The 54,697-nt window shown below is 68.1% G+C and carries 53 protein-coding genes (2 of these 53 running past the window's edge); 23 read left to right on the top strand and 30 right to left on the bottom strand.

The annotated features are described in order from the left end of the window. On the bottom strand, positions 1-450 hold the 5' portion of the coding sequence (locus tag LGR64_RS23730; protein ID WP_141830531.1) for a RidA family protein. Its footprint begins 78 nt before the window's first position; only the first 450 of its 528 coding nucleotides appear in the window; it begins with the start codon at positions 448-450; the stop codon falls past the left edge of the window. A gap of 129 nt (positions 451-579) precedes the next feature. On the opposite strand from LGR64_RS23730, the gene soxR reads away from it, so the two are divergent. Next, the gene (gene soxR / locus LGR64_RS23735; RefSeq protein ID WP_013804325.1) at positions 580-1,050 is read left to right on the top strand and encodes a redox-sensitive transcriptional activator SoxR; all 471 of its coding nucleotides are present in this window, start codon (positions 580-582) and stop codon (positions 1,048-1,050) included. A gap of 23 nt (positions 1,051-1,073) precedes the next feature. On the opposite strand, the gene LGR64_RS23740 is transcribed toward soxR, so the two are convergent. Continuing rightward, positions 1,074-2,285: an MFS transporter gene (locus tag LGR64_RS23740; protein ID WP_439822635.1), complete on the bottom strand. Its 1,212-nt coding sequence runs from the start codon at positions 2,283-2,285 to the stop codon at positions 1,074-1,076. Positions 2,286-2,563: 278 nt separating this feature from the next. Between LGR64_RS23740 and LGR64_RS23745 the strand changes: the two genes are divergently transcribed. Next, positions 2,564-3,037 (top strand): hypothetical protein, encoded by a 474-nt coding sequence (locus LGR64_RS23745; RefSeq protein WP_141830529.1) that lies wholly within the window; start codon positions 2,564-2,566, stop codon positions 3,035-3,037. A 51-nt stretch (positions 3,038-3,088) separates the two neighbouring features. Here the strand turns inward: LGR64_RS23745 and LGR64_RS23750 are convergent, their stop codons facing one another. Together LGR64_RS23750 and LGR64_RS23755 are read right to left on the bottom strand one after the other, a co-directional pair. Further along, positions 3,089-4,039 carry a diguanylate cyclase gene (locus LGR64_RS23750; protein ID WP_141830527.1) on the bottom strand — a complete coding sequence of 317 codons (951 nt, stop codon included), beginning with the start codon at positions 4,037-4,039 and terminating at the stop codon, positions 3,089-3,091. A 116-nt stretch (positions 4,040-4,155) separates the two neighbouring features. Beyond that, a complete protein-coding gene (locus LGR64_RS23755; RefSeq protein ID WP_034390131.1) occupies positions 4,156-5,220 on the bottom strand; it encodes a serine/threonine protein kinase in 1,065 nt (354 codons plus the stop codon). Here LGR64_RS23755 and LGR64_RS23760 point away from each other — a divergent pair. Next, positions 5,219-6,028 carry a 2'-5' RNA ligase family protein gene (locus LGR64_RS23760; protein WP_230357137.1) on the top strand — a complete coding sequence of 270 codons (810 nt, stop codon included), beginning with the start codon at positions 5,219-5,221 and terminating at the stop codon, positions 6,026-6,028. The genes LGR64_RS23755 and LGR64_RS23760 overlap by 2 nt on opposite strands. Here LGR64_RS23760 and LGR64_RS23765 read toward each other — a convergent pair whose 3' ends face one another. The 4 genes from LGR64_RS23765 to LGR64_RS23780 form a co-directional block, all read right to left on the bottom strand. After that, positions 6,029-6,445 carry an organic hydroperoxide resistance protein gene (locus LGR64_RS23765; protein WP_012203126.1) on the bottom strand — a complete coding sequence of 139 codons (417 nt, stop codon included), beginning with the start codon at positions 6,443-6,445 and terminating at the stop codon, positions 6,029-6,031. It lies immediately after the preceding gene. Positions 6,446-6,509: 64 nt separating this feature from the next. After that, positions 6,510-6,977, bottom strand: a complete 468-nt coding sequence (locus tag LGR64_RS23770) for a MarR family winged helix-turn-helix transcriptional regulator (protein WP_012203127.1) — start codon at positions 6,975-6,977, stop codon at positions 6,510-6,512. 93 nt (positions 6,978-7,070) lie between these two features. Then, the gene (locus LGR64_RS23775) at positions 7,071-7,886 is read right to left on the bottom strand and encodes a crotonase/enoyl-CoA hydratase family protein (RefSeq protein ID WP_012203128.1); all 816 of its coding nucleotides are present in this window, start codon (positions 7,884-7,886) and stop codon (positions 7,071-7,073) included. 98 nt (positions 7,887-7,984) lie between these two features. Then, on the bottom strand, positions 7,985-8,833 hold the full coding sequence (locus LGR64_RS23780; RefSeq protein ID WP_013804319.1) for a 3-hydroxybutyryl-CoA dehydrogenase: 849 nt from the start codon (positions 8,831-8,833) through the stop codon (positions 7,985-7,987). Positions 8,834-8,989: 156 nt separating this feature from the next. Here LGR64_RS23780 and LGR64_RS23785 point away from each other — a divergent pair, with 156 nt between their 5' ends. Continuing rightward, on the top strand, positions 8,990-10,582 hold the full coding sequence (locus LGR64_RS23785; protein ID WP_097203843.1) for a GMC family oxidoreductase: 1,593 nt from the start codon (positions 8,990-8,992) through the stop codon (positions 10,580-10,582). Here LGR64_RS23785 and LGR64_RS23790 read toward each other — a convergent pair. The 6 genes from LGR64_RS23790 to LGR64_RS23815 all read right to left on the bottom strand — a co-directional run bounded on the left by LGR64_RS23790 (position 10,579) and on the right by LGR64_RS23815 (position 18,528). Further along, positions 10,579-11,847, bottom strand: a complete 1,269-nt coding sequence (locus tag LGR64_RS23790; RefSeq protein ID WP_141830519.1) for a GGDEF domain-containing protein — start codon at positions 11,845-11,847, stop codon at positions 10,579-10,581. The two genes, LGR64_RS23785 and LGR64_RS23790, sit on opposite strands and share 4 nt — an antisense overlap. 62 nt (positions 11,848-11,909) lie before the next feature. Continuing rightward, on the bottom strand, positions 11,910-13,406 hold the full coding sequence (locus tag LGR64_RS23795) for an AMP nucleosidase (protein WP_034390135.1): 1,497 nt from the start codon (positions 13,404-13,406) through the stop codon (positions 11,910-11,912). Between the two features lie 3 nt (positions 13,407-13,409). Then, complete coding sequence (locus tag LGR64_RS23800; protein ID WP_034390137.1) at positions 13,410-15,488, bottom strand: putative bifunctional diguanylate cyclase/phosphodiesterase; 2,079 nt, start codon at positions 15,486-15,488, stop codon at positions 13,410-13,412. A 172-nt stretch (positions 15,489-15,660) separates the two neighbouring features. Continuing rightward, positions 15,661-16,164 carry a GlcG/HbpS family heme-binding protein gene (locus LGR64_RS23805; RefSeq protein ID WP_185750891.1) on the bottom strand — a complete coding sequence of 168 codons (504 nt, stop codon included), beginning with the start codon at positions 16,162-16,164 and terminating at the stop codon, positions 15,661-15,663. 160 nt (positions 16,165-16,324) lie between these two features. Beyond that, positions 16,325-16,966 (bottom strand): response regulator transcription factor, encoded by a 642-nt coding sequence (locus tag LGR64_RS23810; RefSeq protein ID WP_013804314.1) that lies wholly within the window; start codon positions 16,964-16,966, stop codon positions 16,325-16,327. After that, the gene (locus tag LGR64_RS23815; RefSeq protein ID WP_141830513.1) at positions 16,963-18,528 is read right to left on the bottom strand and encodes a sensor histidine kinase; all 1,566 of its coding nucleotides are present in this window, start codon (positions 18,526-18,528) and stop codon (positions 16,963-16,965) included. The genes LGR64_RS23810 and LGR64_RS23815 overlap by 4 nt, the downstream gene beginning before the upstream one ends. Before the next feature lie 73 nt (positions 18,529-18,601). On the opposite strand from LGR64_RS23815, the gene LGR64_RS23820 reads away from it, so the two are divergent. From LGR64_RS23820 to LGR64_RS23830, 3 genes are all read left to right on the top strand, one after another. Beyond that, positions 18,602-19,588, top strand: a complete 987-nt coding sequence (locus LGR64_RS23820) for a cation diffusion facilitator family transporter (protein ID WP_230357139.1) — start codon at positions 18,602-18,604, stop codon at positions 19,586-19,588. Then, entirely contained in the window at positions 19,585-20,055 is a 471-nt protein-coding gene (gene dtd / locus LGR64_RS23825; RefSeq protein ID WP_230357141.1) for a D-aminoacyl-tRNA deacylase, read from the top strand. The genes LGR64_RS23820 and dtd overlap by 4 nt, the downstream gene beginning before the upstream one ends. Positions 20,056-20,177: 122 nt before the next feature. Beyond that, complete coding sequence (locus LGR64_RS23830; protein WP_230357144.1) at positions 20,178-21,953, top strand: dipeptidase; 1,776 nt, start codon at positions 20,178-20,180, stop codon at positions 21,951-21,953. Between the two features lie 126 nt (positions 21,954-22,079). Here the strand turns inward: LGR64_RS23830 and LGR64_RS23835 are convergent, their stop codons facing one another. Beyond that, positions 22,080-22,475, bottom strand: a complete 396-nt coding sequence (locus LGR64_RS23835; RefSeq protein ID WP_198820014.1) for a hypothetical protein — start codon at positions 22,473-22,475, stop codon at positions 22,080-22,082. A 127-nt stretch (positions 22,476-22,602) separates the two neighbouring features. Between LGR64_RS23835 and LGR64_RS23840 the strand changes: the two genes are divergently transcribed. Then, positions 22,603-22,965: an Arc family DNA-binding protein gene (locus LGR64_RS23840; RefSeq protein ID WP_096916846.1), complete on the top strand. Its 363-nt coding sequence runs from the start codon at positions 22,603-22,605 to the stop codon at positions 22,963-22,965. A 28-nt stretch (positions 22,966-22,993) separates the two neighbouring features. Here LGR64_RS23840 and LGR64_RS23845 read toward each other — a convergent pair whose 3' ends face one another. Together LGR64_RS23845 and LGR64_RS23850 are read right to left on the bottom strand one after the other, a co-directional pair. Then, positions 22,994-23,752 (bottom strand): sulfite exporter TauE/SafE family protein, encoded by a 759-nt coding sequence (locus LGR64_RS23845; RefSeq protein WP_230357146.1) that lies wholly within the window; start codon positions 23,750-23,752, stop codon positions 22,994-22,996. Between the two features lie 190 nt (positions 23,753-23,942). Continuing rightward, positions 23,943-24,887 carry a LysR family transcriptional regulator gene (locus LGR64_RS23850; RefSeq protein ID WP_230357147.1) on the bottom strand — a complete coding sequence of 315 codons (945 nt, stop codon included), beginning with the start codon at positions 24,885-24,887 and terminating at the stop codon, positions 23,943-23,945. A gap of 118 nt (positions 24,888-25,005) precedes the next feature. Here LGR64_RS23850 and LGR64_RS23855 point away from each other — a divergent pair, with 118 nt between their 5' ends. Genes LGR64_RS23855 through acuI form a run of 3 tightly spaced genes read left to right on the top strand, consistent with a single transcriptional unit; the run spans position 25,006 to position 28,284 of the window. Next, positions 25,006-25,977, top strand: a complete 972-nt coding sequence (locus LGR64_RS23855) for a tripartite tricarboxylate transporter substrate binding protein (RefSeq protein WP_013804299.1) — start codon at positions 25,006-25,008, stop codon at positions 25,975-25,977. 22 nt (positions 25,978-25,999) lie between these two features. Then, complete coding sequence (locus tag LGR64_RS23860) at positions 26,000-27,256, top strand: CaiB/BaiF CoA transferase family protein (RefSeq protein WP_230357149.1); 1,257 nt, start codon at positions 26,000-26,002, stop codon at positions 27,254-27,256. Positions 27,257-27,297: 41 nt separating this feature from the next. Then, positions 27,298-28,284 carry an acrylyl-CoA reductase (NADPH) gene (gene acuI / locus LGR64_RS23865; protein ID WP_012203153.1) on the top strand — a complete coding sequence of 329 codons (987 nt, stop codon included), beginning with the start codon at positions 27,298-27,300 and terminating at the stop codon, positions 28,282-28,284. Positions 28,285-28,298: 14 nt separating this feature from the next. Here acuI and ybeY read toward each other — a convergent pair whose 3' ends face one another. Then, the gene (ybeY, locus tag LGR64_RS23870; protein ID WP_012203154.1) at positions 28,299-28,757 is read right to left on the bottom strand and encodes an rRNA maturation RNase YbeY; all 459 of its coding nucleotides are present in this window, start codon (positions 28,755-28,757) and stop codon (positions 28,299-28,301) included. A 64-nt stretch (positions 28,758-28,821) separates the two neighbouring features. Then, positions 28,822-29,793: a PhoH family protein gene (locus LGR64_RS23875; protein ID WP_012203155.1), complete on the bottom strand. Its 972-nt coding sequence runs from the start codon at positions 29,791-29,793 to the stop codon at positions 28,822-28,824. 125 nt (positions 29,794-29,918) lie between these two features. On the opposite strand from LGR64_RS23875, the gene ruvA reads away from it, so the two are divergent. Continuing rightward, positions 29,919-30,491, top strand: coding sequence for a Holliday junction branch migration protein RuvA (ruvA, locus tag LGR64_RS23880; protein WP_012203156.1), 573 nt, complete (start codon positions 29,919-29,921; stop codon positions 30,489-30,491). A 7-nt stretch (positions 30,492-30,498) separates the two neighbouring features. Beyond that, complete coding sequence (gene ruvB / locus LGR64_RS23885; RefSeq protein ID WP_141830481.1) at positions 30,499-31,584, top strand: Holliday junction branch migration DNA helicase RuvB; 1,086 nt, start codon at positions 30,499-30,501, stop codon at positions 31,582-31,584. Between the two features lie 7 nt (positions 31,585-31,591). Here ruvB and LGR64_RS23890 read toward each other — a convergent pair whose 3' ends face one another. The 5 genes from LGR64_RS23890 to LGR64_RS23910 form a co-directional block, all read right to left on the bottom strand. Continuing rightward, complete coding sequence (locus LGR64_RS23890; RefSeq protein WP_012203158.1) at positions 31,592-32,308, bottom strand: MgtC/SapB family protein; 717 nt, start codon at positions 32,306-32,308, stop codon at positions 31,592-31,594. 63 nt (positions 32,309-32,371) lie between these two features. After that, entirely contained in the window at positions 32,372-35,131 is a 2,760-nt protein-coding gene (gene mgtA / locus LGR64_RS23895; protein WP_230357152.1) for a magnesium-translocating P-type ATPase, read from the bottom strand. Positions 35,132-35,149: 18 nt separating this feature from the next. Further along, entirely contained in the window at positions 35,150-35,560 is a 411-nt protein-coding gene (locus tag LGR64_RS23900; RefSeq protein ID WP_043780774.1) for a hypothetical protein, read from the bottom strand. Positions 35,561-35,773: 213 nt separating this feature from the next. Beyond that, on the bottom strand, positions 35,774-36,010 hold the full coding sequence (locus LGR64_RS23905) for a hypothetical protein (RefSeq protein WP_012203161.1): 237 nt from the start codon (positions 36,008-36,010) through the stop codon (positions 35,774-35,776). 251 nt (positions 36,011-36,261) lie between these two features. Beyond that, complete coding sequence (locus tag LGR64_RS23910) at positions 36,262-38,136, bottom strand: lysoplasmalogenase family protein (RefSeq protein WP_230357154.1); 1,875 nt, start codon at positions 38,134-38,136, stop codon at positions 36,262-36,264. A gap of 236 nt (positions 38,137-38,372) precedes the next feature. Here LGR64_RS23910 and LGR64_RS23915 point away from each other — a divergent pair, with 236 nt between their 5' ends. From LGR64_RS23915 to LGR64_RS23935, 5 genes are all read left to right on the top strand, one after another. Continuing rightward, positions 38,373-39,377 (top strand): Bug family tripartite tricarboxylate transporter substrate binding protein, encoded by a 1,005-nt coding sequence (locus LGR64_RS23915; RefSeq protein WP_230357156.1) that lies wholly within the window; start codon positions 38,373-38,375, stop codon positions 39,375-39,377. Between the two features lie 187 nt (positions 39,378-39,564). Next, positions 39,565-40,719: a hypothetical protein gene (locus LGR64_RS23920; protein ID WP_228676823.1), complete on the top strand. Its 1,155-nt coding sequence runs from the start codon at positions 39,565-39,567 to the stop codon at positions 40,717-40,719. Then, on the top strand, positions 40,710-41,849 hold the full coding sequence (locus LGR64_RS23925; protein ID WP_230357158.1) for a hypothetical protein: 1,140 nt from the start codon (positions 40,710-40,712) through the stop codon (positions 41,847-41,849). Before LGR64_RS23920 ends, LGR64_RS23925 begins: the two co-directional genes overlap by 10 nt. A 129-nt stretch (positions 41,850-41,978) precedes the next feature. After that, positions 41,979-42,641 carry a hypothetical protein gene (locus LGR64_RS23930; RefSeq protein WP_230357160.1) on the top strand — a complete coding sequence of 221 codons (663 nt, stop codon included), beginning with the start codon at positions 41,979-41,981 and terminating at the stop codon, positions 42,639-42,641. A gap of 26 nt (positions 42,642-42,667) precedes the next feature. Next, entirely contained in the window at positions 42,668-44,122 is a 1,455-nt protein-coding gene (locus LGR64_RS23935; RefSeq protein ID WP_230357162.1) for a CsgG/HfaB family protein, read from the top strand. Positions 44,123-44,172: 50 nt separating this feature from the next. Here the strand turns inward: LGR64_RS23935 and LGR64_RS23940 are convergent, their stop codons facing one another. After that, positions 44,173-44,814: a histidine phosphatase family protein gene (locus LGR64_RS23940; RefSeq protein ID WP_065345339.1), complete on the bottom strand. Its 642-nt coding sequence runs from the start codon at positions 44,812-44,814 to the stop codon at positions 44,173-44,175. 204 nt (positions 44,815-45,018) lie between these two features. Further along, a complete protein-coding gene (locus tag LGR64_RS23945) occupies positions 45,019-45,510 on the bottom strand; it encodes a DUF2501 domain-containing protein (protein ID WP_016446524.1) in 492 nt (163 codons plus the stop codon). A gap of 355 nt (positions 45,511-45,865) precedes the next feature. On the opposite strand from LGR64_RS23945, the gene LGR64_RS23950 reads away from it, so the two are divergent. From LGR64_RS23950 to LGR64_RS23965, 4 genes are read left to right on the top strand one after another with little or no spacing between them, the layout of a single operon-like run. After that, positions 45,866-47,458: an ABC transporter substrate-binding protein gene (locus LGR64_RS23950; protein WP_230357164.1), complete on the top strand. Its 1,593-nt coding sequence runs from the start codon at positions 45,866-45,868 to the stop codon at positions 47,456-47,458. Positions 47,459-47,464: 6 nt separating this feature from the next. Next, entirely contained in the window at positions 47,465-48,430 is a 966-nt protein-coding gene (locus tag LGR64_RS23955; protein WP_012203171.1) for an ABC transporter permease, read from the top strand. Beyond that, the gene (locus LGR64_RS23960; protein WP_012203172.1) at positions 48,427-49,365 is read left to right on the top strand and encodes an ABC transporter permease; all 939 of its coding nucleotides are present in this window, start codon (positions 48,427-48,429) and stop codon (positions 49,363-49,365) included. Before LGR64_RS23955 ends, LGR64_RS23960 begins: the two co-directional genes overlap by 4 nt. Continuing rightward, on the top strand, positions 49,362-51,089 hold the full coding sequence (locus tag LGR64_RS23965) for a dipeptide ABC transporter ATP-binding protein (RefSeq protein WP_230357165.1): 1,728 nt from the start codon (positions 49,362-49,364) through the stop codon (positions 51,087-51,089). The genes LGR64_RS23960 and LGR64_RS23965 overlap by 4 nt, the downstream gene beginning before the upstream one ends. 74 nt (positions 51,090-51,163) lie before the next feature. Here LGR64_RS23965 and LGR64_RS23970 read toward each other — a convergent pair whose 3' ends face one another. The 4 genes from LGR64_RS23970 to LGR64_RS23985 form a co-directional block, all read right to left on the bottom strand. Further along, positions 51,164-51,859, bottom strand: a complete 696-nt coding sequence (locus LGR64_RS23970; RefSeq protein WP_230357167.1) for a DUF4136 domain-containing protein — start codon at positions 51,857-51,859, stop codon at positions 51,164-51,166. Positions 51,860-51,936: 77 nt separating this feature from the next. Further along, positions 51,937-52,929, bottom strand: a complete 993-nt coding sequence (gene ttcA / locus LGR64_RS23975; protein ID WP_043825704.1) for a tRNA 2-thiocytidine(32) synthetase TtcA — start codon at positions 52,927-52,929, stop codon at positions 51,937-51,939. After that, positions 52,923-53,294, bottom strand: a complete 372-nt coding sequence (locus LGR64_RS23980) for a dihydroneopterin aldolase (protein ID WP_013804281.1) — start codon at positions 53,292-53,294, stop codon at positions 52,923-52,925. The genes ttcA and LGR64_RS23980 overlap by 7 nt, the downstream gene beginning before the upstream one ends. A 42-nt stretch (positions 53,295-53,336) precedes the next feature. Beyond that, entirely contained in the window at positions 53,337-54,122 is a 786-nt protein-coding gene (locus LGR64_RS23985; protein ID WP_012203180.1) for an SDR family oxidoreductase, read from the bottom strand. Positions 54,123-54,238: 116 nt separating this feature from the next. On the opposite strand from LGR64_RS23985, the gene LGR64_RS23990 reads away from it, so the two are divergent. Beyond that, a protein-coding gene (locus LGR64_RS23990; RefSeq protein ID WP_198820519.1) for a class I SAM-dependent methyltransferase crosses the window boundary here: on the top strand, positions 54,239-54,697 show its 5' portion. It continues 555 nt past the right edge of the window; 459 of the gene's 1,014 nt are visible here — the first part of the coding sequence; it begins with the start codon at positions 54,239-54,241; its stop codon lies beyond the right edge, outside the window.

The raw sequence follows: 54,697 nt of genomic DNA on the forward strand, positions 1-54,697 counted from the left end.
GGGCAGGGCCAGCCGGGGCACGGGGATCAGGGTGCAGGCCGGAAAGCGCGGCAGGGTATTGCTGGGGGCGCCATCGCTGGGGGCACCGTCGCTCCAATGCAGGCGCACGGCGGCCTGCCAGTCGTTGAAGCGGGTCTCCGAGTGGTCGACGATGAGCAGGGTCAGCTTGACCACCTGGCCCATGTCCGCGCCCGCCGCCTGCAGCGCCAGCTTGAGGTTGGACAGGGCCTGCTGCGCCTGGGCCGCGAAGCTCTCGGGCAGGTCGCCCGCCTGGTTCTCGCCGCCCTGGCCCGAGACGAAGGCCCATTGCGCCGGCCCGTGCACGGTGACCACATGGGTGTAGCCGTTGGGCGTGGCGTCGTAGAGGCCGGCGGGCTGCAGATGGTGCAGTTGCGGGGCCGAGGAAGCGGCGGGCTGTGCCGAGGAGGTGGCAAGTGCGTCGTGTGGCATGTATGGCTTGGAGTCTGAGAGTGGGCCGGACCGGGCGGCGAGGCTTGCCAGTGTGAAACCTCAACCAAAGTTGAGGTCAAATGCAGGCCTGCTTGGACCTATTTTTCCTGCGCCTATTTTCCCGCTGCCATGAATCTGTCTTCTGCCGGTGTCACCGCGTCCGACCATGACGGGCCGGCCATCCTTTCCGTGGGCGAAGTGGCCCGGCGCAGCGGCATCACCGTCTCGGCCCTGCATTTCTACGAGCGCCAGGGACTGATCGAGAGCCTGCGCACGCCCGGCAACCAGCGCCGCTATGCGCGTGCCGTGCTGCGGCGCGTGGCGGTCATCAGGGTGGCCCAGCGCATGGGCGTGCCGCTGGCCGAGATTGCCGAGGCGCTGCAGGACCTGCCCAGCGGCCGCACGCCCACGCAGGCCGACTGGGCTGCGCTGTCCGCGCGCTGGCGCCATGCGCTGGATGCGCGCATCCAGGGCCTGACCCAGCTGCGCGACCAGATCGACGGCTGCATTGGCTGCGGCTGCCTGTCCCTCAAGGTCTGCCCGCTGCGCAATGACGGCGACTGCCTGGCCGAAGACGGGCCGGGACCGCACTTTCGCTGAACAGGCATGCGCCCTGGACGGAACTAGTGCTTGGGCATGGGCAGCGTGGGTGTGCGCGTGCACATCCAGCACAGCCAGCCGGCCAGCGCGCCCATGACGATGCAGTAGGCGACCAGGGCCTCGGTGATGCCGATATGGTCCGAGAGCCAGCCCAGGCCCAGGATGGGCACGATGGTGCCCAGGTAGCCGACCACCAGGTACGTGGACAGCAGGCCCGTGCGTGTGGCCGGCGTGGAGACCTTGTTGACGATGGACATGCCCGCCAGGTTGCACAGGCCGTGGCCCGCCGCCGTGGTGATCACGCTGAGCGCGAACAGCAGGGCCGAGCCCGCGAAGCTGTTGACCAGCAGCAGGAGGTTGCAGGCCACCAGGCAGGCAAAGCCCACAATGGCCGAGCCCTTGGTCGGGCGCGGGCGCGCCAGGTACTGGAAGCCCGCCGAGAGGAACAGGATCACGCCGATGGACAGGCCCGAGACAGCCGGCCCGTGCCAGGGCACCATGCGCTGCATGAAGCTGGGCGCCAGCGATGCGAACAGGCTGAACATGCCGAAGGCGCAAAACGCGCACATGCCGCCCAGTGCGTAGTGGCGCGCAAAGCGGCGCTCCGGCAGCGTGATGGTGGGCATGAAATCACGCCAGTGCAGCGCGCGTGCCTGGGTGGATGCCAGCTCGGCCGGCTCGGCGATGCGCACCTGGTACAGCGCATAGACGGCCAGCAGCCCCAGCCCCAGCGAGGGGATGTAGGCCGTGACCAGCGGCCAGGGCAGCCACTGCGCGATCAGCCCGCCTACCACCGGCCCCAGCCCGAAGCCGAAGGCAATGGTCAGGCTGGTCGTGGCCGCGGCACGCTGCAGGTCGCCCCGGTTGTTGAGCCGGGTCATGCCCACCGAGGCCGAGGTGGTGATCAGCCCCGAAGCCACGCCGATGACCACGCGCCCCAGCGCAAAGCTGGGCACGTTCCAGGCCACGGCGGAGGCCAGCACGCCCAGCGTCATCAGGATCAGCCCGGCGCGCAGCACGGTGACAAAGCCGAAACGGTCGGTCAGCCGGCCCAGGAACAGCAGGCTGGCCAGCGCGCCGAACATATAGGCCACGAAGATCTGCGTGATGTGGCTGGGCTGCAGCCCCCAGGCCTGCTGGTACAGCGGGTACAGCGGGCTGGCCAGGGCGGTGCCCATGACACCCACGCACATGGAAAAACACACCCACGCATAGGGTGGCCAACGGGTTTGCATAGAAAAGGGAGCGAAAAGGGAGCGCGAAGAAAGCGAAGGGGAAAGCGGCGCTGCGCAGGCCTGGCGCCACCGGGGCGCCACGGCACTGTCCGGGAGCGCATGGAATCTGGAATGACCCGCAGGCCAATGGGTGAATTCTAAGAAACCCGCGTGTCCTGAGTGTTTCGCTGCCTCCGAGCCCCTGGCATGGACCCGGGCATACCGCTGGCAACGTACGCCGGGCGGGCGGGTGTACCCTGTGGCCGTCCCTGTGTTTTCCCTTGTCCAGAGAGTCCGGCATGCCAGTTCCATCCTCCGCTTTCATGACCTCCCAACCATCCCGCAAGGCAGCGTGGACCGCGCTTGGCGCCTGCGCGCTGCTGCTGGCCGGCTGCGGCTCGGTGGGCGGCGGCGTGGGCATCGGAATTCCGGTCGGTCCCGTGTCGGTGGGCGTGGGGCTGGGCAGCGGCGGGCTGAGTGCCGGAGTCGGCACGGGCGTGGGCCCGGTCGGCGTCGGTGTCGGCGTCAACCAGAGCGGCCAGGTGCTGGGCAGCGCAGGCGTGGGCGCCTCCACGGGTGTGGGCGGCGCGCGGGTCGGCGTGGGCGTGGGCTCATCCACCGTGCTGCACGATCCGCAGCGCTCCAACGTTCAACCGGCCCCGGCCCAGGAGCCAGCGCCTGCCGCCCCGCCTCAGACCCCGGCCGGCCAGGTGCAATGGCGTGATGCCAGCGGTCAGGTCGTGCCGACCTGCCGCGTCGATGGACGTTGCTGAACCGGTGCGAGAGAGGGGAAAGGCGCGTAGCGCCTCAGGGGGTGCTTCTGATCACCCCGCCCAGACGATGCGGTCGCGACCAGCGTTTTTTGCGAGATAAAGGCGCCGATCGGCATCGGCCAGCAGTTGCTGGGCACTGTTGGTGGGCGAAGGCGCAATGCAGGCCACGCCCAGGCTCACGGTCAGCGCCTGGCCCAGGGGCGAGGCGGCATGGGGCAGGTCCAGCAGCCTGAGCGCATCGACGATGCCCTGCGCCACCAGCACCGCGCCATCCAGCGCCGTATGGGGCAGCAGGCAGACGAATTCCTCGCCCCCATAGCGCGCCAGCAGGTCGCCCGGCCGGTGCAGTGCGCCCTGAATGGCCTGGGAGATCTGGCTCAGGCATTCATCGCCGACCAGATGGCCGTAGTGGTCGTTGTAGGCCTTGAAGTGGTCCACGTCCATCATCACCAGCGACAGCGGCTCGCCCAGGCGCTGCAGGCGCATGAACTCGCGCTCCAGCTGGGCACTGAAGAAGCGCCGGTTGGCCACGCCCGTCAGCCCGTCGCTGTGCGACAGCAGTTGCAGCATCTGGCGCTGCTGCGCAATCTCCAGATGCGTGCGCACGCGTGCCTTGAGCACGGCCGGGCGAAAGGGCTTGGTCACGAAATCCACGGCGCCCAGGTTCAGGCCCAGTTCCTCGCAATGGGGCTCGGTCAGCGCGGTGAGGAAGATGATGGGGATATGCGCGGTCTGCAGGTCGGCCTTGAGGCGTCGGCAGACCTCGAAGCCATCCATCCCGGGCATGCGGATGTCCAGCAGGATGAGGTCGGGCAGGTACTGGCGGGCCAGGGTCAGCGCGTCTTCGCCGGTGTAGGCCACAAGCGGGCCGCACAGATCCTTGATCACCTGGCAGATGATGGTGGCGTTGTCCGGAACGTCGTCCACCACCAGCACCTTTTGCGCGGCAGGCAAGGGCTGTAGCGGGTTGGGCAGCGATGGTGGGAAGGCGGAGTAGGGCATGGCCGATGGGATTTCGGGCCGAGAATACCCCGGAACCCGCAGCCCTGGATAGGGCGCCGCGGGCCTGGACAATTTGTAAAGATATCTGTCTTCGGGAGGCAGGCAGCCCGGTGGCCTCAGGCGTATAGAGGCTCTTCCTGCATGGCCTCGATCTGCTCGTTGAGCATGTCCACCTGCCCGCGCCAGTAGTCGGGCGTGCCGAACCAGGGGAAGTTGATGGCAAAGATCGGGTCGTCCTGGCGCCGCGCCAGCCAGGCGCTGTAGTGGATCAGGCGCAGCGTGCGCAGCGGCTCGATCAGGGCCAGCTCGCGGCGGTCGAAGGGCCGGAACTGTTCGTACCCATCCAGCAGGGCGCCCAGCTGGCGCGTGCGCTGGCCCCGGTCGCCCGACAGCAGCATCCACAGGTCCTGCACGGCCGGGCCCGTGCGCGCATCGTCCAGGTCCACGAAATGCGGGCCGCCGCGGCCTTCGTCGTCCAGCGGCGTCCACAGCACGTTGCCGGGATGGCAGTCGCCATGCAGGCGCAGCGTGCGCGCGCTGTGCAGGCCGAAGTGGCCGGCTGCGCTCAGGCCGTCGGCAGCGGGTGCCATCAGGTCCAGGGCGCGCTGGCAGGCGGCCTTCCAGGTGGATTCCACTTCCAGCGGAATCATTTGCCGGTCCAGCAGCCACTGCATGGAGTCGTGGCCGAAGGTGGCCAGATCCAGCGCGGGCCGGTGCGCAAAGGGCCGGGCCGCGCCCACGGTATGGATGCGGGCCAGGAAGCGCCCGGTCCACTCCAGCACCTCGAAGTCGTCCAGCTCGGGCGGACGGCCTCCGCGCCAGGGGCTGACCGAGAAATCAAAGCCCGCGTGGCTGTGCAGCGTGGCGCCTTCCAGCACCAGCGGGGGCACGGCGGGCACTTCGGCGGCCGTCAGCTCGGCGCTGAAGGCGTGCTCTTCCAGGATTTGCGCGCGGCTCCAGCGGCCCGGGCGGTAGAACTTGAGCACGACGCGATCGCCGTCTTCCAGTACGGCCTGGTAGACGCGGTTTTCGTAGGAGGCCAGGGCCGTGAGCCGGCCGTCGCCCCACAGGCCGACCGAGGCCAGGGCGTCGAGCACCACGTCGGGCGTGAGGCGGGCATAGGCGTGCGAGTCGTCGTCGGGGACGACATTCAGATCAGGATCGTGCGGTGTGGCGGACATGGGCCGATTGTCGCCGGGCTGGCTTAAGCTGTGCGGCTGCCTAGCCTTCGCCGATTCGCCCGCCGTGCCGCTGCTGCCCCATTTCCTGCAATCCCATGCCATAGCGAGCGCCAACGCCAGCGCCAGCTCCAGTGCAGCAGGCGCATCCGACGACTGGAGCGGCTGGCACCTGGGCCGGCGCCGCTATGCGGTCTGGGTGCTGGAGCTCCATGCGATGGGCCCTGGCGAGGGCGAAGCCGTGCGCCGCGCCTGTGCGCAAGCGCGCCAGGCCCTGGCCGCTGCGCTGGTTCCGCGGTACGAGCGGCAGCTGCATGTGACCCTGGCCACGGCTGGTTTTCTGGATGGCGATGCGGCCCTGCCGGATGCCTACGGCGCGGCGGAACTATCGCGCGACTTGCACGCGCTGCAGGACCTGCCGGCCGCACCGCTGCAACTGGAATTCGGCGGCTGGAGCAGTTTCGAGATGGCGCCCTATCTGCAGGTGCGCGACCGCAGCCAGGGCGGGCCCACGCTGGGCATGCTGCATGGTGCACTCAGGCCGGCAAGACCTGGGTTGGCGCTGACCGAGGCGCTGCGCCCCTACGTGCCCCATGTGACGCTGGGCGCCTGGAACGCCGCCTGGCCGCGCGCCCAGGTGCTGCAATGGATAAGCGGCCTGCCGGTGCTGGAGCACTGGCAGGCCGCCGTGGGCGAGATCGCGCTGGTCAGCTATGCGGCCGACGCCTTGCACGGCCCGTTGACCTGCCATGCACGCTACGACCTCCGGGGTCGCAGGCTGCAATGGCGGGAGCGGCCGGGCTGGGCCTGATCAGACCAGGGTGATCTGCACGTCGATGTTGCCGCGCGTGGCGTTGGAGTAGGGGCAGACCTGGTGGGCTGCGTCCACCAGGGCCTGGGCGGCGGCCTTGTCCATGCCGGGCAGGCTGACCTTCAGGCGGGCAGCGATGCCGTAGGCGTTGGGGATGGTGCCCAGGTCCACTTCGGCGTCGATGGACAGGTCCTGCGGCAGGCTGATCTTCTGCTTGCCGGCCACCGCCTTGATGGCGCCGATGAAGCAGGCCGAGTAGCCTGCGGCGAACAGTTGCTCGGGATTGGTGCCCGTGCCGCTGGTGCCTGGCGAGGAAAGGGTCACGTCCAGGCGTCCGTCATCGGTGCGCGAGGCGCCGTCGCGGCCGCCGGTGGTGTGGGCACGTGCGGTGTACAGGACTTTTTCGAGCTGGGCCATGGTGTCTTCCTTTTGCAAAGTTGTCCGGCTGTGCGGACGGGTGGAGGAAATCGGCAATCCGTTGTCAGTCGCTGCGGCGCGGCGCCAGCCGCTCGCGCAGTGCGCCGAGTTGCTGCGTCAGCGCCTGCAACTCGGGCAGCGTGCACTGTGTGCTTTGCAGCACGCAGGCGGGAATCTTTTCAGCCGCATCGCGCAGTGCCCGGCCTTGCGGGGTGAGCGTGATGCGCACGCGGCGCTCGTCCTGTGCATCGCGCACCCGCTCCAGCAGGTTCGCGCCTTCGAGCCGCTTGAGCAGCGGCGTCAGCGTGCCCGAATCCAGGGTCAGCTGCTCGCCGATCTCCGACACGGTCAGGCCATCGCGCTCCCAAAGCACCAGCATCACCAGGTACTGCGGATAGGTCAGGCCGATGCCGTCGAGCAGGGGCTTGTAGAGCTTGGTCATGGCCAGCGACGCCGAGTACAGCGCAAAGCAGACCTGGTTGTCCAGGCGCAGAAGCTCGGGGGTGTCGGTGGGCAGGGCGTTGCGTGGCATGGGTTGAATTATTGCTGTCAATTAAATTGTGCACAACTTAATTGATGAAATCCCTCCAGATCGGAGGGGGAAGATCGGGAGGGCGAGAAAGGCCTATCGGCCCGTGAAGCGCGCGGGGCGTTTCTCGATGAAGGAGCGCACGCCTTCGGCGGCATCCTCGCTGCTGGCCAGGCGCTGCTGCACGGGAATGAAGTCGGCCACGGCGGCGGCCTGGCCCAGCTCGATGGCCTTGAGCACATTGAGCCGCGTGGCCACCACGGCCTGCGGTGCCTGGGCGGCAATCCGCTCGGCAATGCGCAGGGCCTCGGCCAGTTCCTGGCCGGCCGGCACCACCTTCTGCACGAAGTTCAGGCGATAGGCCTCGGCGCTGTCGAACTCATCGGCCGTGAGCAGGTGCAGCATGGCATTGCCCACGCCCGCACGCTCGGCCATGCGCAGCGTGGCGCCGCCCGTGGGCATGATGCAGCGCTGCACTTCCAGCTGGGAAAAGCGGCAGTCATCGGCCGCGACCACGATGTCGGCGCCCAGCATCAGCTCGATGCCCACCGTGAAGCAAATGCCCTTGACCGCCACCACCATGGGCTTGGCGCGGCGCCGGTAGCCGACCAAGCCGTAGTCGTGCGGCTCCACCAGGCCTTGCGGGATGGCCTTCCTGCCCGAGCGCAGGTACTCCGCCATCACCGGCAGGTCCAGCCCCGCCGTGAAATGGCTGCCAAACGCATGCAGCACGCCCACGCGCAACTCTGGATCGTCGTCCAGGCGCGTATAGGCCTCGGCCAGCTGCTGGAACATGGGTGGCGTCCAGCCGTTGCGCTTGGCGGGGCGGTTGATCCCGATCAGCAGCACATGGCCGCGCACTTCGCAGCTGATGCAGCCTTCGGGCGGCGGGGTGGGGGTGTTGATGTCCATGGTTGTCTCCTGCGCATGGACCTTAGAGCAGGCCGCTGGAGGGCGCAGTCGCGCAGAAGACGGCCGGCCCGTGCGGGCCGGCAGGCAAAGGCCGTGTATCAGTAGCTGTACACGCCGCGGCCCGTCTTGCGGCCCAGGCGGCCGGCGGCGACCATTTCCTTGAGCAGGGGGCAGGGACGGTACTTGCTGTCGCCGAATTCCTTGAGGTAGACCTCCATCACGGCCAGGCACACGTCCAGGCCGATCATGTCGGCCAGGGCCAGCGGGCCGATGGGCTGGTTGCAGCCCAGCTTCATGCCGGCGTCGATGTCCTCGGCCGATGCCAGGCCTTCGGCCAGCACGAAGAAGGCCTCGTTGATCATGGGCACCAGGATGCGGTTGACCACGAAGCCGGGGGCGTTCTTGACGGTGATGGGGCTCTTGCCCAGGCGCTCGGACAGTTCCTTGACCGTGGCGTGCGTCTCGTCGCTGGTCTGCAGGCCGACGATGATCTCCACCAGCGCCATCATGGGCACGGGGTTGAAGAAGTGCATGCCGATGAACTTGTCGGCACGGCCCGTCACGGCGGCCAGCTGGGTGATGGAGATGGACGAGGTGTTGGTGGCGACGATGACGTCGGCATCCAGCAGGGCATCCAGCTGCTTGAGGATCTTGACCTTGAGCTCGTAGTTCTCGGTGGCGGCTTCGATGACCAGTTGCGCGCCCTTGAGCGCCGCGTAGTCGGTCGATGTCTTGATGCGGGCCAGGGCGGCGGTCTTCTCTGCCTCGGTCAGCTTTTCCTTCTTGATCAGGCGGTCCAGGCTGCCCGAGACGGTGGCCACGCCCTTTTGGACGGCGGCCTCAGAGATGTCCACCATGACCACGTCGATGCCCGATACCGCGCAGGCCTGCGCGATGCCGTTGCCCATGGTGCCTGCGCCGATGATGCCTACGGTTTGAATTGCCATGACTGTCAGTCTCCTCAAACGAACAAAGTGAATGCGAACGTGAATGCGATCCGGCGATCGTAGCGGGATTCGGAGCATCCACCGGGTTTGCCCCGGCTTGCGGCGCCGCGCAGGCGACTGCAACAGTGGATGGCTACACCGCAGGGGAGGGGAGACATGCTGGACTACATCGTGATCGGAGGGGGATCGGCGGGCTCGGTGCTGGCCGGGCGGCTCAGCGAGGATGCCGAGACGCAGGTGGCGCTGCTGGAGGCCGGGCCCCCCGACTCCAGCGTGCTCATCCACTGTCCGGCGGGCATGGCCGCCATGGCCAAGGGCGGGCGCCACAGCTGGGGCCTGTCCACCGTGCCGCAGCCGGGCCTGGGCGGGCGGCGCGGCCACCAGCCGCGGGGCAAGGTGCTGGGCGGCTCCAGCGCGGTCAACGCCATGGTCTATGTGCGCGGCCAGCCGGCCGACTACGACCACTGGGCGGCCCAGGGCAACCCGGGCTGGAGCTGGAGCGAGGTGCTGCCCTATTTCCTGCGCGCCGAACACAACGAACGCGGCGCCGATGCCTGGCATGGCGCGGGCGGGCCGCTGAACGTGGCCGACCTGCGCGATCCCAACCCGCTGTCGCGGGCCTTCGTGCAGGCTGGCGTGCAGGCCGGCCATGCGCACAACGCGGATTTCAACGGCCAGGCGCAGGAGGGCGTGGGGCTGTACCAGGTCACCCAGCGCAACGGCGAGCGCCACCACGTCGCCAAGGCCTATCTGGCGCCGCACCGTGCCAGGCCCAATCTGCGCGTGGAAACGGGTGCCCAGGTGCTGCGCATTCTGTTCGAGGGCCGGCGCGCCGTGGGCGTGGAGTACCTGCAGGGCGGTACGGTGCAGCAACTGCACTGCCGGCGCGAGGTGCTGCTTTGCGGCGGCGCACTGCTGTCGCCGCAGCTGCTGATGCTGTCTGGCGTGGGGCCGGGCGATCACCTGCGTTCGCTGGGCATCGATGTGGTCCACCATCTGCCCGGCGTGGGCGCCCATCTGCATGACCACCCGGATGTGGTGCTGGTGGTCGATGGCGCGCAGCTGACCGACAGCTTCGGCCTGTCACTGGGCGGTGCGCGCAGATTGCTGGCCGCCGTGGGCCAATGGCGTAGCCAGCGGCGCGGCATGCTGACCACCAACTTTGCCGAGGCGGGCGGCTTCATCCGCAGCAGCCCTGGCGAGCCTGCGCCCGATCTGCAACTGCACTTCGTCGTCGCCAAGCTGGTGGACCACGGGCGCAAGACGGTCTGGGGCCATGGCTATTCGCTGCATGTCTGCGTGCTGCAGCCGGCCAGCCGGGGCAGCCTGCGCCTGGCCAGCGCCGACCCGCTGGCCCTGCCGCTGGTGGACCCGGCCTTTTTCTCCGACGCGCAGGACCTGCGGCGCATGGTGAACGGCGTGCGCCGCGCCCACGAGATCCTGGCCCAGCCGGCGCTGGCGGCCCTGGGCGGGCGCGAGATGCCGGCCTCGGCCGGCGCGCAGGACGATGCAGGCATCGAGGCCTTCATCCGCAGCCATGCCGACACCATCTACCACCCCGTGGGCAGCTGCCGCATGGGGCCGGGGCCCATGGACGTGGTCGATGCGCAGCTGCGTGTCTACGGCATCAAGGGACTGCGCGTGGTCGATGCCTCGGTCATGCCGCGCATCGTCAGCGGCAACACCAATGCGCCCACGGTGATGATCGCGGAGAAGGCGGTGGACATGATCCGCGGGGGAGCCCTCTAGGTGCCTGGCGTGCGCCCGTGCGCCATGGCCTGCTCCGGGATGGAGGCCGACGGCTGCGGCCCCTGCTCCTCGGACGCGGCCACCGGACTCAGCCGCACCTGCGTCCAGCAGTCGCGCCCGCGGCGCTTGGCGGCGTAGAGGGCGGCGTCTGCGGGGGGCAGCATCAGTTCCAGGCACAGGCCGTTCCAGGCCTGGGGTGCGTGGGCGCAGCCGGCGCTGAAGCGGACTTCGAAGCCCAGCACCTTGCGCGAGGCCTGCAGCAGCGCGGACTGCAGGCGGGTGCACAGGGTGTCCACACCGTCGTCCGTGGTGTAGAGCAGCAGGCAGAACTCCTCGCCGCCCCAGCGCGCGGCGATTTCGTCGCTGCGCAGCTGCTGCTGCAGCAGGCGGGCGAACAGGCACAGCGTCTGGTCGCCCACGGCGTGGCCGTGCTCGTCGTTGACATGCTTGAAGTGGTCCAGGTCCAGCATCACCAGGGCCAGGGCCTGGCGGTGGCGTTGGGCATGGGCCAGCATGGCGGGTGCGCGCTCCAGCAGGGCGCGGCGGTTGGGCAGCCCGGTGAGCATGTCCTGCAAGGCCAGGTCGCGCAGTTGCTGGCTGGTCTCGTCGCGCCAGGCCACGAGCACGGCCACCATGAGCAGCGTGCTGCTCAGCGTGGTCAGCAGGGCGAAGATCTGGTTGGCGCCGCTGTCCGCGGTGAAGCTGGGCAGGAAGGGCGTGGCCAGGGCCAGGTAGCTGCGCACGAACAGCATCAGCCCCATGAAGGCGGCCACGCCGCACATCAGGTAGCGCCAGCTGCGCGCCACGGGCCGCTGTGGGTCCAGGCACAGGCCGGCCAGCGCCATCAGGCACAGGCCATGGACGGCGCTGAACCAGCCGGTGCGCAGGGCCGCCTGAGGCAGCAGCAGCGCAAAGCCCAGCGGCCCCAGCACGCACAGCGCGATCAGGCCGCGTTCCAGCAGCATCGGGCGCGGCCCCAGCCATTCACGCAGGGCGCGCGCCATCTGCCACTGGGCGGTGGCGGCCAACGCCGCCGCGCCCAGCGACAGCAGGTCACGTCCCATCAGGCCGTGGGGCAGGCGGCTGGCGATCAGGATGAGGGTCCAGGCCAGGGCCTGCATCAGGAAGAAGTGCTGCGCATGGCGCGCCGCACCGCTGACGCGCCGCCCCATGGCCAGCGGCAGGGCGGCCGACATGGCCATCATGTTGATGGCCACGACGGCGGTCATGGAGAAAAAGTCCAGGGTGGGCAGCGTGGATGGCATGTGCGTCCCTGGATGGCGGTGCGAAGCGTGGCCCGTGAGAAGCGGTGGCCGGTGGCGGGGCGCTACTGGAACGCCACCTCCGCGAAGCTGCGCAGCTTGCGGCTGTGCAGGCGCTGGGTGCCGCCTTCGCGCAGTATGTCGATGGCGCGCATGCCGATGCGCAGATGCTGGTCCACGCGCTCGCGGTAGAAGTGGTTGGCCATGCCGGGCAGCTTGATCTCGCCGTGCAGCGGCTTGTCGGACACGCACAGCAGCGTTCCATAGGGCACGCGGAAGCGGAAGCCGTTGGCCGCGATGGTGGCGCTTTCCATGTCCAGCGCCACGGCGCGGCTCTGGCTGAAGCGCAGCTGGGGCAGGTTGTTGGGCAGCAGCTCCCAGTTGCGGTTGTCGGTGCTGGCCACGGTGCCGGTGCGCATGATGCGCTTGAGGTCGGGGCCGTCCATCTGCGTGACGTCGGCCACGGCCTGCTGCAGTGCCAGCTGGATTTCGGCCAGCGCGGGAATGGGCACCCACAGCGGCAGCTCCTCGTCCAGCACATGGTCCTCGCGCACATAGGCGTGGGCCAGCACGTAGTCGCCCAGTTGCTGGCTGTTGCGCAGGCCCGCGCAGTGGCCCAGCATCATCCAGGCGTGCGGGCGCAGCACGGCAATGTGGTCGGTGATGGTCTTGGCATTGGCCGGGCCCACGCCGATGTTGACCATGGTGATGCCGCTGTGGTCGGCGCGCACCAGGTGGTAGGCCGGCATCTGCGGCAGGCGCGGCGGCGGCGTGCCCAGCTCGTCATTGGGCTGGGCCGGCAGGCCGGTGCGGCGCGTGACCACGTTGCCGGGCTCGATGAAGGCAACGTACTCGCTGTCTTCCCTGGCCATCTCGGCGTGGCCCAGGCGGATGAACTCGTCGATGTAGAACTGGTAGTTGGTGAACAGCACGAAGTTCTGGAACCACTCGGGCTGGGTGCCCGTGTAGTGGCGCAGGCGATGCAGCGAGTAGTCCACGCGCGGGGCGGTGAACAGGGACAGCGGCAGGGCCTCGCCGGGATGCGGGCGCCAGGTGCCGTTGGCAATGCCGTCGTCCATGGCTTCGAGGTCGGGCAGGTCGAACACGTCGCGCATCAGCTGGCGCCGCTCGCGCGTGAGCGTTCCCTCGATGTGGTCGTTCTCGGCGAACGAGAAGTGGATGGGAATGGGCTTGTCGCTCAGGCCCACCTCCAGCGGCACGCCGTGGCTCTTGATCAGCAGGCGGAACTGCTCGGCGTAGTAGCGCGAGAACAGGTCGGGCCGCGTGAGCGTGGCCTCGTGCGTGCCCGGGCCCTCGACGAAGCCGTAGGCCAGCTGCGTGTCGGCGCGCGACACGGTGCTCGTGTGCATGCGAACGAAGGGGTAGTAGGCGTGGACGGGAGCGGCCGGGGTTTCGCCGGAGACGAAGCGCTGCATGTTCGAGCGAAGGTGCTCTATCTGCTCCCGGTAGATCTGCTGTACGTGCTCCAGGGCCCGCTGGGGGTCGGTGTGCAAGGTGGCTGCGGCCCTGGAGGCCTGCGAGGGGTTGTGAAGCAAAACCATGGGCTATTGTCGTTGGACTGGATGACTGTTGTGCAATTGCCAGGCGCGCGCCCTCTCGGCCGGCAGGGGGGGCGCCACAAGGTATCCCTGCATCATGCCGCAGCCCAGCTCGCGCAAAAGCGCCAATTGGGCAGGTGTTTCCACGCCTTCCGCCACGATGTCCAGGTGCAGGCTGTGGCCCATCTGCACGATGGCGGTGACGATGGCCGTGTCGTCCTCGCTATCGGGGACGTCGGCGATGAAGGAGCGGTCTATCTTGAGCTGGTTGATCGGGTGGCGGCGCAGGTAGGCCAGCGAGGAGTAGCCGGTGCCGAAGTCGTCGATGGCCAGGCCCACGCCCAGGGCCTGCAGCGCCTGCAAGGTGTCCTGCACCTGCCCGCTGGTGTGCATCAGCGTGGACTCGGTCAGCTCGATGTGCAGCCAGCGCGCCTCCAGCCCCGTTTCTTCCAGCACCTGTGCCACCTCGCGCGCCATGTCGCGCTGGCGGAATTCCAACGCCGAGAGGTTCACGGACAGCGGCACCGGCGCCAGGCCCTCGTCCTGCCACTGGCGCGCCTGGCGGCAGGCCTCGCGCAGCACCCAGTGGTCTATGGCCGAGATCAGGCCGCGCGCCTCGGCAAAGCCGATGAACTCGCCGGGCAGCACCAGGCCGCGCTGCGGGTGGCGCCAGCGCACCAGCGCCTCGAAGCCCGCCAGCCGGCCATCGGCCGTGAAGGTCTGGGGCTGGTAGTACAGCTCGAACTCGCCGCGCTCCAGCGCGCCGCGCAACTGCTGCTCCTGCATCAGCATCTGGGCCTGGGTGGCCTGGCCGTCCTGGGCGGGTGCATAGAACTGCAGGTTGCGGCGGCCGCTGTCCTTGGCCATGTGCATGGCGCTTTCGGCGCGGTTGAGCAGCTCTTCGGCGTTTTTCCCGTCGCCGGGGTACATGGCGATGCCCATGCACGGCGAGATCACCAGCGGCGTGCCATCGATGGCGCAGGGCGCCTCGATGATGCGCTGCAGGTGGCTGGCCTGTGTCTCGGTTTCCTGCGGATCGGGATCATCGGTGAGCACGACCACGAATTCGTCGCCGCCCACGCGCGCCACCAGATCATGGGCGCGCACGCTGCCGCGCAGGCGCTGGGCGACCTCGCACAGCAGCAGGTCGCCGGCCTGGTGGCCCAGCGAGTCGTTGATGGTCTTGAAATGGTCCAGATCGATGAGGAGCACGGCCAGCGTGCGCTGCTTGACCGAGGCCAGCGACAGCGCCTGGCGCAGCATCTGGATCAGGCGCACGCGGTTGGGCAGCTGGGTGAGCTGGTCGTGCTGGGCCAGGAAGTCCATGCGCTCCTGCGCCAGCTGGCGCAGCGTGATGTCGCGCACCAGCACGATGCGGTAGGGCCCGCCCTCGGCCGGCATGGTCTTGGCCTCGATCTCCACGGGGATGCGGTGGCCGTCCTTGTGCTGGATGGCGCCGTCGAAGCGGTCCTCGCGGCCGCTGCGCATGTATTGCAGTGCGTAGAGGCGGAATTCGGGGCAGATGTAGTCGAGGATGGGGCGGCCGGTCAGCTCGTCCAGCGTGTAGCCGGCCAGGCGGGACAGGGCCTCGTTGCCGTCGATGATCAGGCCGTCGCGGTGCATGACGATGGCCTCGGTCGTGACCTCGGTGAACTTGCGCATGCGCTCTTCGCTGTCGCGCACCTTCTGCGCCACATGGTGGTGGTGGCTCACGTCGGTGATCTGCACCACGGCGCCCTGCAACTGCCCGTGCTCGAAGTGCGGCATCAGCAGCGATTCGATATGGCGAGGCGGTCCATCCGGCTGTGGCACCTCGCGCTCGTAGCGCACATGTTCGCCGCGCAGGCCGCGCTCCACATGCTCGGCGATGAGCTGCCACACGGCTTCGCCCACGATCTCGCGCACGGTCTTGCCGACCGCCTCGGCGGGCGTCAATCCGAAGTTGCGTGCGTAGTTGATGTTGGCGAAGCGGCAGCGCAGCGTGCGCGCATCGAAGTAGGCCAGCATGGCCGGAGCCGTATCTGCTATCAGCCGCAACAGCGCATCGTCGGGCCCCGTGTCTTGCGCATCGATGTTCTCTGGCATGCGTCCCCCTCGCTGGGGATTTATAGCGGAATCGCCGAGATTTTGATAGCGCTCTTGTGCGAGGGTGAGCGGCCGCTGACGCGTGGGAGCGCGTGCGGCTGTCGGGCATCGGGGGCCGCCATGGCGGCCTGTCTTTTTTTTGCAGCGCCGCATCACGTGCGGCGCGGCTTCTTTACTTGAGCAGGTCCTGCACCTGGCCCAGTGCAGCCTGGGCGCACTTGTCGTCCAGGTGGCCGCCGGGCGCGCCGCCGATGCCCACGGCGCCGATCACCTCGTTGCCCACCTTCACCGGCAGGCCGCCGCCCAGCAGCAGGTAGCCGGGAATGTTCACCAGGTTGGCGGCGCCAGGGTTCTTCTGCGCGCCTTCCATGATGGCCAGCGTGCTGTTCTTGGCCGATGCGGCCGTATAGGCCTTCAGGCGGCTGGCCTCCAGCGTGTGGGGGCCGGCATTGTCGGCGCGCTGCACGGCGCGCACGGTGCCGGCACGGTCCACCACGGTGGCGGTGACGGCATAGCCGTCGGCGGCGCAGGCGGCCACGCTGCGTGCGGCGATCTGGTTGGCCAGCTCCAGCGACATGTTCTTTTCCGTGCGCACGGCCTCGGCCTGGGCGGCGGTGGTGATCAGGCCCAGGGTCAGGGCAGCGAGGGTGGCGAGCTTGGTGGCTTGGCGTTGCATGGTCTTCTCCTTGGGGGTCAGTACGGCCCGGGCCACACGCCCGGACGGCATGCACGCACTGTAGAAAATGCCGCCGCCGCGCACCATTCGGACGGTTACGCGCGGCGCTGCGTAGAAATACGGAGAAGACGGGCGCGCTGCTGGGCGAGGAGGTGGCGCTTCAGGCGCCTGCCGCCGTGTCTGCCAGGCTGGCGTAGCGGCGTATGAGCTGGGCCAGGCTGGGCGCCTCCAGCTTGGCGAAGAGGTTGGCCCGGTGCGTTTCCACCGTGCGCGGCGACAGCTCCAGGCTGCGGCCTATCTCCTTGTTGGTCAGGCCCTGCACGATCAGCGCCAGCACCTCGCGCTCGCGTGCCGAGAGCTGGGCGAAGCGCTGCTGCGCATCGCGGTCGGCCTGCTGGCGTTCGCGCGACTGCACATGCTGGCGCACGGCGCCTTGCAGCGCGTCGATCAGCACCTCGTCATCCACGGGCTTTTCCAGGAACTCGGCCGCGCCGGCCTTGAAGGCCCGCCGGCACATGTCCACCGTGCCATGGCCGGTGAGCATGATCACGGGCTGGTCCACGCCCTGCTCCACCAGCCGGCCCAGCAGGGCCAGTCCGCCGATGCCGGGCATGCGCACGTCCATCACGATGGCGCCTATGCCCTGGCGGTCCAGCCCTTCGAGAAAGGCCAGCGGATCGGCCCAGCACTGCACGCGCAGGCCCACGGTGCCGATCAGCAGGGCCAGGCTGTCGCGCACGGCCTCGTCGTCATCGACCAGATGGATCAGCGGGGACAGGTCTTGGGCAGGCGCGGCGGTCATGGGTTCGGTGGTGGTGGTGTGGATGCGGTGGGGGCGGCGCGTGCCGTGGATGCATTGGCGCATGCACTGGCGCACGCCGCAGGCAGCAGCAGCTCGAAGCGGGCTCCGCTGTCCGGTCCCGAGGCGGCCAGCTCCAGGCTGCCGCCCATGGATTCGGCCAGGCTCTGGCTCAACGTCAGGCCCAGGCCCAGCCCCTGGGCGCGGCCCGTGGCAAACGGGGTGAACAGGCGCTGGCGCATCTCGGGCGCCACGCCGGGTCCGCTGTCCTGCACCGCCACCAGCAGGCGGGTGTCGCGTCGTTCCAGTTCCACCCGCAGATGGCGTGTTGCGGGCGGCTGCTCGTGCATGGCCTGCAGCGCATTGACCAGCAGGTTGTGCAGTATCTGCTGCACGGCCACGGGGTCGGCCTGGGCGGCGGGCAGATCGGCGGCCTGCACTTTCATCTGCACCTTGACCTGGACCTGGCGGCGCCGCAGCTCGGGCTCCAGCAGATAAAGCGCTTCGGCAACGGCCTGGTTCAGATCCAGCGGCTCGGCCTGGGGCGCAAGCCCCGGTTGCTCCACCAGGCGGCGCAGCCGGCCTACCACGGCGGACGCGCGCTTGGCCTGCTCGGCCGCCTGCGTCATGGCCTGGCGGGCGGCGTCCATCTCGGGCGGGTCCTCGGCCAGCAGGCGGCGCGCGGCCTGGCTGTTGGACAGCACGGCCGTCAGCGGCTGGTTCAGCTCATGCGCCATGCCGGCGGCCAGTTCGCCCAGCGTATTGAGCCGCGCCACCTGGCCCAGCTGCAGCAATTGCTCGGCGCGGCGGCGGGCCACGCGCTGGCGCAGCAGGGCGCGCAGCGCGGCCACGGCCAGCGCGCAGCCCAGGGCCCAGCCCAGCATGGCCGTCCAGGGCAGCACCGAGGCGTCCAGCGGCTGGCGCAGGTACAGCACCAGCGGCTGGCTGGGCGAGGCCAGGGTCTTGCTCACCTCCCAGGACCATGTGTTCCAGCCTGGCGAGCCGGTGCTGCCGGGCTGGATCAGGAATTCCTGCCCGCCCAGGGCCAGCCAGGCGCGCACCGGGCTGGTGGCGGGTGGCATGGGCCATTCGTCAGCAGGAATGGTGGCGCGCAGGTCCAGCAGCAATGCATAGCTGGCCGGCAGCCCGGCCTGCACCAGGTACAGGCGGCCCCGGGTGAGATCGGCCAGGGCCAGTTCGGCATGGCCGCTGGCCTGGGAGCGGCGCTCGGCCTCGGCCATGCCGTGCGGCCAGGGCGCGGGCCAGGACTCGCCTGCGGCGGCCGAGCGGCGCGCCACATCCAGCACCTGCGGATACAGGCGCGGCAACTGCTTCCACGAGGCCTGGTCTGGCGCGGGCTGGCGCGGCTGCAGCAGGGCCAGCGTGCCCAGGATGGCGTCGTGCTGCACCATGCGCTGGCTCAGCAGCCGATGGGCAATGCGGGCATCGGTATCGAAGACCTCGCGCAGCGACTGCAGGCGAGCGTGCGCCAGCCAGGCCGCGCCGCAGCCTGCGGCCACGGCCCAGGCCAGCACCCACCCCGCTGATCGCTGCCATCCATTCATGGCGCGGATTCTGGCATGCGGCCCGCGCAGGCAGTGGTCTAATCCGCAGCACCCCCACCTATCGCAGCGCAGCATGGCCGAGTCCACTCCATCTACCGCCAACGCACCCGACTGGATGGCGCCGCACAGCCTGCTGCGCATCTCGGTCGTTGTGGCACTGCTGACCATCGTGCTCAAGACCCTGGCCTGGTGGCTCACGGGCTCGGTGGGCCTGCTGTCGGACGCGCTCGAATCCTTCGTCAACCTGGCCGGTGCCGTGTTCGCGCTGACCATGGTCACCATCGCCAAGCGGCCGGCCGACACCGATCATCCCTATGGCCACCACAAGGCCGAGTACTTCTCTGCGGGCTTCGAGGGCATCCTGGTAATCGGCGCCAGCCTGGCCATCGCCTGGGCGGCGCTGGCGCGGCTGTGGAACCCGCAGCCGCTGGAGCAACTGGGCTGGGGCCTGGCGCTGTCCGTGGTCAGCTCGGCCCTCAACGGGCTGCTGGCCGTGGCCATGCTGCGCTCGGCGCGCCAGCACCGCTCCATGGCGCTGGAGGGCGATGCCCGCCACCTGCTCACCGATGTCTGGACCTCGGCCGGCGTCGTCATCGGCCTGATCGGCGCAGCGCTCACAGGCTGGCTGTGGCTGGACGCGGCCGTGGCCATAGGCGTGGCGCTCAACATCTGCGTGCAGGGCGCGCAACTGGTCTGGCAGTCGTCCCAGGGCCTGATGGACCAGGCGCTGGACGCGCCCGAGCGCCTGCGCATCGACGCCGTTCTGGACCGCCATGCGCACCGCGAGCATGGCGTGGTCTTTGACAACATCTCCAGCCGGCGCGCCGGCGAGCGCAGCTTTGCCGATCTGCACATGCATGTGCCCGGTGACTGGAGCGTGGCCCGCGCCGCGCGGCTGCGCACCGAGATCGAGGCCGAACTGCTGCAGGCCGTGCCCGGACTGTATGCGCGCATCGAGCTGCTGCCGCTGGGCATGCAGACCGCCATGGAAGCCGCCATCGAGGCGGCGGGCCAGGCGGACACTCCTTCCCCATCCACCGACAAGAACCCCGAACAATGATCAGCATCCTGCAGCGCGTGAAACAGGCCCGCGTGGAAATCGACGGCCAGCTCGCCGGCAACATAGGCCCCGGCCTGCTGGCCCTGGTCTGCGCCGAGCGCGGCGACACCGAGGCCGAAGCCGACAAGCTGCTGGCCAAGATGCTCAAGCTGCGCATCTTTGCCGACGACACGGGCAAGATGAACCGCAGTGTGCAGGACCTGGACGGGCAGGGCGCCTGCGGCGGCCTGCTCATCGTCAGCCAGTTCACGCTGGCGGCCGACACCGGCGGCGGAAACCGCCCCAGCTTCACGCGCGCCGCGCCACCGGCCGAGGGCGAGCGCCTGTACGACTACATCGTGCAGCGGGCGCGCGCCCTGCACCCGGAAGTCGCCACGGGCCGCTTCGGGGCCGACATGCAGGTGCACCTGCTCAACGACGGGCCCGTAACCATTCCGCTGTCGATAGCTCCGGCCACCGCGGCATAGCGCGCTGCAGACCTGCTGTTCTGGGGCGGATTCTGGCGCGATTTGCGAGCGCGGCCTGGTCGGAACATGCCCGCAAAGCCCGTATTCTTGCGGCCTCAGCATTCATCGACAGACCGACGACCATGAAGAACCATCCGTTCAAAGCCTCCACCCTGGCCCTTGCCATGAGCATGGCCCTGGCGTGGAGCGGCGCGGCCGGCGCCGACACCCTCAGGAAGCCCGCGCTGGACGCCCTGGCCCAGGCGCAGCCGGCACCCACCGACTTCGCCAGCTTCCTGAAGCAGGCCGCAGCCGCGCAGCCTGCCATCGCCCAGGCCGTGCAGCGACATGCGGCAGGCCAGGCGCTTGCGGGGGAGGACCTCGACCACATCGCCCGCCTGCTGGGCCTGTACACGCGGCTCACGCAGGAGCAGGCGGTGCTGGCCAGCATCGAGCGCATGGTGGCCCTGCCCACGGTGCGCGATGCCAAGGTGCCGCCCCATGAAAGCCCGGCCATCCTGGCTTTCGGCGAACTGGTGCAGCAGATGGCCAGGGACTTCGGCCTGCAGTACCGCAACGTGGACAACCGCATCTTCGAGGTGACCCTGCCTGCGAACACCGCGAGCGCCTCGAACTCGGGCACCGATGAATTCGGCATCCTCACCCATGCAGACGTCGTGCCCGTCGTCCCCGCCGAATGGGTGCTGGACGGCCAGGCCATCGACCCCTTCAAGGTCACGCGCGTGGGCGACAAGCTCTACGGGCGCGGCACCATCGACGACAAGGGCTCCATCGCCACCGTGCTGTTCGCCATGAAGGCCGTCAAGGACAGCGGCCTGCCCCTGTCGCGCGGCATACGCCTCATGATCGAGACCACCGAGGAAACCGGCGGCGACGCCATGAAGTACTACCAGGGCAAGACCACGCTGCCTGCCTACAACATCGTGCTGGACAGCAAGTACCCCGCCGTCGTCGCGGAAAAAGGCTCGGGCGCGCTCAAGGCCGTGTTCGACGACGTGAAGGCCGACCCCGCCCAGCCCGCCATCACCGCCATGGCCGGCGCCGCCTCGGCCAACGCCATTGCGCAGACTGCCACCGCCACCATCACGGCCGGCGACGAAGCCGCCATCGAAGCCATCGCCGCGCGCCTGCAGGCGGCCAAGGGTGACTTCACCACCAGCTATGCAGGGCAGGGTGGGCCGTTCATCATCGACATCCAGCGCAGCGGCACCGCAGCCACCGTCAAGGTCACGGGCACCTCGGCCCACGGCTCGCGCCCTGAGGAAGGCGTCAACCCCGTGCCGCGCCTGACGCTGTTCCTGCAACAGGTGCTCATGCCCACCGATGGCGTGGCCCTGGTCCAGCCCAATGCCTACAGCAACGCCCTGCGCTACATCAACGGCGCCTTCGGCCTCGACTACTTCGGCAAGCAGCTGGGCGTTGCCTATGCCGACGACTTCATGGGCCCGCTGACCCTGTCGCCCAACCTCATCAAGGCGGCAGACGGCAAGCTGGAAGTCACCACCAACGTGCGCATGCCGCGCGGCAAGACGCCCGAGCAACTGCGCACCGAAGTCGAGCAGCGCATCACCCGCTGGAGCGCGGCCGCCAAGGTCCCCCTGACCCTGCAATACACCCAGGGCAACTGGATGGCGCGCGACCCCAAGGGCGCCTGGCTGTCCACCCTGCTCAACATCTTCGGCGACACCACGGGCCTGGACGCCAAGCCTGTGCCCACGGCCGGCAGCACCACGGCCAAGCTCATGCCCAACGCCATCAACTTCGGCCCCGCCATGCCCGGCAAGAAGTACACGGCGCACAACGCGCTCGAATACAAGGAGCTGCCCGACCTGCGCGCCGACATGCAGATGTTCACGGAAATGCTGGTGCGCATCGGGAATCTGAAGCAGATGCAGTGACACTCTCCGGCTATTGAAATGCGAAAGCGCCTTGTGAAAGCAAGGCGCTTTTTTTCATCCACTTCCGCCCAGTCATTCGACACATGAAAGCCGACTGCCCTGGATGCGGCAGAGGCCTGCCTGCATTCAGCCCTCCGGACCATGCTCCGCGTATTCCACAAAGGACGGCGCTTCATCAAACAGTTGCAGGAGCAGTTTCAGGCGCCGGGCGTAGAGGCTCTGTGGCCGGTTGAAGGCCTGGGCGGCCAGGGCGATGGCTGCGCGGGCGAGGTACCACTCGTTGTCGAATTCGCTGGCGTCCTCGAATACCTTGTGCCGGATTTGCCGGATGTGATTCAGCGCCAGGTCTGCGGCCAGGTCCACCTCTACATCCGCGTCATGCCAGTCCATGTCGGCACAGCGTGTTTCGATCAGGGCAACCAGCCCCATCTCTGCGCGGGCAATGGACAGGGCGATCATTTGCTGCATGGTGGGCCAGGCAGCGGTGTCTACTGGGTGCGACTGCTTGGACGCGGCATCCATATCGGTAACTCCTCCCGATTCGGTATTGGGGCGTGGCGAGCCACTCTGAATCTATTAGATATCTGTGATTGATTGATGTCAAATAGATTCTTTGTCATGAATCTTTCTGATGTCCAGAATCAGGCGGATGACTGACAAGCAAGTGCCGTCCTACCCGTTGCGTATGCCTGTGGAGCTGCGTGAAAAGCTCACCCTCGTTGCCAAGAATAACAATCGCAGCGTGAACGCAGAAATCATTGCGAGGCTGGAGAGCAGCCTTGATGCAACCGGCGCCAAAGCAGACTTTGGACATGATGTGGCCGTTCGGTCCGCGATGGCGGCGTCGCTTGCGGATGTGGCCGTTTTGACGCTGACCCAGGACGAGTCATGGAAAGAGGACGTCGCACGCAGGGTTGCTGAAAGCCTGCGTGCAATGCCATTGGTGTCTGCTGAGACGGCACCGGTGGATGCACAGCCGCCAAAGAATAGGCAGCGGCCAAGGAAGGCCTGAGCCGCGGCCCTTCTTCAAAAGCCCCGCCTCACTGCCTCCAGAAAAACACCCCCGCCATCACCAGCCCCGTCAGCACGATGCCTGCGCGCAGCCATTCGGGCGGGATGCGGCGCGCCAGGCGGGCGCCGCCGTAGCCGCCTGCGGTGGCGGCAATCATCATGACCAGGGCCTGCTCCCACTGCACGACGCCGCCGGCCGCATAGATGGCGACGGCAATGGCCGTGAGCAGGGCGGAGACCAGGTTCTTCATGCCGTTCATGGCATGCAGCCTGGTCTGGCCCAGCAGGCCGAACAGGGCCAGCAGCAGGATGCCCAGGCCGCCGTTGAAGTAGCCGCCGTAGATGGCCACGGCCAGCATGCCGGCGCCGGCTTTGACGGGTGAGGCATGGGCTGCATGCTCGGCGCTGCCGCGCGACGCCATGCGCCTGAGCTGCGGCGCGAAGGCGAACATGGCGGTGGCGGCCAGCAGCAGCCAGGGGACGACCTTGCGGAACAGGTGGTCGGGCGTGACCAGCAGCAGGGCCGCGCCCAGCGAGCCGCCGACGAGCGACAGCACGATGACGCCGCGCATGCCCAGGCCGGGCGGCGGCTCCATGTCCTGGCGAAAGCCCCAGGCACCGGCCATGTAGCCGGGCAGCAGGGCGACGGTGCCGGTGGCGTTGGCGGCCACGGGCGGCACGCCGGTGAAGACCAGGGCGGGCAGGGTGAGGAAGCTGCCGCCCCCGGCGACGGCATTGAGCGCGCCGGCCACGAAGGCGGCGCTCATGAGCAGTGCGATGTCCCACATGGGTGTTGTCTCCTCCTGGAGCCGGGCATCGGCAGGCCGCCGTGGCCTTGCGCGGCCAGGCCGGTGTTATAGGTCGAGGCCGATCTTAGTGCCGGTCCATCGGCCGGGCTGTCGCACCGGCATGGCGGCGGGGTCAGGGCTGCTTTGCGCAAAAGGACAGGATCGCGCCGGCGTGGCGGCCACCAGGCGACTAGGGCGGCTCCACCACCGGGCCGGGCAGGCCCAGCGTGGCGCGCAGCAGGGCGACGCGCGGGTTGGCGACGGCGCTGCGGTAGATCAGCGCCACGGGGCCCATGGAGATGGCGGGTGTGACATGCACCCTGCGCACCCCCAGCGACCGGGGCGAGGCCTGCAGCGTGGAGTCGGGTACGGCGCTGAGCCCCAGGCCGGCCCGGACCAGTTGCAGGTTGGTGAAGGGGCTGGTGGATTCGATGACGGGCGTGGGCGCGATCACGCCTTCGCGGCGGAACACCTCCTCCATCATGCGGCGCAGCATGGAGCTGCGCGTGGGCAGGATCCATCGCTGGCGCGCCAGCTCCTCCCAGCGGTTGCTGCTCGCGTGGCCTGCAGGGTGATCCGGCGGGGCGATGACGGTGAAGCCGGTGTCGAACAGTTTTTCGTAGCGCAGCGGCTGGCCTGCAGCCTCGGGCAGTTCGGTGGGGTAGCTGGTGATGAGGGCATCGAGCTGGCCGTCCAGCAGGCATTGCACAAGCAAAGGCACGCGTTCTTCCTTGAGCTGTACCCGCACATGGGGCTGCTGTGCGGCCAGGTCCGCCAGTACGCCGGGCAGGTAGCCCTGTGCCACGAAGGGCGGGGTGCCGATGCGCAGCAAGGTGATGGCGGGTTGCTGGGCGGTCTCGCTGCCCAGATGGCGCAGCTCGGCCAGCAGCATGGCCGCGCCGCGGATGGCGATCTCGCCCTGGGCCGTGGGTTCGAGCCCGCGCGCATTGCGCAGGAACAGCGTCACGCCGAAGGCCGCCTCGATCTCGCCCAGGGCCTTGCTCAGCGCGGGCTGGGTCAAATGCATGAGGCCGGCCGCGGCGCGCAGGCTGCCTCCCTGGTGCAGGGCCAGCAGGAGCTGCAGGTGCTTGAAGCGCAGCCGCGACAGCAGGCGTTGCGGGTCGAAGTCGTGCATGTTCCCGGGGGTGGGGTGATTACCGGAGGTTTGCCATCCATCCAAACATATCACTATTGGAAATGGGCCTGCCGTTCTATCGTGACCCCACGACGACAAGCGACAAGGAGACAGGACCATGGACAGACGCGTCTTTCTGGCAGGCAGCCTGGCGGCTGCCGCGCTTCCGCTGGTGCGGGCCAGCGATTTTCCGAGCCGGCCGGTGCGGGTGATTTCCCCGTATGCGGCGGGCGGGGGGCCTGATGTGCAATTGCGCCAGGCCGGCCCGGTGCTGGGGGAGATCCTGGGGCAGTCCATCGTGATCGAGAACAAGGTGGGCGCGGCCGGCGTGCTGGCCGCGCAGTATGTGGCGCAGCAGCCCGCCGATGGCTACACCTGCCTGATGGGCTCCAACACCCACCTGATCCAGAAGCTGCTGCAACCGGGCCTGCGCTTCGACCCCATCGGCGACTTCACGCCCGTCAGCAACCTGGCCTCGTCGCCCACGGTGCTGGTGGTGCGTGCCGATGCGCCCTGGCGCACGGCCCGGGAGCTGATCGCGGGGCTGAAGGCCCAGCCGGCGCAGGCCAACTACGGCTCGGGCGGCATAGGCACTTCGGCCCATCTGGCGGGCGCCACGCTGGCCTCGCTGGCAGGCCTGCAGGTCACGCACATACCGCTCAAGGGATCGGTGGAGATTGCGGCATCGCTGATCCGCGGCGATACGCAGTATGCGTTTCCGGTGGCGGGCACCGGCATTCCGCAGGTACAGGGCGGCAAGCTGCGGGCTCTGGCGGTGACCAGCCGCAAGCGCCTGGCGCAGTTGCCCGAGGTGCCCACGCTGCAGGAGGTGCTGGGCAGCGAGCTGGCGGTGCAGGAGTCCTGGTTCGGGCTGTGGGCTCCGGCCAGGACGCCCCCTGCCGTGGTCGAGCGCCTGCACGCCGCCGTGCGCCAGGCCGCCGCCCAGCCAGCGCTGCGCGCCTCGTTCGAGGCTGTCGGCAACGAGGCCACGGCCAGCGCTTCGCCGCAGGCCTTCGCCGATTTCGTGCGCAGCGAGAACCGCAAGTGGGCCGCCATCATCGAGCTGGCCGGCATCACCGCCAACAGTTGAACCAGGGAAAGGCAAGACGGGTATGGACAAGCCGCTGCAAGGAGTGCGCGTCATCGACATGTCGCATGTGATCGCGGGGCCGCTGGCCTCGCACTACCTGGCCCAGCTCGGGGCCGAGGTCATCAAGGTCGAACCCACGCGTGGCGAGGTCATGCGCAACAGCCGGGCGCCCGGCGAGCCCGGGGGCGGCATGCCTTCGGGCTTCGTGGCGCTCAATGCGGGAAAGCGTTCGCTGGCGGTGGACATCCGCCAGCCCGAGGGTGCGGACATCGTGCGTGCCCTGGCGCGCACGGCCGATGTGTTCATCGAGAACTTCCGCCCCGGCGTGGTGGCGCGCCACGGCCTGGGCTACGAGGACATCCGGGCGGTGCGCCCCGACGTGGTGTACTGCTCCATCTCGGGCTTTGGCCAGCAGGGCGAGTGGGCCGGGCGGGGCGCCTATGACCATGTGGTGCAGGCGCTCACGGGCATGATGATGATGGCGGGGGGCGACGAGGAAGCGCCGCCCGTGAAGGTGGGCTTTCCCGTGATCGACGTGGCGGTGGGCATGCTGGGGGCGCTGTCGGTCACGGCGGCCCTGCACCAGCGCAACGCCTGGGCGTCTGGCGAGCGGCGCAGCCAGCACATCGATGCCTCCATGCTGCAGGCCTCGCTGATGCTGATGTACCCGCATGCCTGTACCTATCTCACCCATGGCGTGGAGCCACGGCGCGTGGGCAACCGGGGCTATACGGGCAGCCCGGCGGCCGACACCTACCGGTGCGCCGACGGCTGGCTGTCCACGGCCGCCAACACGCCGCAGCAGTTTCGCAGGCTTGCCAGCGTGCTGGGGCTCGATGCGCTGTGCGAGGACGCCACGCTGCTGGACCTCGATGCCTTCAACGCGCCCGAGGGCGGCTTTGTCGCCGCGCGCGATGCGTCCGCGCTGCAGCGGCTGCAGGCATGTCTGGCCGAGGCCTTCGCCGCACGCAGCGCACGGGACATGGAAGCCCGGCTCAACGCCGTGGGCGTGCCTGCCGCCAGGGTGCGGCGCCTGGGTGAATTCCTGGGCGAGGCCCGCGCCGCCGGCACCGTGTCACCTGTGAGCTATGGCGCCGGCGGCGCTGCGGTGGACACTCCGGGACTGGGGTTCCGGTGGATGGATGCCGAGCCCCAGCCGGGTGCGCCGGCCCCCGTACTGGGCGATGGCAACCTTGCGCTGCTGCGGGAACTGGGGATGGCGGATGACGCCATCGCCCGCCTGTGCCGCAGCGGCGTGCTGGGCGCGCCGCAGTCCTGATTGCCTTTGGATTCCTTTGCCACTGCCTTGCTGGAGAACCCATGTTCAAAGCCTTGCTGCTGACCCAACCCGTACCGCGTGAAACCCGTGCCGAGTGTGTGGAGCTGGACGAAGCCAGCCTGCCCGCCGGCGCGGTGCGCGTGGCCGTCTCGCATTCCACTCTCAACTACAAGGATGCACTGGCCATCACGGGGCGCTCGCCCGTGGTGCGCCAGTTCCCCATGGTGCCGGGCATCGACCTGGCCGGTACGGTGCTGGACAGCGAGGACGCGCGTTTCCAGCCCGGCGATGCCGTGCTGCTCAACGGATGGGGCGTGGGTGAGACCCACTGGGGCGGGCTCGCCCAGCAGGCGCGGGTGAACGGCGACTGGCTGATCCGCCGGCCCGAGGCCTTCAGCGCACGGGATGCCATGGCCATAGGCACGGCCGGCTATACGGCCATGCTGTGCGTGATGGCGCTGCAGGCGCATGGCATCACGCCCTCCAGCGGCCCGGTGCTGGTGACGGGGGCCAACGGCGGCGTGGGCAGCATTGCCGTGGCCCTGCTGTCGCGCCTGGGTTTCGAGGTGCACGCCGGCACCGGGCGGCCCGAACAGGCCGAGCACCTGAAGGCGCTGGGCGCGGCGCGGATCGTGGAGCGCAGCAGCCTGGATGCGCCCGGCAAGCCGCTGCAAAAGGAGGTCTGGGCGGCGGCCGTGGACAGCGTGGGCAGCCATACGCTGGCCAATGTGTGCGCCAGCCTGCGCTACGGCGGCTGCGTGGCGGCCTGTGGACTGGCCCAGGGGCTGGACCTGCCGGCTTCCGTGGCACCGTTCATTCTGCGCGGCGTGTCGCTGCTGGGCATCGACAGCGTCTATGCGCCGCAGGCGCGGCGCGAGCAGGCCTGGGCGCGGCTGGCTGCCGAACTGCCGCGCGAGGTGCTGGAGCGCAATACCGAAGAGGCGGGCCTGGCCGATGCGGTTGCGCTGGCGCCCAGGCTGCTTGCCGGCCAGGTGCGCGGCCGGGTCGTCATCGATACGGCGCGCTGAGGCCCGCGCGGGCCCTACTTGGCGTAGGGGTCGGCAAAGCCCAGCTCGACCATGATCTCGGTCTCGTAGGCTTCCATTTCCTCGGCGTCCTGCTCGCTGGTTTCATGGTCCCAGCCCTGGGCATGCAGCGTGCCGTGCACCAGCAGGTGGGCGTAGTGCTCCTCCAGCGTCTTGTTCTGCTCGCGCGCCTCGCGCTCGACCACGGGGGCGCACAGCACCAGGTCGGCCATGGCCGTGGGCTCCTGCTGGTAGTCGAAGGTCAGGACGTTGGTGGCGTAGTCCTTTTGCCGGTACTCGCGGTTGAGCTGCTGGCCTTCCTCGGCGTCGACGATGCGCACGGTGATTTCGGCATCGACGGCCAGGGCGTGGCGTATCCAGCGCGTGACCTTGCTGCGGGACAGCACGGCGCGGTGGACGGGCGCCTCGGCAAAGCGCGCGAATTGCAGGGACAGTTGCAGTTGGTTCAGGGACATGGGAGGAGGCGTGGGCGTGTGCTTTGGGGCGCCCGTGGGCGGGCGTCTGCTGTGGCTGTCGGGATCAATGCGCGGCAAGGCGCGGTGCGGCACGGCGCGCAGGGGCCTGGCCGCGTGCGTCGTAGGCGTCCACGATGCGTGCCACCAGCGGGTGGCGCACCACGTCGGCGCTGGTGAAGTGGTTGATGGCGATGCCCTTGACGCGCTTCAAGACGCGCTCGGCATCGATCAGGCCGCTCAGGGCGCCCTTGGGCAGGTCGATCTGGCTGACGTCGCCCGTGACCACGGCGCGGGCGCCGAAGCCTATGCGCGTGAGGAACATCTTCATCTGCTCGGGCGTGGTGTTCTGCGCCTCGTCCAGGATGACGAAGGCGTTGTTCAGCGTGCGCCCGCGCATGAAGGCCAGCGGCGCGATCTCCAGCACATTGCGCTCGAAGGCCTTTTGCACCTTCTCGTAGCCCATGAGGTCGTAGAGCGCGTCGTACAGCGGGCGCAGGTAGGGGTCGACCTTCTGCGTGAGGTCGCCGGGCAGGAAGCCCAGGCGCTCGCCTGCCTCCACTGCGGGGCGCGTGAGCACGATGCGCTGCACGGCGCTGCGCTCCAGCGCGTCCACGGCGCAGGCCACGGCCAGGTAGGTCTTGCCGGTGCCGGCCGGGCCGATGCCGAAGGTGATGTCGTGGCGGGCGATGTTCTCCAGGTAGGCCGACTGGTTGGCCGTGCGCGCGCGCAGGTCGGGGCGGCGCGTGGACAGCTGGATGGCGTCCTGGGGCTGCTCGATGAGTTCGGTATCACCGGCCAGCATCAGTTGCAGGGAGTCGTCCAGGATGGGATCGTCGGCCATCTCGTAGAGGGCCTGCAGCAGCTCCAGTGCGTCGTTGGCCTTGGCCTTGGGGCCGTCAATCTTGAATTGCTCGTGGCGGTGGGCGATCTTGACGCCCATTGCGATCTCGATGGTGCGCAGGTGCGCGTCGGCCGGGCCGCAGACGTGGCTCAACCGGTTGTTGTCGTGGGGTGTGAAGGTGTGGCGCAGGATCACGCGGATAATTCCAGAGATTCCGGGCGGCGGCCAGCGCGAGGGCGTGGTGCCATACCCTGTGAATGGGCCGGCGTTCGGTTGCGGACGGGCATGAAAAGCCGCCCCCAGGGCGGCAAAGGACACCAATGATAGGCAAATTGACAGGAACGCTGCTGGAAAAAAACCCGCCCGAGGTGCTGGTGGACTGCGGCGGCGTGGGCTACGAGGTGCAGGTGCCCATGAGCACCTTCTACAACCTGCCCGCCAGTGGGGCCAAGGTCAGCCTGCTGACGCACTTCGTGGTGCGCGAGGATGCGCAGCTTCTGTACGGCTTTGGCACGCACAGCGAGCGCCAGGCGTTCCGCGAGCTGATCAAGATCACCGGCATCGGCCCGCGCATGGCGCTGTCGGTGCTCAGCGGCATGAGCGTGGAGGACCTGGCGCAGGCCGTGACGCTGCAGGAGGTGGGCCGCCTGGTCAAGGTGCCGGGCATCGGCAAGAAGACGGCCGAGCGCCTGCTGCTGGAGCTCAAGGGCAAGATCGGCGCCGATACGGGCGCGCAGTCGCTGTTCGTGAACAACGACCAGAACGACATCGTGCAGGCGCTGATGGCGCTGGGCTATTCCGACAAGGATGCGGCCGCCGCGCTCAAGAAGCTGCCGCCCGACGTGGGCGTGACCGAAGGCATCAAGCTGGCGCTGAAGGCGCTGGCCAAGTGAGCGGCGCATGAGCATCCATACCGACGATTTCGGGCAGGGGGGCTTTCCGCAGGGGGGCTTTGCGCCCGAAAAGGCACCGGACAAGCCGCGCATGATTTCGGCAGCGCCGGTCTCGCGCGGGGAAGAGGCCATGGAGCGCGCGCTGCGCCCCAAGCTGTTGCAGGAGTACGTGGGCCAGGCCAAGGCGCGCGAGCAGCTGGAGATCTTCATCGGCGCGGCCCGAAAGCGCAATGAGGCGCTGGACCATGTGCTGCTGTTCGGCCCGCCGGGCCTGGGCAAGACCACGCTGTCGCACATCATCGCGGCCGAGCTGGGCGTGAACCTGCGCCAGACCAGCGGCCCCGTGCTGGAAAAGCCCAAGGACCTTGCGGCGCTGCTGACCAACCTCGAAGCCAACGATGTGCTGTTCATCGACGAGATCCACCGCCTGTCGCCCGTGGTCGAGGAAATCCTCTACCCGGCGCTGGAGGACTACCAGATCGACATCATGATCGGCGAGGGGCCGGCGGCGCGCTCCATCAAGCTGGACCTGCAGCCGTTCACGCTGGTGGGCGCGACCACGCGCGCGGGCATGCTGACCAATCCGCTGCGCGACCGCTTCGGCATCGTGGCGCGGCTGGAGTTCTATACGGCCGAGGAGCTGGCGCGCATCGTGCGGCGCAGTGCAGGCCTGCTGAACGCGCCGATTGACGACGAGGGCGCCTTCGAGATCGCGCGCCGCTCGCGCGGCACGCCACGCATTGCCAACCGCCTGCTGCGCCGCGTGCGCGACTATGCCGATGTGCGTGGCGACGGCAGCATCACGCGCGAGCTGGCCGACCGTGCGCTGGCCATGCTCGATGTCGATCCCCAGGGCTTCGACATCATGGACCGCAAGCTGCTGGAGGCCGTGGTGCACCGCTTCGACGGCGGCCCCGTGGGCCTGGACAACATCGCGGCCAGCATCGGCGAGGAAGCGGGCACCATCGAGGACGTGATCGAGCCCTACCTGATCCAGCAGGGCTTTTTGCAGCGCACGCCGCGCGGGCGCATGGCGACCCAGGCGGCGTACCGCCATCTGGGCCTTCCCGTGCCGGGCGACGACGCCAGCTGACGCAGGCTCACTCCTCCGTGCCGGCGTTCCAGAAGGCCTGCAGCACGCCGGGCAGGGCCTCGATGGCGGCGATCACGCGGTCGAGCTCGTCGGAGTCCACCGAGGTGGCGTAGAGCATGGCCTCGATCTCGGTGTCCTGCGGGCCGAAGGCATGGGTTTCCACGCCGCGCACGGGGTAGCTGGCGTTCTCCAGCAGCTCCAGCATCTGCTCGCGCACATCGCCCTGGGCGCCGCGGTGGCAGATGGCGTAGACGTAGTAGGTCGATTCCGTGGATTCGTCATCCACCGGGCGGCGGTTGATGCGGTTGACCACGGGGCGCAGCAAGGTGTTGCTGGCCAGCACGAACAGCGTGGCCAGGCCCGCCTCGGCCACCAGGCTGGCGCCCGCGCAGGCACCCACGGCGGCCGAGCCCCACAGCGTGGCTGCCGTGTTCAGCCCGGTGATGTTGGCCCCTTCCTTCATGATGGCGCCCGCACCCAGGAAACCCACGCCCGAGACCACGTAGGCCACCACGCGCGTGGCGCCCTCGGCCCCGCCCAGGCGCACGGCCAGGTCCACGAAGACGGCCGCGCCCACGGCGACCAGGGTGTTGGTGCGCAGCCCCGCCGTGCGCTGGCGCACCTGGCGCTCCAGGCCGATGAGGGCGCCGAACACGAAGGCCGTGGTCAGGCTGACGAAGGTGTCCAGCATGGCGCCGGGGTTGAGGTTCTGCAGGGCCTGCATGGGGTTCCGGGCTTTCCTGGTGAATGGGTTGAAGGGGCGTTGAAAGAGGCGCTGAAGGGTGCGTCACTGCCAGCCGTAGCGGCGGATGTAGACGCGCTTGAGCAGCGTGGCCAGGCAAGCGTAGCCCAGCAATATGGCAATCATCCACGGGAAGTAGGCCGCCGGCAGCGCCTGCAGCTTGAAGTAGCCGGCCAGCGGCCCCATCGGCAGGAAGATGCCGGCCGCCATCACGGCCGCCGTGGCCAGCAGCAGCGGCCAGGACGGGCGGCTTTGCAGGAAGGGGATCTTGGGCGTGCGGATCATGTGCACGATCAGCGTCTGCGTGAGCAGCCCGATGACGAACCAGCCCGACTGGAACAGCGTCTGCTGCTCGGGCGTGTTGGCGGCGAAGACGAACCACATCAGCGCGAAGGTCAGGATGTCGAACAGCGAGCTGATGGGCCCGAAGAACACCATGAAGCGGCCCAGGTCGGCCGGGTTCCAGCGCAGCGGCTGGCGCACCAGTTCGTCGTCCACGTTGTCGAAGGGGATGGCGATCTGCGAGAGGTCGTACAGCAGGTTCTGCACCAGCAGGTGCAGCGGCAGCATGGGCAGGAAGGGGATGAAGGCCGAGGCCACCATCACCGAGAACACGTTGCCGAAGTTGGAACTGGCCGTCATGCGGATGTACTTCAGCATGTTGCTGAAGGTGCGCCGGCCCTCGATCACGCCCTGCTCCAGCACCATCAGGCTTTTTTCCAGCAGGATGATGTCGGCCGCTTCCTTGGCGATGTCCACGGCGCTGTCCACGCTGATGCCGATGTCGGCCGCGCGCAGGGCCGGTGCGTCGTTGATGCCGTCGCCCATGAAGCCGGTGATGTGGCCGTTGGCGCGCAGCGCATGCACGATGCGCTCCTTGTGCAGCGGTGTGAGCCGGGCGAACAGCTGGTGCCGTTCCACCGTCTGGCGCAGCATCTCGTCGTTCATGTGCTCGATCTGCGTGCCCAGGATGATGTGGTCTGCGGGCAGCCCCACATCGCGGCAGACCTTGGCGGCCACCAGTTCGTTGTCGCCGGTCAGCAGCTTGACGGCCACGCCGTGCGCGGCCAGGGCGGCCAGCGCCTCGGCCGTGGTTTCCTTCGGTGGGTCCAGGAAGGCGATGTAGCCGATCAGGGTCAGCTCCGACTCGTCGGCCACGCCGTAGTCGCTCTTGTGCGGCGGCACTTCCTTCATGGCCACGGCGACCACGCGCAGGCCCTCGCGGTTGAGCTCGCGCGTCACGCGGCGCACGCGGGCCAGTTGCTCCTCGTCCAGCGGGCGCGTGCCGTCGCCTTCGCGCAGCCGGGTGCAGGCGCCCAGGATTTCCTCGACCGCGCCCTTGCAGATCAGCTCGTGGTGGTGGTTGCGTTCGGCCACCACCACGGACATGCGGCGGCGCTCGAAGTCGAAGGGGATCTCATCGACCTTGCGGTAGTCCTCGGCCAGGCGCATCTGGGTGTGCAGCTCCACGTGTTCCAGCACGGCATGGTCGAGCAGGTTCTTCAGGCCGGTCTGGTAGTGGCTGTTGAGGTAGGCGAAGCGCAGCGTCTCGTCGCAGGGCTGGCCGAAGGCGTCGGTGTGGCGCTCCAGCACGATGCGGTCCTGGGTCAGCGTGCCGGTCTTGTCGGTGCACAGCACGTCCATGGCGCCGAAGTTCTGGATGGCGTCCAGCCGCTTGACCACGACCTTGCGGCGCGACAGCACCACGGCGCCCTTGGCCAGGGTGGAGGTCACGATCATGGGCAGCATCTCGGGCGTCAGGCCCACGGCCACGGACAGCGCGAACAGGAAGGCCTCGGCCCAGTCGCCCTTGGTGTAGCCGTTGATGAACAGCACCACGGGCACCATCACCGCCGCAAAGCGGATCAGCAGCCAGCTGACGCTGTTGACCCCGGTCTCGAAGGCCGTGGGTGCGCGGTCGTTGGAGGTCACCCGCGTGGCAATGGTGCCGAAATAGCTGCGGTTGCCCGTGGCCAGCACCACGGCCAGCGCCGTGCCCGAGACCACGTTGGTGCCCATGAACAGCAGGTTGCTGGCATCCAGCACGCCAGTGCCATTCGATGCACTGGCGTCGGCGCGCTTTTCCACGGGCAGGGATTCGCCGGTCATGGCGGACTGGCTCACGAACAGGTCCTTGGCGCTGAGCACGCGGCAGTCGGCAGGAATCATGTCCCCGGCCGACAGCACCACGAAATCGCCGGGCACGACCTCGCGCAGCGGCACCTCGTAGCGGCGCGCCTGCTGGCCGAAGCCGCTGTGCGGGGCGTCTGCGGAGTCGGCATCTGCCGGCGCCGTGGGGCCGCCATTGCGGCGCAGCACCGTGGCCGTGCTGCTGACCATGGCCTTGAGCCGCGCGGCGGCGCGGTTGGAGCGGCCTTCCTGCACAAAGCGCAGCAGCGTGGACAGCAGCACCATGGAGGCGATGACGACCGTGGCCTTCATGTCCTCCGTGGCGTAGGAGACCACGGCCAGCAGCGTCAGCAGCAGGTTGAAGGGATTGCGGTAGCAGTACCACAGGTGCAGCCAGCCGGGCAGCGGCTTTTCGTGCTCGACCTCGTTGGGGCCGAGACGCGTGAGCGCGGCGCGGGCCTGCTCGCGGGTCAGGCCGTCCTCGCTGGAGCCGGTGCGCGCCAGCACGGCGGCGATGTCATCGCGCGAGGCTCGCAGCAGCTCGCGCGTGAGGGTCGGCGATACCGAGCGCGAGTGGTGCACGGCCGTGCCCGAGGGCAGGGCATTGCGCCGGAACAGTCCCAGGGCGTGGCGGCTGCGCAGAAACGCCTGGAACAGGTGCTTGAGGCTTTTCATGGTGACCTCCCTGACGGCTCAGGCCTGGCTCGAACGAAGGGTGGCGCGCAGCCAGTGCCAGTTGCGCTGGCAGGCGCACAGCAGGCGGCGGCGCAGCGGCGGGCGGGTCACGGTGGCCGACTGCAGCCATTGGCGCCGCGCATGGGCAGGCAGGTGGCGGTAGACCTCGGCGCGCTCCTGCGCCGCCAGCAGGGACAGAACGTCGGCCTGCTGGCGCTGCGTGAGCGCCACGAGGGCATGGGCGAAGAGATCGGGGCCGTGTTGCTGCAGCAGGGCGTGCAGTTGCCCGGTATGGCGTGCCGCAATGGCGGCTTGCAGGGCCAGCTGCAGGGTGCTGGCGCGGGAGGTGTGGCTGGCGCGCGCGGAGACGGGTGCTGTGGCGGGCGTGGTTGCCGGCGTGGTGCGCAGCGCGGTGATGACGTGTTGCATGGCGGGCTTCTTTCGTTGCGGCCGAAAGAAGCCCGGCACCTATCCGTCAATGGACGTGCGCGGGTCTCCCGGCCGGGGCCTTGGGAAGGTGCGGAAGGGCCGCAGGCATGTGCGGCCGGACCGTATCGGAGGGGTCAGGGCAAGATCGACTCGGATCGGGGTCCATGGGGGCGCTCCTTTCTGACGAGGGGACGGACAAGGCGGGCGGCGCGTTCAGCGCGGCTGCAGGCTCAGAAAGCTGCGGATGCGGTGCGTGGGCCAGTGGGTCTGCAGGTCCAGGTGCATGGCGTGCTCCATGGCCGAAGGGGCCTGGGCTTGCATCTGTGCCTGTGCCTTGGCCTGCATTGCTGCCTGGGAGGCAGCCACGCGCGTGCCGGTGGCGCCGGGGCAGGGCGCGGCAGTGGCAGGCTGCAGGCGTTGCATTGCGGGGCGGACGAACGGTGTGGACATGGCTTTCTCCTTGGCGAACCAGGAAGACCGCCGTAGGCAGGGCCGTCAAGCAGCGTGGGCCGGGTGCTGCTCGATGGCAGCCACACGGGCACGCGGTCAGTGATCAACAGCCGTTGGAATCTTCGGTGCAGGAGCGGCGTGCCTGATGCATGCCAAGCGCAACTGCAGCGCCGGGCGGCGCGAAGATCCAAGGGGAAACGCAGCAATGGATGGAAGCCGACCGACATGGCCGCTCCCATCACAGGAGTCGGTCAGTCAGCCAGCAGCGAAGCCATTGCGGCGCGCTGTTTGTCACTGGTTGAACTGGCACTGTCCACGGAGGACTCCTGAAAATGCGATCCCTCGATTGTGCCTTGCGAGCTGCTTCGGGTCAACCCTGATGTCGATGCGCCACGGGCCAGCCAGCCCTGCACGATCAGCAGTTGCGCCGCGTAGTAGGTGGACAGCACGCCGGCTTGCGCACCGTCGAAGGGCTGCACAAATCGGTTGATGGCCAGCAGCGAGTCGCTGGCCATGAAGAAGCAGGCACCCATGGCCACCTGCCAGGCCGCCTTGCCGCCCAGATGCCGCGCGCGGCCCAGGGCCTGGGCCGCCATCAGCGCAATGACCAGCACATAGGCGGCCACGGGCAGGCGCAGCGCGGCGGGCAGCCCGCCCTGCCAGAGCACGGCATACATGGCAACGCCCAGGACCAGCGTGGCCGCCAGCGAGGGCCGGTGCGCAAACCAGGGCGCATCCTGGCGCAGCAGCACGATATAGGCCAGGTGGGCGAGCAGGAAGCTGGCCAGGCCCGGGATGAACAGATCGGGCAGCATCAGGAACACGTCGCCCGCCATCGAGGCCGCCAGCGCCGCGGCCAGCCAGCAGGCGCCGCGCGCGGGTTTCGCCAGCGCCGAGAACGCCGCGCTGCCGCGCCACATCTGCATGACGGCGATCAGCGCAAAGACCATGGCCAGCGGCTTGAACAGCCAGTGCCAGTGCAGCATGTCCAGCACGCTGGTGGCGGTGGCCAGCGCGCCGGCCTCGATGGCCAGGGCCACCCATAGGCTGATGCGCCCCTGCATGGCCGCGCCCAGTGCCCACTGGCAGGCCAGCAGCACGCCAAACCACAGCGCATTGCGCGCCGTCGAGGACTGGTCGGCATGCCACAGAAACAGCGACACCCCGGCGATCAGCGCCACGAACTGCAGGCCCGCAAACCAGCGCAGGCTGCGCTGCATGTCGGGTGCGTAGAGCACGCGGTGCGCGTCCAGGTCGAAGGCCGGCCTGGGAAAGCGCTGCGCCACATCGGCAGGGCGCCACCCGGGCGGCTTGAGCCAGACGCGCAGCTTGTCGCCCCAGCGCCGCGCATGCCAGCTGTCATGGATGAGTTGCCGGTACACCACGGCGTTGGCCCACAGCGGGTCCCAGCTTTGCAGCAGGCCGCGCGTGCCGTAGACGCAGGGCTCGCTGTCGTCCTCGGGCTTGAAGGTGCCGAACATGCGGTCCCAGACGATGAGGATGCCGCCGTAGTTCCTGTCCAGGTAGCAGTCATTGACGGCGTGGTGCACGCGGTGGTTGCTGGGCGCGCAGAACCAGCGGTCGAACCAGCCCAGGCGCCGTACCTGCTCGGTATGGACCCAGAACTGGTAGAGCAGGTCTATCAGTCCCACGATGGCAAACACCAGCGGCGGCACGCCGGCCAGCGCCATGGGCAGGTAGAACAGCCAGCCCAGCAGCGCGCCCGAGCTGGTCTGGCGCAGCGCCGTCGACAGGTTGTAGTCCTGGCTCTGGTGGTGCACGGCGTGGGCTGCCCACAGCACGGCCACCTCGTGGCCCATGCGGTGAAGCCAGTAGTAGCAAAAGTCGTAGAACAGCAGGGCCAGCAGCCAGCCGGGAATGCTGGTCCAGAAGGCATCGTTGCGCCACAGCGCCAGGTGCTCGAAGGCCAGCGTGTACAGGCCCACGCGCAGCAGCGTGGTGAAGACGGCGCTGGTCTGGCTGAGCATGCCCAGGCTGATGGAGCTGACGGCATCGGCCAGCCGGTAGGCATTGCGCCCGCGCCATAGGCTCACGCCCCATTCCAGCGCGATCAGCAGCAAAAAGGCAGGCGTGGCGAAGACAATGACTTGGCTGGGTGAGAGCATGGTCAGTCGATTCTGGGCATGGCGGCGGGGCAGCGCCTTAGGCGTGAACCCTAGGACACGGAATCACAAGGGTTGAAACGGATTGCAATAAATGGGGCTTCATGGCAAGCACGTGGCAGGAAAATTGCGCCCTATGGCAGAATCGCCCGCTTTCCACGCGCTGGACGTGCTTGCCCTGCAGGCCATCGCCAGCCCGCACCGCCTTTGCCGGCATGCGCCTTGCATGCCCAAGCCCCATGCCCTTGTCCCGCCGCTCCCTGCTATCGGCTGCCGCCTCACTGGCTGCGGCCCTTGCCGCTGCACCCGCCGCCCATGCCACGCCGGGCGCGGGCAAGCCCTGGCCGGCAGCCGGGCCCATCACCCTGATCGTGCCCTTTGGCGCGGGCAGCGATGTGGACGCCACGGCGCGGCTGATCGCCGAAAAGCTGGGTGCGCGGCTGCACCAGTCGGTGGTGGTGGACAACGTGCCGGCCTCGGGCGGCGTGCTGGGCGTGAGCAAGGTGGCGCGCTCGCACGCCGATGGCTATACGCTGCTGCTGGGCTTTGACGGGCCGGTGAGCATTGCGCAACTGGTGAACTCTTCGGTGCGCTATGACGCCGAGCGCGATCTGGCGCCCGTGGGTCTGGTCACCGCGGCGCCCATGGTGATCGTGGCCCGCCCGGGCCTGCCGGTGCACAACCTCAACGAGCTGATCAGCATGGCCCGCGCCCGGCCCGGCGCGCTGACCTATGCCACGCCGGGTGTGGGCACGGTGCTGCACCTGGCCATGGAACGGCTGCAGGAGCGCGCCCGCATCCGCCTGGTCCATGTGCCCTATCGCGGCGTGGCCCAGGTGACCAGCGAGGTCATGGGCGGCCAGGTCGATCTGGGCATTCTGATGACCACCGGCGCCACGCCGCTGGTGCAGCAGAAAAAGCTGGAAGGCGTGGGCGTGACCTCGGCACAGCGCATCGACGTGATTCCCGAGGTGATGAGCTTTGCGGAGGCGCCCGATCTCAAGGGCTTCGAGCTGGAAGCCTGGACCGGCCTGTTCGCCCCCGCTCGCACACCCGAACCCGTGGTCAGCCGCCTGGCCGCCGAACTGGCCGAGGTGCTGAAGCTGCCCGAGGTCCGCAAGCGCCTGCAGGACAGTGGCGCCACGCCCGGCTCGGGCACGCCGGCCACGTTCGCCCAGTTCCTGAAAAAGGAAAAGGCGAGCTACACGCAGATCGTCAAGTCCGCCAATATCCAGGTGGAATAGGCCGCGCTGGCGGTCAGCGGGTGACCGCTTTTTTCCATTGAATGAAGACAGGGCCGGCGAAATCGGCGGCATTGTCTGCAGTCGCCTTTGTGCGCCGAGTGCCACGTATTGGTGTGTGAAATCTGTTACCCTCCGCTTACATTTTTAAGGGGGCGGTGTGGGGGTGGAGAAAATCATGCGCCGGGCCATGGCATGGCTCTGGCTTTTTGCGCTTGCAGCGTCGGGTGCTGCAATGGCCGAGGACCGGCCCAATGTCACTTTTGCGGGAGTCGCCTATTCGGGCGACGCCAGTTCGCAGCAGCAGCGATTCCCTTATTCAAAGCAGTATGAGAGCCGCCTGAAGGCCGCCGGGCACAGTGCCTATGCGCGGGCACTGGCATTCGTGCAGCAGGCGCCTGCACAGCATCTGCAGATATCCACCAATCCCATCGATGAGCTCAAGGGGCGCGACCAGGCCCTGGTGGTTTCTCTGGTGCTCAATTCCGAGACGGTCTCCGTGGAAAGCTTTGGCGGCGTGCGCAAGCTGTTCATCCTGATTCGTGGACAGGCCCTGTTTTTTGACTTCAAGTCCATGACGGCGGTGCGCTCCTATCCACTGAGCTTTGCCTTCATCGACAACCTGCGCCACGAGCCGTCGCAAGAGGAAATCATGGAGCGCGTGACCAAGGTATACGAAGGCGCGGGAGGCAAGCCCGGCATCTTCGGCCGTTTTGCCCAGGTGCTGGCCACGGCCACCGTGCCCTCGCAGACGCCGCGTTTCCTGCAGGTCACCGATATCCAGATTCCCGCCGCCATGGCCGAGATGCTGCCCGGCTATCTGCAGGACCCGCAGGTGCACAAGACCTGGGCTGCCGATATCGTGGGCGAGGCCATTTCCAGCCGCATTGGTGTGCCCATCATTCCTTTTGCCATGGGCTATGCCGTGGGCAATGTGATGCGCATGCAGGTGCTTGACGGAGAGGTCTACACGCTGCAGCTGCCCAGTGCCGACTACGCCATCAGCGTCGATTTCAAGGGATTCAAGAAGCTCAAATTCAAGGAGTCCAGCGCCGGCACCAGCTATGTCTACGGCACCTTTGCCGATATGCGCATCCAGGAACCCAATGGGCCGGTGTTTCTTGGCGCCTCGCTGAAGAACGCAGAAGTGAAGGTGGTGCCTTCCACGCAAACCCATGTCGATGATTTTCCGGCGTTCTATGACTCGCTCAACGGCCTTTTCGTGAAGCTGGCCGAGACGGTGGCGGCTGGACGGGGCAATGACTGGCTCAAGTCGGCTGCTGCCGAGAGCGACATCGAAGCGCAAATTGTCAAAACAAAAGACCTGATGAATCTATGCAAGTAATCCAGAAAATCCTCCTGTGCCTTTCCATGGCGCTGTTCGCGGCCGGTGCGGGCGCGCAGGTGCAGCAGGCACGCGGCAAGGCCTCGGTCAGCTACCAGGATTCAAAGGTCAGCCCGCAGGACAAGGAGCGTGCGCTGATGGCGGCCCAGCTCAAGGCTGTGGAGTTCTACTACGCCGAAGCGGGCCAGTCGGAGGCCGAGAATTTCGACGCCGTGCGCGACAAGATCCTGGCCAACCCCGATCGCTACATCCTTGAGCACACCGTGCTCAGCGAAGAGGACAACGCCGACAGAAAGCAGTACACGGTCTCCGTGCGCGTGGCGCTGAACGTGGCCAATCTGCGCAATGCCGTCAAGGCCAACTCTGCCGTGGTCAAGGCCGGTCCCGCAGGCCGGTCGCCGCTGGCCTTCATGTTCGTCTCGCGCCAGGTGGCCACGACCAAGTCCTTCGATGACCGCGTCTACAAGCGCGTGGACGAGACCGAGGACGTCAAGGCCCAGGTCAGCGCTTCCGAAAAGGGCAGCGAGGGTGAATCCATCCGTGGCGGACGCATCAGCACGAATGCCTCCACGGCGACCTCGGGCACCGCCTCGGTCAAGAGCAGCCGCACTTCCGAGACCGGCGGCAGCACGACGCGCCGCTCGGCCGAGTCCATCTGGCGCGTGATCCCCAGCGCCAACCTGTCCCAGGTCTTTTCCTCCAACTTCGCCAAGGCCGGCTTCAAGGTGTCAGAGGCTGCCATGGTGGAGCCCTACACGGGCGGACACTTCAAGGTCGCGGCCGTGGAGAACGACTACAAGAGCGGCATGGACCTGCAGCCCTCGACCCTGGCGGCCATGGTGGCCGGCATGCGCACGGCGCAGATTCCCTACATCGCCCTGGGCACGCTGGATGTGGGCATGGGCGAGCCCGATCCCCAGACCGGCCTGATGCGCGTGAGCGTGACGGTCAACGCCAAGATCCTGGACATCGCCCAGACCATTCCCGACACGATTGCCGCCGTCGGCCCGGTGCTGTACGCGGGCACCGGCCCGTCCGAGGATGAGGCGCGCAACAACGCGCTGAAGCTGGCCGCCAACAACGCGGCCCGCGATCTCACCAGCCAGGTCACCAATCTGGGCCTGCGCTGAGCGCTGCGGCTTCCAAGGTCCGGCTGCCATGCAGCCGGACCTTTTTTCCGTTCTTTCGCTTTCCACGCTTACCTCGTTTTTATCTTCGCCGTCCGCGTTCACGGACTGCTGCAACCCGAGTCCATCTCCATGAAAAAGCTCTTCACCACCGTCGCCGTTGCCACCGCCATGGCCAGCCCCGCCCTGACACAGGCACAGTTCTCCATGCCCTCCATCCCGGGTGTCGGCAAGCTCATGGGCGGCAGCGGCTCTGCCGACGTGGCCGGCCAGGGCGACGCACTGGTGCGCAGCTATGTGGGCGCCAGCAAGGAGGTGCTCAGCGCCAATGCCAAGATGGCCACGGCCCTGGGCCTGAAGGAGCAGGCTGCCAGCGCCGCCAGCACGGCGGACAGCCTGGGCGATGGCGCCACCATCGGCGCGCTGGGCGATGGCAACAAGGTGGTCTCGGACACCAGCGGCGCGATTGCCGAGTCCATGGCGAAGAAGCCCGTGCTCGATGCCGCCTCCAAGGCCACCTTCGCCGAGGGGCTGGTGCACCTGGTCAACGGCAGCGTGAAGTACGCCGGCATGGGCAAGGATGTATCGGTCATGGGCAAGAGCCTGCAAAGCGCCAACCCCATGCAACTTACCAAGCTCACCTCCGCGGCCTGGGTGGTGTCCAAGTTCCCCGGCTCGGCCTCCGACCTGTTCAGTACTGTGCAGACGGCCATTGCATTCGCGCGGGCCAACGACATCGAGGTGCCGGCCAATGCGGCTGACGCCACGGCCGCGCTGGGCACGCTCAAGCTGTGATCCGGTACAGGCAAGGAGCACTTTCTATGCGTATCCGCATCATTGCGGCCGTCGTGGCTGCCTGCGCCGCCATGTCCGGCTGTGGCGACAAGCCGTCCGAGCAGCCCAGGACCGACGCGCCTGAACAACCCCAAAGCGTCGCCCCGCCCGTGCCCGACGTGGGCAGGCTGGAGACCGTCGAGGTCCAGGTCATCGGCCTGGGCCAGTCTCCTGGCGAAGCCATGGCGCAGGCGCTGCAGATGGCACTGCTGCAGGTCAATGGCGCCGTGATCCAGTCCGCCTCGGTCAAGGCCAAGTACGGTCTCGACGTGGCGCTGGGGCAGGACGCCGCCTCGCTGCGTGCCAGCGCCTTCGCCGAGGTGGTCAAGCAAAAGTCCGGTGGCGTCATCCAGTCGGTCCAGGTGGTGGATCTGGAGGAACCCAAGCCCTGGGCCAAGCGCTACAAGTACACCATCAAGGCCAACATTTCCAAGTTCAAGCCTTCGGCCGAGATGCAGAAGATCAAGGTCGTTGTGGGGCCGGTGCGCTTCGAGCAGGCCTCGCTGCCCATGGGCGACCGCAGCGTTTCCGCCGCCGAGGTGGGTGCAACGCTGAGGCAACGCATCAGCGACGCCCTGGTGCAGACAGGCCGCTTTGCCGTGCTGGACCGCGAATTCAGCCCCGAGATCGAGCAGGAACTGGCCATGATCGCCACGGGCCAGGCGCCCAGTGCCGAGCTGGCCAAGCTGTCCCAGGCCGCCAGCGCCGATCTGGTGTGGAGCGCTCGCGTCAGCAGCTTTGCCTACAACCGCCATGCCCGCCAGCTCAAGACCAGCGACCGCCAACTGGTGAGCTACTCAGGCGGCTGGGCCCTGTCGCAGAAGCTGGTGAACGTGGCCACGCGCCAGGTCACGGCATCGGATTCGCTGCGCGGCTCCGTCCCTTCCACGGCACCGACCACGCTGGGCGCGGGCGTGGATGGCAACAAGGTCATGACCGACATGAGCGATGCTCTGGTCGCCGGCGTGGTCAGCTCCATCCTGCAGCGCACCTTTCCGCTGACCGTGGTCGCCCGTGATGGCGAAAGCGTGGTGCTGAGCCAGGGCGGCCAGGCCGTGAAGGAGGGCGCGCGCTACCAGGTGGTGGCCATGGGCAAGGAGATGAAGGACCCGCAGACCGGGCAAAGCCTGGGGCGCCTGGAGTCACCGTGCTGCGAACTGGTGGTCGATCGCGTGACCCCCAACCTCTCCTATGGCCACCTGGAGAACATGCGCGGCGGCATGGAAGACCTGCCACCGGGCGGGCTGCAGGTGCGTGAGGTGCTGAAGGCATCCGCCGCGCCGGTGCTGGCCGCACAGGCTGCATCAGGTGATACGGCCGCGGCCGGTGAGCCCCAGGCCGCGCCGGCCCGTGCTGCACAACCGCCCGCAGCACGCCGCGCGGCATCGCCCGCCAAGGAGGCCGATGCCCCGGTCGGCAAGAAGGACGACGACAACTGGTAAGCGACAAGCGGCGGGGAGGTGCGCTGCGGCGCCTTTCCCCGTGCGGGTGCTTAGCTGAAAACCTCGTCGCGCGCACCGCCTTCCAGGTGCTGCACATCGCCCCAGCCGACCAGGCCCAGGCCCTGGGGCGTCCACAGCAGGCGATTGATGGCCGCGTTGCCCAGCGCCCAGGTGCGGGGCGCCTGCACTTCCTGGTGCGTGGCCAGGCGGTAGAGCACATCCATCACGCCGCCATGCGCCACGATCACGATCTGCTCGCCGGGATGGCCACTGGCCAGCCGGTTCACCGTGGCCGAGATGCGGTCGCGCAGCATCAGCAGCGACTCGCCGCCGCCGGCGGGCACGAACTCGGGATCGCGCTTGCGCCAGCGCAGCGCATCCTCCGGGTGGGACGCCTCGATATCGTTGAAGGTCTGGCCCTCGAAGCTGCCGAAGCAGCGCTCGCGCAGGCCCTTGTCGGCCGTCAGCGTCGCCCCCGTGCTTGCGGCCACGGCCTCGGCCGTGACATAGGCACGCAGAAGGTCGCTGCTGTAGATGGCGGCCACCGGCTCACCCGCCAGGGCCTTGCCGGCCTGGGCGGCCTGCCAAAGTCCCATGTCGTTCAGAGGAATGTCCAGATGGCCCTGGATGCGGGCGTCCACATTCCAGGCGGTTTCTCCGTGGCGGATGGCAATGATGCGCGTGGCTTGCATGAGGGGCTGGCGTGGGGTGCTGCAAAAAGGAGCAGGCATTGTCCCGCAAGCCAGGCAAGCCTGCATCGCGCGCCACCGTTGAAACTGGCGCGGCCCAACTCAGGGACGCCGAGCAAGAGCCGCCTCGCGGCGGGGGCGCCCAGCCGAAGGCGTCGTCCCCCTCCGCGAAGCGAGAAGGGGGAAGCGGCGCAGCCGCTCAGGGGGTCAGATCAGCGATTTAGCGTTGTCCAGCACGAAATCGCAGGCCTTCTCCTTGAGGTCGCCCTTGAGCTTGTCGATGCTGAAGCTCTTGCCGTTGGAGCCGGTGACCAAGCCGCCCAGGCCGTTCTGGAATCCCGTGTCCTTGGGCTCTTCCTGCTTTTGCATGCCCAGCTTGCCCAGCAACTGGTCCTTGACCTGGGCCGCCTTGTCGGCATTGAGGTAGTTGTTCTTCATGCAGTAGGAGATGACGCCTGCCGCATTGCCGGCCGTGGCCGAGGGGCTCAGGCCCAGGGCGGACAGCGCACCCGCACCGCCTGCCCCCGCACCCAGCATGCCGCCGAGGCCGGAGCCGGCGCCTTCGCTGCTGGCGGCGGCCTTGTCACCGCCAAGGCCCGAGGCCTGGCGCAGCGAGTCGCCCAGGCCCGACGCCTGGGCAGGCAGGGCGCCCAGGCCCAGCATGGCGCACAGCAGTGCGCTGGCAATGGATGTCTTCATGGATGCTTCCTTTCCGCGGCAACCCGCAGGCTCGATACAGGGCCTGAAATTAGCACGCCGTGCGGCGCAGACCTGTGCCCGATTGCAAACCTTTGCCAGAGCGGGCCGTGGCGGTCTTTCGCGTTTTCACTAGCTGTCAAAGCCGTTGGCCTGTCTATGATGGCCGCACGCCAATGGCGGGCCGCAGGTGGCGGTCTTGTTATTTGGAAATGGCTTTTAAGTATAAAAATCAATTCAACAAGCTGTAAAAGTTATTTACAGTGGGGCGCACCTATATGGCCCGCTTCTTGCGGCGCCCGGGCTGCTGCGTCGCATGACCGCCGCCCTTCCAATCAATCCACAGGGGAGCAGACAAATGATCATGAAGATTCTGGGCAGTTCTTTGCTGGCCGCAGGCCTGTTGACCTCGGCCGCGCTGGCCCAGGCCGAGACCGTGCGCTGGGCGCGCGGCTCCGATCCGACTTCGCTGGACCCGCATGCCTTCAACGTGGGCACCAATTTCGTGCTGCTGCACCAGATCTACGAAACCCTGGTCATCTGCTCGGCCGACGGCAAGCTGGTGCCCACGCTGGCCACCTCGTGGAAGATGACCTCCGACCCGTCGGTCTGGGAGTTCAAGCTGCGTCCCAACGTCAAGTTCCATGACGGCACGCCGTTCACGGCGCGCGACGTGGTCTTCTCGCTGAACCGCGCCAAGGGCGAGAACGCCCAGGTCAAGTCCCTGCTGTCCTCGATGGAGGAGGCCAAGGCTGTGGACGATCTCACGGTGCAGGTGAAGACCAAGGGCCCGAACCTGATCTTCCCCGACAACCTGACCAACCTGTTCATCATGAGCGAGAAGTGGTCCAAGGCCAACGGCGCCGAGACCACGCAGGACACGGCCAGCAAGACCGAGAACGGCGCCACGCGCGCGGCCAACGGCACGGGCGCCTATGTGCTGGCCAGCCGCGAGGTCGATTCGAAGACGGTGATGAAGCTCAACCCCGACTACTGGGGCAAGGGCCAGTTCCCGCTGCAGGTGACCGAGCTGATCTACCTGCCCATCAAGTCCCCGGCCACGCGCGTGGCGGCCCTGCTGTCGGGCGAGGTGGACTTCGCACAGGACATTCCCGCGCAGGACGTGGCGCGCCTGAAGCAGGACAAGCGCCTGCGCATCAATGAAGGCCCCGAGAACCGTTCCATCTTCCTGGGACTGAACGTGGGTGCGGCAGAGCTCAAGAGCAGCAACGTCAAGGGCAAGAATCCGCTGGCCGATCCCAAGGTGCGCCAGGCCATCGAGCTGGCCATCGACCGCGATGCGATCAAGCGCTCGGTGATGCGCGGCCTGTCGATTCCCACGGGCGTGATCGCGCCGTCGTTCGTCAATGGCTATGACAAGGCCTTTGCGGCCTATCCCAAGGCGGATGCCGCCAAGGCCAAGCAGCTGCTGGCCGAGGCGGGCTACCCCAACGGCTTCACCATCACGCTGAACACGCCCAACGACCGCTATGTGAACGACGAGGCCATTGCCACGGCGGTGGCGGGCTTCCTGGGCCGCATCGGCATCAAGACCGAAGTCTCGGCCCGGCCGATCGCCATGCACAGCGTGTCGCTGACCAAGGCGGACAGCGACTTCTACCTGTACGGCTGGGGCGTGCCCACCTATGACTCGGCCTACATCTTCGACTTCCTGGTGCACACGCGCGGCAAGGACAGCCGTGGCGCGCAGAACGCGACGCACTACAGCAATGCCGACGTGGATGCCAAGATCCTGTCCCTGTCCTCGGAGAGCGACAAGGCAAAGCGCGATGCCACCATCAAGAGCATCTGGGAGACGGTGCAAAAGGAGCGCTTCTACATTGCGCTGCATGACCAGGTGATCCACTTCGCGTCCGTGCCCCGGATCAATGTGCCCGTGCACCCGGACAACGCGCTGCACTTCAAGTTCGTCAAGTTCGAGAAGAAGTAAGCACCGATGCTGGTCCATCTGCTGCGCCGGCTGGGCCAGTCCGCCCTGGTCCTGCTGGCCGTTTCCTTTGTCTCGTTCATGGTGTTCCGCCATATCGGCGATCCCACGATCAGCCTGCTGGGCGAGGACGCGACGGTTGCCGAGCGCGAGGCGCTGACGGAAAGCCTGGGCTTCAACAAGCCCGTGCCCCTGCAGTACCTGGGCTACGTGGGCAAGGTGCTGCAGGGCGACCTGGGCATCTCCTACCGGCTCAAGCGCCCCGTGACCGAGATCATTGCCGAGCGCCTGCCCGCCACGCTGGAGCTGGCGATGACGGCGGCGCTGTTCGCCCTGGTCATCGGCGTGGCGCTGGGCGTGTATACGGCCATACGGCGCGAGGGCTGGCTGAGCCGCTCGATCATGACGGTGTCGCTGGTGGGCGTGTCCCTGCCCACCTTCCTGATCGGCATCGCCCTGATCTACCTGTTTGCCGTGGAGCTGCGCTGGCTGCCGTCCTTCGGGCGCGGCGAGACGGTGAAGCTGGGCGGCTGGGAGACCGGGTTGCTGACGGCTTCTGGCTGGTCGGCGCTGATCCTGCCGGCCATCACGCTGGGCTTCTACAACATGACGCTGATCATGCGCCTGGTGCGCGCCGAGATGCTGGAGGTGCTGCGCGCCGACTACATGCGTTTCGGCCGCGCGCGCGGGCTGCGCGAGCGCGACCTGTACTTTGGCCATGCGCTACGCAACACCCTGATTCCCGTGATCACCATCGCGGGCCTGCAGATCGGCTCGCTGATCGCCTTTGCCATCGTCACCGAGACCGTGTTCCAGTGGCCCGGCGTGGGTCTGCTGTTCATCTCCTCCATCCAGGGCGTGGACGTGCCGCTGATCGCCGCCTACCTGATGTTCATCGCGCTGCTGTACGTGGGCATCAACCTGCTCGTCGATTTCCTGTACGTGATCGTGGACCCCCGCTTGAGAAACCGATGACCGATTCCGCCAAACAAGCAATCCCTCCCACGGGCTGGCGCGCCAGCGACTCGCCGGTCAAGCGCGCCTTTGCACGCTCGCGCCTGGTGCAGGCGGCGGCGCTGGTGCTGGCGCTGATCGTGGCGGCCACGCTGCTGTCGCCCTGGCTGGCCTGGCAGAACCCCTTCGATCCGGCCAATCTGGACCTGATGGATGCCTTCACGCCGCCGGGCCAGGCGGGCACCAGCGGCACGCTGTACGCGCTGGGATCGGACGACCAGGGCCGCGATGTGTGGAGCGCCATCCTCTACGGGCTGCGCATGTCGGTGCTGGTGGGCGTGTCGGCCGTGGGGCTGTCCCTGCTGATCGGCGTGCCGCTGGGCCTGGTCTGCGGCTATGCGGGCGGCTGGTTCGACACGCTGATGATGCGCATCGCCGATGTGCAGCTGACCTTTCCTGTGATCCTGGTGGCGCTGCTGGTCTTCGGCATCGCACGCGGCCTGCTGCCCGAGGGCTACCGCGACGACATGGCGGTCTTCGTGATCATCGTGGCCATCGGCCTGTCCGACTGGGTGCAGTACGCACGCACCGTGCGCGGCGCGGTGATGGTGGAAAAGCACAAGGACTACGTGCTGGCGGCCCAGCTCATTGGCCGCAGCCGCGTGGCCATTCTGGTGCGCCACATCCTGCCCAACCTGCTGGCGCCCATCCTGGTCATCGCCACCATCAGCTTCGCGCATGCCATCGTGGCCGAGTCCACGCTGTCCTACCTGGGCGTGGGCCTGCCGCCCACCCAGCCTTCGCTGGGCACGCTGATCCGCATCGGCCAAGGCTTCCTGTTCTCGGGCGAGTGGTGGATATTGCTGTTCCCCTCGCTGGTGCTGCTGGCGCTGGCGCTGTCCGTCAACCTCGTCGGCGACTGGCTGCGCGACGCACTGAACCCCAAGCTGCAATGAGCACGACACAAGAATCCGGGCAGCCCCTTGCACAGCCTCCGGTGCTGAGCGTTCGCGGCCTGTCCGTCACCTTCGACACCTACAAGGGCCCCGTGCAGGTGCTGGACGATGTGTCCTTCGACATCGCGCCCGGCGAGATCCTGGGCGTGGTCGGCGAGTCGGGCGCTGGCAAGTCCATGACGGGCGCCGCCGTGATCGGCCTGATCGAGCCGCCGGGCCGCATCTCGGCCGGCACGGTGCAGCTGCGCGGCGAGCGCATCGACACGCTGCGCGACGAGGACCTGCGGCGCATACGCGGCCGGCGCATAGGCTCCATCTTCCAGGACCCGCTGACCAGCCTGAACCCGGTCTATACCGTGGGCCGGCACCTGGTGGAGACCATCCGCACGCACCTGCCCGTCTCCGAGAAGGAGGCTGAAGCCCGCGCGCTGGCCCTGCTCGAAGAGGTGGAGATCCCGCAGGCGCGCGAGCGCATGGCCCAGTATCCGCACCAGTTCTCGGGCGGCATGCGCCAGCGCGTGGCCATCGCCCTGGCGCTGTGCGCCGAGCCCGAACTCATCATTGCCGACGAGCCCACCACGGCGCTGGACGTATCCGTGCAGGCGCAGATCATTGCCCTGCTGCGCCGTGTGTGCAAGGAGCGCGGCGCGGCCGCCATGCTGATCACCCACGACATGGGCGTCATCGCCGAGACGGCCGACCGCGTCATGGTCATGTACCAGGGCCGCGTGCTGGAAACCGGCCCCGTGCGCCAGGTGCTGGACGCGCCGCAGCAGCCCTACACCCAGGTGCTGATGGGCGCCATTCCCAGCGTGCACCACCGCGTGCAGCGCCTGCCCGTGCCCGAGGTGGGCGGCGGCCCGGCCGCGCCCGCCGTGCCCTGGCAGCCCAGGGCCGGAGCGCAGGAGCCCGCGGCAGCCCTGCTGGAGGTCAGGGATCTGTGCAAGGAGTTCGACCTGTCCAGCGGCTGGCTGGCCCGGCTGCTGGCGCGCGAGGACAAAAAGATCCTCAAGGCCGTGGACGGCGTCGGCTTCTCCATCCGCAAGGGCTCCACCTTCGGCCTGGTCGGCGAGTCCGGCTCGGGAAAATCCACGGTGGCGCGCATGGTGGCGGGGCTGACGCCCCCGACCAGCGGCACCGTGCTGTTCGACGGCGTGGACAAGTGGAGCCCGGCCGCCCAGACCGTGGCCATGCGCCGGCGCTTCCAGATGATTTTCCAGGACCCGTATGCCAGCCTGAACCCGCGCTGGACCGTGCAGGAACTGATTGCCGAGCCGCTGCAGGTGCTGGCCCTCACGGCCGGCAAGGACGAGACGGCCGAGCGCGTGCAGGAGGCGCTGCGCCGCGTGCGCATGAAGCCCGATGATGCGCGCAAGTACCCGCACCAGTTCTCGGGCGGGCAGCGCCAGCGCATCGCCATCGCGCGCGCCCTGGCCAGCCGGCCAGAATTCATCATCTGCGACGAGCCCACCTCGGCGCTGGACGTCTCGGTCCAGGCCCAGGTGCTCAACCTCATGCGCGACCTGCAGGAGGAGTTCGGCCTGACCTATCTGCTGATCAGCCACAACCTGGCCGTGATCCGCCACATGTGCGACGACATCGGCGTCATGCAGCGCGGCCGCCTGGTCGAGGCCGGCGAGGCCGGCGCCGTGCTCGATGCACCGCAGCATGCATACACGCGCGCGTTGATGGCTGCCGTGCCTGATATGGAGCATGTGCACTGAGGCACTGCTTCAAGCGCCATCACCATGAAAAAAAGGCCTGCGGATGCAGGCCTTTGCTTTGGGGGCGCGATGGCTTACCGGGCGGGTGCTGGCGTGGCCGGCACGGCCTGCGCTGCAGGTGCCGCCTGGGCCGGCGGCTGCGCCGGCGCGCCACCCTGCTGCACCGGTCCGATGGTGGTGCGCACCACGCGCGAGCCCTTGGGCGGGTTGGGGAAGCCGGTCAGGGCGGCGTCGAACAGGATGCCGAAGATGGCCGGGTCGTCGGTCCAGACATCCTGGCGCTGGGCCGAGGTCTCATAGACGATCTGCTGCGTGGTGGCGTTGCGCATCACGATGCTGACGGCGCGGTAGTACTCCAGCGGCGGGCCGTCGAACATGAAGCTGCCGCCAAAGCCCATGCCCCAGCCGCGCCCGTAGCCCAAGCCCCAACCCCAGCGCGGGCCGCCCCAGCGGTCGTAGTAGGGCCAGGCGGCGTAGTCGCGCGCATAGCGTGCGTCGGCACCGATCTGCACGATCAGGCTGGCCCGGGAGTCGTCGCGCTGCAGGCCCACGCGGCCCAGGGCCTGCTGGGCCTGGGACTCGATGGCCGCGAAGTGCGTCTGCGCCTCGCGTTGCGATGGCAGCACTTCCAGGCGGTAGGTGGGCGGCGCGGGCAGGGCGCCCAGCGTGGAATAGCTCTGGACGGTGCTCTGGACTTCGCGCACGCTGGCGCAGCCCGTGAGCAAGGCCGTGGCCACGATGGCCAGGACATGGATGCAGCGCAGCTTCATGGTGTACTCCTTGGTCGAAAAAAGGCCCGTTTGCACGGGCCTTGGTTGGAGTGGGGCGATTGTTATAGGTTCAGCCGTCAGGACGACAGTTGTACCACCTGCAGGCCGGGCAGTGATGCGGAGACGGGCATCTCTTCATGGTCGAAGGCCATGTCGCCGTTGGGGTCGGCAATGCCGGTGGCCTTGGCGTTCTTGAAGTCGTGCAGCTCGGGGTCCATCATGTGCGTGGTCACGATGTGGCCCATGGCGCGGAACATGCTTTCCACGCGGCCCGGGAATTTCTTGTCCCATTCGCGCAGCAGCTCGCCCACGGCCACGCGCTGCAGGCCGTCCTGGCTGCCGCAGAGGTTGCAGGGGATGATGGGGAAGTTCTGGTACTGGGCCCAGCGGACGGTGTCCTTCTCGGGCACGTAGCACAGCGGGCGGATCACCACATGCTTGCCGTCGTCCGAGACCAGCTTCGGGGGCATGCCCTTCATGCGGCCGCCGTAGAACATGTTGAGCATCAGCGTCTGCACGATGTCGTCGCGGTGGTGGCCCAGGGCCACCTTGGTGCAGCCCAGCTCGTCGGCCACCTTGTACAGGATGGCGCGGCGCAGGCGCGAGCACAGGCCGCAGGTGGTCTTGCCCTCGGGCACGACGCGCTTGACCACGCTGTAGGTGTCCTGCGTTTCGATGTGGTAGTCCACGCCGATGCTCTTGAAGTACTCGGGCAGCACATGGTCGGGAAAACCGGGCTGCTTCTGGTCGAGGTTCACAGCCACCAGCTCGAATTTGACGGGCGCGCGCTTTTGCAGCTTGCGCAGCACGTCCAGCATCGTGTAGCTGTCCTTGCCGCCCGACATGCAGACCATGATCTTGTCGCCTTCCTCGATCATGTTGAAGTCGGTGATGGCGCGGCCCACCTCGCGGCACAGGCGCTTTTCCAGCTTGACCTGTTCGCGCTCGATCTTGATGCGGTTGCCGTTCGCGGTATTGGCTTGGGCATCCGCATCGGCGGCGGCGGTTTCGGGGGCGGCTTCTTCGGCCAGCCAGGGGTTGTCGGTCACTGCATTCATGGGGTTCACCATTGTCCGGTTTCTATGCGAATGGCCACTTCGCAGTCTTCAAAGATTTCCAGCTTGGCGATTTTCACGCGCACGCCCAGCACGCCGGGCAGCTGCATCAGGCGCTGGGCCAGCTTGCCGATCAGGCTCTCCAGCAGGTTCACATGCTCGGCCGTGCATTCATCGATGATGATCTGGCGCACCTTGCGGTAGTCCAGCACATGCAGGATGTCGTCGTCGCGCGGCGCCAGCGGTTGGGTGCCCAGGCTCAGCTCGGCATCGACCTGGATGGGCTGGGGCATCTGTTTTTCGTGGGCGAGGATGCCCAGGTTGGCGTCGAAGCGCAAACCCGTGAGCGTCAGGATCTGTTGTCCGGTGGCGGAGTGCATGGGGAAAAGCCGTGGAGTGTTTGGGGTGGCGCGCGCGGGCGCCTACATCATGGAAAAGTCGCGCTCGAAGCGCTGCAGGTGCTGGCCGCCATCGACCAGCAAGGTGGTGCCGGTGATGGACTGGTTGTCCAGCGCAAAGCACACGGTGGCGGCCACGTCGGCCGCGCTGGACGAGCGGCCCAGCGGGCTGAGGCGGTGCAGCGACTCGAAGCGCTCCTGGCTCAGCATGTGGCTGGTCAGCGTCAGGCCCGGGGCCACGCCGACGACGCGCACGCGCGGTGCCAGCGCCAGCGCCAGCATGGTGCCGGCGGCCTCGAGAGCCGCCTTGGACAGCGTGTAGCTGAGGAAATCGGGGTTCTGGTTCCAGAGCTTCTGGTCCAGCATGTTGATCACGGCACCGCTGGCATGCTCCTCGCCGGCCGCCACGCGGTCCTCGATATGGGCATGCAGCGCCTGGGCCAGCAGGATGGGCGCGCCGGTGTTGCTGCGCAGGTGGGCTTCCAGGGCCACGTAGCTGAAGCTGCCTGCATCGTCATGCTCGAACAGCGAGGCGTTGTTGACCACGGCATCCAGGTGGCCGAAGTGCGCCACAGCGCGCGGCACCAGGGAGCGCACCGAATCCTCGTTGAAGAAATCGGCATCCAGGGCGGCGCTGTCGCCGGCCAGTTCAGCGCAGGCGGCGGCCGTCTCCAGCGCCTCGTCGTGCGAGTCGCGGTAGTGCACGGCCACTTGCCAGCCGGCGCTGGCAAGCGCGAGCGCGATGTCGCGCCCCAGGCGGCGGGCCGCGCCGGTCACCAAAACGGTGCGTGTTCGGGCAGGTGTGGACATTCGAGGACAATGTACGGATCGTGACGACAGAACCCTCAATTTTAACGGCCGCCCTGCAATCCCGTGTTGCGCAAGAGATTGCGTCCTCTGGAGGCTGGCTGGCTTTCGACCGTTTCATGGCCCTGGCACTGTACGAGCCGGGCCTGGGCTACTACGCCAATGACACCGCCAAGTTCGGGCTGATGCCATCGTCGGGCAGCGATTTCGTGACCGCGCCCGAGATGTCCCCGGTCTTCGGCCAGCTGCTGGCCGCCCAGGTGGCCGAGGCGCTGCAGCGCACGCACACCCGCGAAGTCTGGGAGTTTGGTGCCGGCACGGGCGCGCTGGCACTGCAGGTGCTGGACGAACTGGCCGCCCTGGGCGTGCGGCCGGACCGCTACACCATCGTCGATCTGTCGGGCACGCTGCGTGCGCGCCAGCAGCTCAGGCTGGTGAAGTACGAAGGACTGGTGCACTGGGCCGATGCCCTGCCCGATCGGCTCGAAGGCGTGGTCATCGGCAACGAGGTGCTGGATGCCATGCCCGTGCAGTTGCTGGTGCGCAAGGCAGGTGTCTGGCACGAGCGCGGCGTGGTG

The organism is Delftia sp. Lp-1 (assembly GCF_020523835.1).
Classification (GTDB): Bacteria; Pseudomonadota; Gammaproteobacteria; order Burkholderiales; family Burkholderiaceae_C; genus Comamonas; species Comamonas acidovorans.

Bases quoted from the DNA above. Each gene is read 5' to 3' on its own strand.
- soxR (WP_013804325.1), top strand. From the start codon at position 580: ATGAATCTGTCTTCTGCCGGTGTCACCGCGTCCGACCATGACGGGCCG.
- LGR64_RS23740 (WP_439822635.1), bottom strand. From the start codon at position 2,285: ATGCAAACCCGTTGGCCACCCTATGCGTGGGTGTGTTTTTCCATGTGC.
- LGR64_RS23745 (WP_141830529.1), top strand. From the start codon at position 2,564: ATGCCAGTTCCATCCTCCGCTTTCATGACCTCCCAACCATCCCGCAAG.
- LGR64_RS23750 (WP_141830527.1), bottom strand. From the start codon at position 4,039: ATGCCCTACTCCGCCTTCCCACCATCGCTGCCCAACCCGCTACAGCCC.
- LGR64_RS23760 (WP_230357137.1), top strand. From the start codon at position 5,219: ATGGGCCGATTGTCGCCGGGCTGGCTTAAGCTGTGCGGCTGCCTAGCC.
- LGR64_RS23755 (WP_034390131.1), bottom strand. From the start codon at position 5,220: ATGTCCGCCACACCGCACGATCCTGATCTGAATGTCGTCCCCGACGAC.
- LGR64_RS23765 (WP_012203126.1), bottom strand. From the start codon at position 6,445: ATGGCCCAGCTCGAAAAAGTCCTGTACACCGCACGTGCCCACACCACC.
- LGR64_RS23770 (WP_012203127.1), bottom strand. From the start codon at position 6,977: ATGCCACGCAACGCCCTGCCCACCGACACCCCCGAGCTTCTGCGCCTG.
- LGR64_RS23775 (WP_012203128.1), bottom strand. From the start codon at position 7,886: ATGGACATCAACACCCCCACCCCGCCGCCCGAAGGCTGCATCAGCTGC.
- LGR64_RS23780 (WP_013804319.1), bottom strand. From the start codon at position 8,833: ATGGCAATTCAAACCGTAGGCATCATCGGCGCAGGCACCATGGGCAAC.
- LGR64_RS23785 (WP_097203843.1), top strand. From the start codon at position 8,990: ATGCTGGACTACATCGTGATCGGAGGGGGATCGGCGGGCTCGGTGCTG.
- LGR64_RS23790 (WP_141830519.1), bottom strand. From the start codon at position 11,847: ATGCCATCCACGCTGCCCACCCTGGACTTTTTCTCCATGACCGCCGTC.
- LGR64_RS23795 (WP_034390135.1), bottom strand. From the start codon at position 13,406: ATGGTTTTGCTTCACAACCCCTCGCAGGCCTCCAGGGCCGCAGCCACC.
- LGR64_RS23800 (WP_034390137.1), bottom strand. From the start codon at position 15,488: ATGCCAGAGAACATCGATGCGCAAGACACGGGGCCCGACGATGCGCTG.
- LGR64_RS23805 (WP_185750891.1), bottom strand. From the start codon at position 16,164: ATGCAACGCCAAGCCACCAAGCTCGCCACCCTCGCTGCCCTGACCCTG.
- LGR64_RS23810 (WP_013804314.1), bottom strand. From the start codon at position 16,966: ATGACCGCCGCGCCTGCCCAAGACCTGTCCCCGCTGATCCATCTGGTC.
- LGR64_RS23815 (WP_141830513.1), bottom strand. From the start codon at position 18,528: ATGAATGGATGGCAGCGATCAGCGGGGTGGGTGCTGGCCTGGGCCGTG.
- LGR64_RS23820 (WP_230357139.1), top strand. From the start codon at position 18,602: ATGGCCGAGTCCACTCCATCTACCGCCAACGCACCCGACTGGATGGCG.
- dtd (WP_230357141.1), top strand. From the start codon at position 19,585: ATGATCAGCATCCTGCAGCGCGTGAAACAGGCCCGCGTGGAAATCGAC.
- LGR64_RS23830 (WP_230357144.1), top strand. From the start codon at position 20,178: ATGAAGAACCATCCGTTCAAAGCCTCCACCCTGGCCCTTGCCATGAGC.
- LGR64_RS23835 (WP_198820014.1), bottom strand. From the start codon at position 22,475: ATGGATGCCGCGTCCAAGCAGTCGCACCCAGTAGACACCGCTGCCTGG.
- LGR64_RS23840 (WP_096916846.1), top strand. From the start codon at position 22,603: ATGACTGACAAGCAAGTGCCGTCCTACCCGTTGCGTATGCCTGTGGAG.
- LGR64_RS23845 (WP_230357146.1), bottom strand. From the start codon at position 23,752: ATGTGGGACATCGCACTGCTCATGAGCGCCGCCTTCGTGGCCGGCGCG.
- LGR64_RS23850 (WP_230357147.1), bottom strand. From the start codon at position 24,887: ATGCACGACTTCGACCCGCAACGCCTGCTGTCGCGGCTGCGCTTCAAG.
- LGR64_RS23855 (WP_013804299.1), top strand. From the start codon at position 25,006: ATGGACAGACGCGTCTTTCTGGCAGGCAGCCTGGCGGCTGCCGCGCTT.
- LGR64_RS23860 (WP_230357149.1), top strand. From the start codon at position 26,000: ATGGACAAGCCGCTGCAAGGAGTGCGCGTCATCGACATGTCGCATGTG.
- acuI (WP_012203153.1), top strand. From the start codon at position 27,298: ATGTTCAAAGCCTTGCTGCTGACCCAACCCGTACCGCGTGAAACCCGT.
- ybeY (WP_012203154.1), bottom strand. From the start codon at position 28,757: ATGTCCCTGAACCAACTGCAACTGTCCCTGCAATTCGCGCGCTTTGCC.
- ruvA (WP_012203156.1), top strand. From the start codon at position 29,919: ATGATAGGCAAATTGACAGGAACGCTGCTGGAAAAAAACCCGCCCGAG.
- ruvB (WP_141830481.1), top strand. From the start codon at position 30,499: ATGAGCATCCATACCGACGATTTCGGGCAGGGGGGCTTTCCGCAGGGG.
- LGR64_RS23890 (WP_012203158.1), bottom strand. From the start codon at position 32,308: ATGCAGGCCCTGCAGAACCTCAACCCCGGCGCCATGCTGGACACCTTC.
- mgtA (WP_230357152.1), bottom strand. From the start codon at position 35,131: ATGAAAAGCCTCAAGCACCTGTTCCAGGCGTTTCTGCGCAGCCGCCAC.
- LGR64_RS23900 (WP_043780774.1), bottom strand. From the start codon at position 35,560: ATGCAACACGTCATCACCGCGCTGCGCACCACGCCGGCAACCACGCCC.
- LGR64_RS23905 (WP_012203161.1), bottom strand. From the start codon at position 36,010: ATGTCCACACCGTTCGTCCGCCCCGCAATGCAACGCCTGCAGCCTGCC.
- LGR64_RS23910 (WP_230357154.1), bottom strand. From the start codon at position 38,136: ATGCTCTCACCCAGCCAAGTCATTGTCTTCGCCACGCCTGCCTTTTTG.
- LGR64_RS23915 (WP_230357156.1), top strand. From the start codon at position 38,373: ATGCCCTTGTCCCGCCGCTCCCTGCTATCGGCTGCCGCCTCACTGGCT.
- LGR64_RS23920 (WP_228676823.1), top strand. From the start codon at position 39,565: ATGGCATGGCTCTGGCTTTTTGCGCTTGCAGCGTCGGGTGCTGCAATG.
- LGR64_RS23925 (WP_230357158.1), top strand. From the start codon at position 40,710: ATGCAAGTAATCCAGAAAATCCTCCTGTGCCTTTCCATGGCGCTGTTC.
- LGR64_RS23930 (WP_230357160.1), top strand. From the start codon at position 41,979: ATGAAAAAGCTCTTCACCACCGTCGCCGTTGCCACCGCCATGGCCAGC.
- LGR64_RS23935 (WP_230357162.1), top strand. From the start codon at position 42,668: ATGCGTATCCGCATCATTGCGGCCGTCGTGGCTGCCTGCGCCGCCATG.
- LGR64_RS23940 (WP_065345339.1), bottom strand. From the start codon at position 44,814: ATGCAAGCCACGCGCATCATTGCCATCCGCCACGGAGAAACCGCCTGG.
- LGR64_RS23945 (WP_016446524.1), bottom strand. From the start codon at position 45,510: ATGAAGACATCCATTGCCAGCGCACTGCTGTGCGCCATGCTGGGCCTG.
- LGR64_RS23950 (WP_230357164.1), top strand. From the start codon at position 45,866: ATGATCATGAAGATTCTGGGCAGTTCTTTGCTGGCCGCAGGCCTGTTG.
- LGR64_RS23955 (WP_012203171.1), top strand. From the start codon at position 47,465: ATGCTGGTCCATCTGCTGCGCCGGCTGGGCCAGTCCGCCCTGGTCCTG.
- LGR64_RS23960 (WP_012203172.1), top strand. From the start codon at position 48,427: ATGACCGATTCCGCCAAACAAGCAATCCCTCCCACGGGCTGGCGCGCC.
- LGR64_RS23965 (WP_230357165.1), top strand. From the start codon at position 49,362: ATGAGCACGACACAAGAATCCGGGCAGCCCCTTGCACAGCCTCCGGTG.
- LGR64_RS23970 (WP_230357167.1), bottom strand. From the start codon at position 51,859: ATGAAGCTGCGCTGCATCCATGTCCTGGCCATCGTGGCCACGGCCTTG.
- ttcA (WP_043825704.1), bottom strand. From the start codon at position 52,929: ATGGTGAACCCCATGAATGCAGTGACCGACAACCCCTGGCTGGCCGAA.
- LGR64_RS23980 (WP_013804281.1), bottom strand. From the start codon at position 53,294: ATGCACTCCGCCACCGGACAACAGATCCTGACGCTCACGGGTTTGCGC.
- LGR64_RS23985 (WP_012203180.1), bottom strand. From the start codon at position 54,122: ATGTCCACACCTGCCCGAACACGCACCGTTTTGGTGACCGGCGCGGCC.